The 57,385-nt window shown below is 68.0% G+C and carries 51 protein-coding genes (2 of these 51 cut by a window edge); 17 read left to right on the forward strand and 34 right to left on the reverse strand.

Annotated elements, in window-relative coordinates; genetic code table 11:
• The 8 genes from AB0F51_RS35775 to paaN all read right to left on the reverse strand — a co-directional run.
• Positions 1-1,228, reverse strand: the 5' portion of a protein-coding gene (locus AB0F51_RS35775) for a recombinase family protein (RefSeq protein ID WP_360287542.1). It extends 311 nt beyond the left edge of the window; only the first 1,228 of its 1,539 coding nucleotides appear in the window; its start codon is at positions 1,226-1,228; its stop codon lies beyond the left edge, outside the window.
• Positions 1,229-1,423: 195 nt separating this feature from the next.
• Positions 1,424-3,067, reverse strand: coding sequence for a hypothetical protein (locus AB0F51_RS35780; protein ID WP_360287543.1), 1,644 nt, complete (start codon positions 3,065-3,067; stop codon positions 1,424-1,426).
• A gap of 186 nt (positions 3,068-3,253) precedes the next feature.
• Entirely contained in the window at positions 3,254-4,162 is a 909-nt protein-coding gene (locus AB0F51_RS35785) for a carbohydrate ABC transporter permease (RefSeq protein ID WP_360287545.1), read from the reverse strand.
• Complete coding sequence (locus AB0F51_RS35790) at positions 4,159-5,058, reverse strand: sugar ABC transporter permease (RefSeq protein ID WP_360287547.1); 900 nt, start codon at positions 5,056-5,058, stop codon at positions 4,159-4,161. Before AB0F51_RS35790 ends, AB0F51_RS35785 begins: the two co-directional genes overlap by 4 nt.
• A gap of 55 nt (positions 5,059-5,113) precedes the next feature.
• A complete protein-coding gene (locus AB0F51_RS35795) occupies positions 5,114-6,391 on the reverse strand; it encodes an ABC transporter substrate-binding protein (protein ID WP_360287549.1) in 1,278 nt (425 codons plus the stop codon).
• Positions 6,392-6,714: 323 nt separating this feature from the next.
• Complete coding sequence (locus tag AB0F51_RS35800) at positions 6,715-7,233, reverse strand: flavin reductase family protein (RefSeq protein WP_360287551.1); 519 nt, start codon at positions 7,231-7,233, stop codon at positions 6,715-6,717.
• Positions 7,230-8,621: a serine hydrolase domain-containing protein gene (locus AB0F51_RS35805; RefSeq protein ID WP_360287553.1), complete on the reverse strand. Its 1,392-nt coding sequence runs from the start codon at positions 8,619-8,621 to the stop codon at positions 7,230-7,232. The genes AB0F51_RS35800 and AB0F51_RS35805 overlap by 4 nt, the downstream gene beginning before the upstream one ends.
• Complete coding sequence (gene paaN / locus AB0F51_RS35810; RefSeq protein ID WP_360287555.1) at positions 8,614-10,284, reverse strand: phenylacetic acid degradation protein PaaN; 1,671 nt, start codon at positions 10,282-10,284, stop codon at positions 8,614-8,616. Before paaN ends, AB0F51_RS35805 begins: the two co-directional genes overlap by 8 nt.
• Before the next feature lie 85 nt (positions 10,285-10,369).
• Here paaN and pcaF point away from each other — a divergent pair, with 85 nt between their 5' ends.
• Together pcaF and paaK are read left to right on the forward strand one after the other, a co-directional pair.
• Entirely contained in the window at positions 10,370-11,575 is a 1,206-nt protein-coding gene (gene pcaF, locus AB0F51_RS35815; protein WP_360287557.1) for a 3-oxoadipyl-CoA thiolase, read from the forward strand.
• A gap of 10 nt (positions 11,576-11,585) precedes the next feature.
• Entirely contained in the window at positions 11,586-12,905 is a 1,320-nt protein-coding gene (gene paaK, locus AB0F51_RS35820; protein WP_360287559.1) for a phenylacetate--CoA ligase PaaK, read from the forward strand.
• A 7-nt stretch (positions 12,906-12,912) separates the two neighbouring features.
• Here paaK and AB0F51_RS35825 read toward each other — a convergent pair whose 3' ends face one another.
• Positions 12,913-13,533, reverse strand: a complete 621-nt coding sequence (locus tag AB0F51_RS35825; protein ID WP_360287561.1) for a TetR/AcrR family transcriptional regulator — start codon at positions 13,531-13,533, stop codon at positions 12,913-12,915.
• Between the two features lie 190 nt (positions 13,534-13,723).
• On the opposite strand from AB0F51_RS35825, the gene AB0F51_RS35830 reads away from it, so the two are divergent.
• The 7 genes from AB0F51_RS35830 to AB0F51_RS35860 all read left to right on the forward strand — a co-directional run bounded on the left by AB0F51_RS35830 (position 13,724) and on the right by AB0F51_RS35860 (position 19,415).
• Positions 13,724-14,527: a glucose 1-dehydrogenase gene (locus AB0F51_RS35830; protein ID WP_360287562.1), complete on the forward strand. Its 804-nt coding sequence runs from the start codon at positions 13,724-13,726 to the stop codon at positions 14,525-14,527.
• Position 14,528: 1 nt separating this feature from the next.
• On the forward strand, positions 14,529-15,644 hold the full coding sequence (locus tag AB0F51_RS35835) for a DUF5938 domain-containing protein (protein WP_360287564.1): 1,116 nt from the start codon (positions 14,529-14,531) through the stop codon (positions 15,642-15,644).
• Positions 15,645-15,713: 69 nt separating this feature from the next.
• Positions 15,714-17,246 carry a long-chain fatty acid--CoA ligase gene (locus AB0F51_RS35840; protein WP_360287566.1) on the forward strand — a complete coding sequence of 511 codons (1,533 nt, stop codon included), beginning with the start codon at positions 15,714-15,716 and terminating at the stop codon, positions 17,244-17,246.
• Positions 17,247-17,275: 29 nt separating this feature from the next.
• On the forward strand, positions 17,276-17,668 hold the full coding sequence (locus AB0F51_RS35845; protein WP_360287568.1) for a RidA family protein: 393 nt from the start codon (positions 17,276-17,278) through the stop codon (positions 17,666-17,668).
• Between the two features lie 157 nt (positions 17,669-17,825).
• Positions 17,826-18,350 carry a DinB family protein gene (locus AB0F51_RS35850; protein ID WP_360287570.1) on the forward strand — a complete coding sequence of 175 codons (525 nt, stop codon included), beginning with the start codon at positions 17,826-17,828 and terminating at the stop codon, positions 18,348-18,350.
• A complete protein-coding gene (locus AB0F51_RS35855) occupies positions 18,347-18,862 on the forward strand; it encodes a DinB family protein (protein WP_360287572.1) in 516 nt (171 codons plus the stop codon). The genes AB0F51_RS35850 and AB0F51_RS35855 overlap by 4 nt, the downstream gene beginning before the upstream one ends.
• 121 nt (positions 18,863-18,983) lie before the next feature.
• The gene (locus tag AB0F51_RS35860; RefSeq protein ID WP_360287574.1) at positions 18,984-19,415 is read left to right on the forward strand and encodes a MarR family transcriptional regulator; all 432 of its coding nucleotides are present in this window, start codon (positions 18,984-18,986) and stop codon (positions 19,413-19,415) included.
• A gap of 23 nt (positions 19,416-19,438) precedes the next feature.
• Here the strand turns inward: AB0F51_RS35860 and AB0F51_RS35865 are convergent, their stop codons facing one another.
• Together AB0F51_RS35865 and AB0F51_RS35870 are read right to left on the reverse strand one after the other, a co-directional pair.
• Positions 19,439-20,083, reverse strand: coding sequence for an NYN domain-containing protein (locus AB0F51_RS35865; RefSeq protein WP_360287576.1), 645 nt, complete (start codon positions 20,081-20,083; stop codon positions 19,439-19,441).
• A 249-nt stretch (positions 20,084-20,332) separates the two neighbouring features.
• Complete coding sequence (locus tag AB0F51_RS35870) at positions 20,333-21,682, reverse strand: serine hydrolase domain-containing protein (RefSeq protein ID WP_360287578.1); 1,350 nt, start codon at positions 21,680-21,682, stop codon at positions 20,333-20,335.
• A 44-nt stretch (positions 21,683-21,726) separates the two neighbouring features.
• Between AB0F51_RS35870 and AB0F51_RS35875 the strand changes: the two genes are divergently transcribed.
• On the forward strand, positions 21,727-25,059 hold the full coding sequence (locus AB0F51_RS35875) for a BTAD domain-containing putative transcriptional regulator (protein WP_360287580.1): 3,333 nt from the start codon (positions 21,727-21,729) through the stop codon (positions 25,057-25,059).
• Between the two features lie 15 nt (positions 25,060-25,074).
• Here the strand turns inward: AB0F51_RS35875 and AB0F51_RS35880 are convergent, their stop codons facing one another.
• From AB0F51_RS35880 to AB0F51_RS35900, 5 genes are all read right to left on the reverse strand, one after another.
• Positions 25,075-25,701, reverse strand: coding sequence for a TetR/AcrR family transcriptional regulator (locus AB0F51_RS35880; protein WP_360287582.1), 627 nt, complete (start codon positions 25,699-25,701; stop codon positions 25,075-25,077).
• A gap of 74 nt (positions 25,702-25,775) precedes the next feature.
• Positions 25,776-26,594 carry an ABC transporter permease gene (locus tag AB0F51_RS35885; protein ID WP_360287584.1) on the reverse strand — a complete coding sequence of 273 codons (819 nt, stop codon included), beginning with the start codon at positions 26,592-26,594 and terminating at the stop codon, positions 25,776-25,778.
• A complete protein-coding gene (locus tag AB0F51_RS35890; protein ID WP_360287586.1) occupies positions 26,591-27,577 on the reverse strand; it encodes an ATP-binding cassette domain-containing protein in 987 nt (328 codons plus the stop codon). The genes AB0F51_RS35885 and AB0F51_RS35890 overlap by 4 nt, the downstream gene beginning before the upstream one ends.
• A 104-nt stretch (positions 27,578-27,681) precedes the next feature.
• Entirely contained in the window at positions 27,682-29,025 is a 1,344-nt protein-coding gene (locus AB0F51_RS35895; RefSeq protein WP_360287588.1) for an MFS transporter, read from the reverse strand.
• A complete protein-coding gene (locus tag AB0F51_RS35900) occupies positions 29,022-29,768 on the reverse strand; it encodes a GntR family transcriptional regulator (protein ID WP_360287590.1) in 747 nt (248 codons plus the stop codon). Before AB0F51_RS35900 ends, AB0F51_RS35895 begins: the two co-directional genes overlap by 4 nt.
• Before the next feature lie 208 nt (positions 29,769-29,976).
• Here AB0F51_RS35900 and AB0F51_RS35905 point away from each other — a divergent pair, with 208 nt between their 5' ends.
• Positions 29,977-31,431, forward strand: coding sequence for a S8 family serine peptidase (locus tag AB0F51_RS35905; RefSeq protein WP_360287592.1), 1,455 nt, complete (start codon positions 29,977-29,979; stop codon positions 31,429-31,431).
• 129 nt (positions 31,432-31,560) lie between these two features.
• Here the strand turns inward: AB0F51_RS35905 and AB0F51_RS35910 are convergent, their stop codons facing one another.
• The 3 genes from AB0F51_RS35910 to pdhA are packed head-to-tail and all read right to left on the reverse strand — an operon-like array spanning position 31,561 to position 35,067.
• Positions 31,561-32,928, reverse strand: a complete 1,368-nt coding sequence (locus AB0F51_RS35910; protein ID WP_360287594.1) for a dihydrolipoamide acetyltransferase family protein — start codon at positions 32,926-32,928, stop codon at positions 31,561-31,563.
• Positions 32,928-33,905, reverse strand: a complete 978-nt coding sequence (locus tag AB0F51_RS35915) for an alpha-ketoacid dehydrogenase subunit beta (protein WP_360287596.1) — start codon at positions 33,903-33,905, stop codon at positions 32,928-32,930. Before AB0F51_RS35915 ends, AB0F51_RS35910 begins: the two co-directional genes overlap by 1 nt.
• A 1-nt stretch (position 33,906) precedes the next feature.
• Positions 33,907-35,067 carry a pyruvate dehydrogenase (acetyl-transferring) E1 component subunit alpha gene (gene pdhA / locus AB0F51_RS35920; RefSeq protein ID WP_360287597.1) on the reverse strand — a complete coding sequence of 387 codons (1,161 nt, stop codon included), beginning with the start codon at positions 35,065-35,067 and terminating at the stop codon, positions 33,907-33,909.
• Positions 35,068-35,681: 614 nt separating this feature from the next.
• On the opposite strand from pdhA, the gene AB0F51_RS35925 reads away from it, so the two are divergent.
• Together AB0F51_RS35925 and AB0F51_RS35930 are read left to right on the forward strand one after the other, a co-directional pair.
• Complete coding sequence (locus tag AB0F51_RS35925; RefSeq protein WP_360287599.1) at positions 35,682-36,647, forward strand: EamA family transporter; 966 nt, start codon at positions 35,682-35,684, stop codon at positions 36,645-36,647.
• Between the two features lie 537 nt (positions 36,648-37,184).
• Entirely contained in the window at positions 37,185-37,775 is a 591-nt protein-coding gene (locus AB0F51_RS35930; RefSeq protein WP_360287601.1) for a hypothetical protein, read from the forward strand.
• Between the two features lie 425 nt (positions 37,776-38,200).
• Here AB0F51_RS35930 and AB0F51_RS35935 read toward each other — a convergent pair whose 3' ends face one another.
• The 5 genes from AB0F51_RS35935 to AB0F51_RS35955 form a co-directional block, all read right to left on the reverse strand.
• On the reverse strand, positions 38,201-38,944 hold the full coding sequence (locus AB0F51_RS35935; protein WP_360287603.1) for an SDR family NAD(P)-dependent oxidoreductase: 744 nt from the start codon (positions 38,942-38,944) through the stop codon (positions 38,201-38,203).
• On the reverse strand, positions 38,941-40,020 hold the full coding sequence (gene hisC / locus AB0F51_RS35940) for a histidinol-phosphate transaminase (RefSeq protein WP_360287605.1): 1,080 nt from the start codon (positions 40,018-40,020) through the stop codon (positions 38,941-38,943). The genes AB0F51_RS35935 and hisC overlap by 4 nt, the downstream gene beginning before the upstream one ends.
• A 191-nt stretch (positions 40,021-40,211) precedes the next feature.
• A complete protein-coding gene (locus AB0F51_RS35945; RefSeq protein WP_360287607.1) occupies positions 40,212-41,084 on the reverse strand; it encodes an arginine deiminase family protein in 873 nt (290 codons plus the stop codon).
• Positions 41,085-41,240: 156 nt separating this feature from the next.
• The gene (locus AB0F51_RS35950; protein WP_360287609.1) at positions 41,241-41,855 is read right to left on the reverse strand and encodes a PEGA domain-containing protein; all 615 of its coding nucleotides are present in this window, start codon (positions 41,853-41,855) and stop codon (positions 41,241-41,243) included.
• Positions 41,856-41,864: 9 nt separating this feature from the next.
• Positions 41,865-43,454 carry a phage tail tip lysozyme gene (locus AB0F51_RS35955; protein ID WP_360287611.1) on the reverse strand — a complete coding sequence of 530 codons (1,590 nt, stop codon included), beginning with the start codon at positions 43,452-43,454 and terminating at the stop codon, positions 41,865-41,867.
• 155 nt (positions 43,455-43,609) lie between these two features.
• Here AB0F51_RS35955 and AB0F51_RS35960 point away from each other — a divergent pair, with 155 nt between their 5' ends.
• Complete coding sequence (locus AB0F51_RS35960) at positions 43,610-44,278, forward strand: GntR family transcriptional regulator (protein ID WP_360287613.1); 669 nt, start codon at positions 43,610-43,612, stop codon at positions 44,276-44,278.
• A 120-nt stretch (positions 44,279-44,398) separates the two neighbouring features.
• On the opposite strand, the gene AB0F51_RS35965 is transcribed toward AB0F51_RS35960, so the two are convergent.
• Genes AB0F51_RS35965 through AB0F51_RS36000 form a run of 8 tightly spaced genes read right to left on the reverse strand, consistent with a single transcriptional unit; the run spans position 44,399 to position 53,834 of the window.
• Entirely contained in the window at positions 44,399-46,633 is a 2,235-nt protein-coding gene (locus tag AB0F51_RS35965) for a hypothetical protein (RefSeq protein ID WP_360287615.1), read from the reverse strand.
• Complete coding sequence (locus AB0F51_RS35970) at positions 46,630-47,856, reverse strand: enolase C-terminal domain-like protein (RefSeq protein ID WP_360287617.1); 1,227 nt, start codon at positions 47,854-47,856, stop codon at positions 46,630-46,632. The genes AB0F51_RS35965 and AB0F51_RS35970 overlap by 4 nt, the downstream gene beginning before the upstream one ends.
• Positions 47,853-48,731 (reverse strand): SDR family oxidoreductase, encoded by an 879-nt coding sequence (locus AB0F51_RS35975; RefSeq protein ID WP_360287619.1) that lies wholly within the window; start codon positions 48,729-48,731, stop codon positions 47,853-47,855. The genes AB0F51_RS35970 and AB0F51_RS35975 overlap by 4 nt, the downstream gene beginning before the upstream one ends.
• Positions 48,732-48,742: 11 nt before the next feature.
• Complete coding sequence (locus AB0F51_RS35980) at positions 48,743-49,567, reverse strand: carbohydrate ABC transporter permease (protein ID WP_360287621.1); 825 nt, start codon at positions 49,565-49,567, stop codon at positions 48,743-48,745.
• Complete coding sequence (locus tag AB0F51_RS35985) at positions 49,564-50,502, reverse strand: sugar ABC transporter permease (protein ID WP_360287623.1); 939 nt, start codon at positions 50,500-50,502, stop codon at positions 49,564-49,566. The genes AB0F51_RS35980 and AB0F51_RS35985 overlap by 4 nt, the downstream gene beginning before the upstream one ends.
• The gene (locus AB0F51_RS35990; protein WP_360287625.1) at positions 50,499-51,800 is read right to left on the reverse strand and encodes an extracellular solute-binding protein; all 1,302 of its coding nucleotides are present in this window, start codon (positions 51,798-51,800) and stop codon (positions 50,499-50,501) included. The genes AB0F51_RS35985 and AB0F51_RS35990 overlap by 4 nt, the downstream gene beginning before the upstream one ends.
• Positions 51,801-51,846: 46 nt before the next feature.
• Entirely contained in the window at positions 51,847-52,554 is a 708-nt protein-coding gene (locus AB0F51_RS35995; protein ID WP_360287627.1) for an FCD domain-containing protein, read from the reverse strand.
• Positions 52,551-53,834: a DUF4185 domain-containing protein gene (locus AB0F51_RS36000; protein ID WP_360287628.1), complete on the reverse strand. Its 1,284-nt coding sequence runs from the start codon at positions 53,832-53,834 to the stop codon at positions 52,551-52,553. Before AB0F51_RS36000 ends, AB0F51_RS35995 begins: the two co-directional genes overlap by 4 nt.
• A 122-nt stretch (positions 53,835-53,956) precedes the next feature.
• Between AB0F51_RS36000 and AB0F51_RS36005 the strand changes: the two genes are divergently transcribed.
• Positions 53,957-54,343, forward strand: a complete 387-nt coding sequence (locus tag AB0F51_RS36005) for a phage holin family protein (RefSeq protein WP_360287630.1) — start codon at positions 53,957-53,959, stop codon at positions 54,341-54,343.
• Positions 54,344-54,348: 5 nt separating this feature from the next.
• A complete protein-coding gene (locus AB0F51_RS36010; protein ID WP_360287632.1) occupies positions 54,349-54,792 on the forward strand; it encodes a low molecular weight protein-tyrosine-phosphatase in 444 nt (147 codons plus the stop codon).
• A gap of 4 nt (positions 54,793-54,796) precedes the next feature.
• Here AB0F51_RS36010 and AB0F51_RS36015 read toward each other — a convergent pair whose 3' ends face one another.
• Complete coding sequence (locus AB0F51_RS36015; protein ID WP_360287634.1) at positions 54,797-56,011, reverse strand: pyrophosphate--fructose-6-phosphate 1-phosphotransferase; 1,215 nt, start codon at positions 56,009-56,011, stop codon at positions 54,797-54,799.
• A 92-nt stretch (positions 56,012-56,103) separates the two neighbouring features.
• The gene (locus tag AB0F51_RS36020; protein WP_360287636.1) at positions 56,104-56,595 is read right to left on the reverse strand and encodes an Lrp/AsnC family transcriptional regulator; all 492 of its coding nucleotides are present in this window, start codon (positions 56,593-56,595) and stop codon (positions 56,104-56,106) included.
• Between the two features lie 62 nt (positions 56,596-56,657).
• On the opposite strand from AB0F51_RS36020, the gene AB0F51_RS36025 reads away from it, so the two are divergent.
• Positions 56,658-57,385: the 5' portion of an EamA family transporter gene (locus AB0F51_RS36025; protein WP_360287638.1), read on the forward strand. Its footprint extends 172 nt past the window's final position; the window shows 728 of its 900 coding nt (coding positions 1-728); its start codon is at positions 56,658-56,660; its stop codon lies off the right edge, out of view.

A 57,385-nucleotide genomic window follows, 5' to 3' on the forward strand; every position in this document is an offset into this window, starting at 1 on the left:
TGTCCAGGATCGCCAGAGCGGACTGCTCGGACTCCAGCGCGGACTGGATCGACCGGCGCTTGGCCGAGGTTTCGGGATCCTGCCGGAAGGCCAAGCGCTCGGCGATCACTTCTCGGAGCGGATCGTCATCGCCGGCCGTGGTCAGCCGATCGAACCATGCCTGCTGAACGGCGTTGTCCAACGCCCGCATGTAGGCGCCGCCGGGAGCAGCGCACTCGCGTCCAAGACGAACCGCTTGGCAACGATAGGAGTTGCCCTGCCGGCTCATCCGTTCGCCGCACCCGGCGCAGCGGAGAAGCCCAGTCAGCAGATACCGGCTCCCTGCCGCCTCCGCTCCGGTACTTCGTCCGAACTTGGAGCCGGTGGCGCGTTGCTCGAACTCCACCATGATGCGCAACTGGTCCGCGGGCGAGATCAGGGGCTCCTCGCCAGGCGCGAGGATCGAAACGGCTTCGCCGGTGGCTGGGTCCTGCCACGGCCGCACCTTGCCGGAGTACCGGCCGTCGACCGTCTTGATCGTCTCGGGCATCAGTCCCGCTACGGTCGGGCTACGCATCAACTGAGCGATCGTCCCGATACCCCATCGACCACCGCGCGGTGCGGGTACGCCGCTCGCGTTCAGCCGGCGTGCGACCATCGCGAGCGACTCGCCCGCCAGCAGTCGGTCCGCGATCTCACGCACAACAGCGCCCGTCTTCGGTTCGACGAACAACTGACCATCCCGGCTAACCAGACCGTACGGCGGCGCGCCGCCGATCCACTGACCCTTTGCCCGAAGAAACCTCTTCGCCGACCGAATCCGCAAGCCGAGGTTCTCGGATTCCGAGCGAGCCAGTTCGGCGAGCAGACCAACCACCTGGCGGTCCGCGGTCAGCGACGTATCGAGATTGTCCTGAACTGACACCAGACGGCCGCCCGTCGTGCTGATCTTCTCCAGTACCTGTCCGACCTCTCCCATTCCCTGGCGAGACAGACGGTCGAGCTTCCAGATCACGAGCGTTCCCACTACACCTGATGAGACAGCGGCCAGTGCGTTCCTGAAGCCCTCTCGTTCGACTCCGGGGCGATAGGCGGATCGGCCTCGATCGACGTGGCTCTGCCGCAGCTTCAATCCACTGCTCCTCACCCACGCCCGGCAGTCAGCCTCCTGCCGTTCGATGGTGGTCTTGCCCGCCTTGTCGATAGAGACCCTCAGATAGAGGTCGGCGTACTCACCGCTGGCTGCCATCGATGCCCCTCTTGCCCACCGCATACCCACGGTTTACCCCAAGGCACCGACACCTTCTTGCCCACAGCGAACGTCGAGCGCTTAGACCTCCTGCACCAGGCAGCATCCAACTCTGTATTTCTCTTTGTGGCCTTGTCTTTCTTTGCCTTCTTCTTGTCCTACTGACCCGTCTCACTCGTCCGGCCTCGACGGCTCCTACCGAGGCAGGATGAGGGTGTCGGTGAGGAGTTTGGTGGTTTTTCTGAGGGTGGGTGGGGAGGAGGAGAGTTCGGCGGCCAGGGATTGGGGGGTTAGGGGTTCGCCGGGGCCTACTAGGCGGTGGCGGTGGGCTAGGAGCCAGACTATGGCTCGGGGCCAGGTGGAGAGGCGGGCCTTGGTGAGGAGGTCGGGGGCGTCGCGGACCAGGCGGTCGGCGATGTCGAAGGCTTCGGCGGCGTAGCCGGTGCCGAGGGTTTCGCCGGCCAGCAGCCAGGCGTGGGGGGCTAGGACGGACAGGGTGGCTGCTTGGGACTTGTCCAGGCCGCGGAGGTCGGGGCGTGGGGGTGAACCCAGGCCGGCCAGCGTCCGGTACGCCTCTTCCAAATCGTCGCTGGTGTCGTCGAGGAAGACGCGTTCGCCCGACTTCGCGCCGATCGGCTCGGACAAAGCTGCCGCTTCCAGGGCGGGCTTCCACACGTCGACGGCATCGACCGCTTCCTCGATCGCGTCCAGCTCGAGTGCGGTCCGCTCGCCCGCGAACGCCAGCCAGGCCTTGATCACCACCGGCACCCCGGCGAAATAGGTGCTATCGGCAAGCACCTTGCGTGGCAGCCAGTGCGACAGGAAAAGCTCCACCAGTACTGCGCTCACCCGCAGCGGGCCGCCGACTGTCCGGTCCACCGCGTGGTCGATCCACAACCGCGCAATGTCCGACGCGTCGTCCGGCAACCCGACGGCAAAGGGCGAGGCGAGGAACTCCTCCACCAGTTGGTCGCGCTGCCGCCCGGACAGCTGAGCCCGCACCGGCGGTCGCACCGGCCGCTCGGGCAGTTGCGTCAGCCGGTTCACCAGCAGTCCGGAGAAGAACTCGAAGTCCTCGGTCACCGGCGGGTCGTCGTGATCGTGCGTCTGCCCCAACGCCTGCAGGATGATCCCCGCCGCCGTCGCGGGCCGCACCGTCCGGACAGTGACCCGCCCACCGCGCTGGTACGCCTCGACCACCCGGTCCACCGGCGGCCCGACGAACACGTCCTTCGCGATCGCGCCCAGGTTGTTGTCCACGAACACGACCACCGTGTGCGGATGCTGCTCGTCGTCGTAGTCGAGCACCACGCTCAGCCCGTCGCCGGTGACGTCCTCCGAAACGATCGCGCTGGTCAGCCGGAAACTTGCGATCCGCGCCACCCAGTCCGGTACGTCGTACTGCGTCCGCCCGCGCGACAAGTGCGCGCGTTGCAGCGGCAGCCGCCCGGCCGGGCCGACCGTGCGGGCCAGACTCGTCAACAGGACAAAGGAATCCGGGTCACGCCGCTCCCCCAGCACGCGGGCCGCATCGGCCCAGAAGAACCGCTCGACCTCGCCGATCTCGTCGGGCTGCCCGGCCGGCCAGAGCTGGTCGGCGAGCAGCGCGGCCGATCGGGCGACGGACGCCTCGGCGATGACCGGATGCAGTGCCGGTGGGGCCGCCGCCAGGTCGAGCAGCAACGTCTCCTGCAAGGTGTCCAGCACGGCGACGCTCGGCGTGGTGTCGAGGTCCGTCCCCACGACACCCGCCGGCTGCTGCCCTGGGGTCGGGCCAGGACTCGAGCCGACCAGCCGTAAGTGGCTGCCGCGTCCGTCCCTGCCTCGTGACTTGGTCACTCTGGCGAGATTACCGCCGACCGGCCCTGTGCCGCAGGACGGTGCGCGCGTCCTGTGGACAACCACCCTCGACACGCCGTCACCAGACGCCTACGGTCCGTGGATCGAGTACGCCGTACCGGGTGCCACGGGCCGCAGGCAATCACGCGGGCCCGCAGTACGGGTCCCCCGGATCGAAGTACAGGATCAGCCCTTCAGGGCGCCGGCCATCAGGCCGCCGATGAACCAGCGGCCGAGCAGGATGTAGACGATCAGGGTCGGGAACGACGTGATCAGCGCACCGGCCATGCTCGCCGCGTAGTCGACCTTCTGGCCGCCCGCCAGCGCCGCGAGCCCGAGGGTGACCGGGCCGTTGTTCTGCTGGGTCAGGAACAGCGCGAACAGGAAGTCGTTCCAGACCGAGGTGAACTGCCAGATCAGCGTGACCACGAACCCGGAGATCGACACCGGCAGGATGATCCGCAGGTAGGTCTGGATCAGGCCGGCGCCGTCCACCCGGGCCGACTCGATGATCTCGGTCGGGATGACGGTGGCGTAGTAGTTGCGGAAGATCAGCGTGCAGATCGGGATGCCGTAGATGACGTGGGTGATCAGCAGCGTCGGGATGCCCCGGGTGACGTCCAGGTCCTGGTAGGTCTGCCGCAGCGGCAGCATCACGGCCTGGTACGGGATGAACATGCCGAACAGGATGAACGCGAACACCAGGTTCGCGCCGGGAAAGCGCCAGCGGGCCAGCACGAAGCCGTTGGCCGAGCCGATCAGCGAGGCGATGATCGCCGCCGGTACCGCCAGGGACAGTGAGCGGACCATGTACGGCTGCAGGACGTCCCAGGCCTTGCGCCACGGCTCCAGCGTCCAGGTCTCCGGCAGCGACCACTGCTCGGCGGCCGTGGTGTCGGCGGAGGTCTTGAAGCTGGTGATGACCACGACGTACACCGGCGTCAGGATGAACAGCAGGAACAACAGCAGCAGGATGTAGCGAACGGTCCGGCTCTTCCGGGTCGAGCCGTCGGCGATCGTACTGCGGCGTGGCTTCTGGCTGATCGCCGCGGCTGCCTTGCCGGTGGCGGCGGTCGCCTCGTCGACGACGGTCATTCTTCGTTCTCCTGCCGGACGGTGTAGGCGACGTAGGGAATGACGAGTACGGCGACGACGGCGAGCAGCACAATCGCGATCGCTGCCGCCTTGGCCATGTCACTGCGCAGCAAGGTGTTCCACATGTAGACCGACGGCACCTCGGTCCGGAACTGGTTCGGCCCGGTGATCGCGTAGATCAGGTCGAACAGCTTCAGCGACATGTGGCCGAGGATGATCAGCGCCGACAGCGCGATCGGCGACAACTGCGGGAACAGCACGTGCCGGTAGAGCTTGAACTCACTCGCGCCGTCCACCCGGGCCGCCTCGCGCAGCTCACCCGGGATGCCCCGGAAGCCGGCCAGGAACAGCGCCATGATGTAGCCGGACAGCTGCCAGACCGCGGGCAGCGCGATGGACGCCATCGTCGTCCACCGGTTTCCCGCGGTCCACCAGGCGTTTTCCAGGAAGTTCAGGCCGACGATGTCGAACAGCCGGTTCAGGCCGCGCGCGTCGTCGCCCTGCGAGGGGTTCAGCAACCAGCCCCAGACGACGCCGGACGCGATCATCGAGACCGCCATCGGGAACAGGAACACCGACCGGAAGATCCCTTCGCCGGTGACCCCCTTCTCCAGCAGCAGCGCCCACAGCATGCCGAAGATCAGCGTGCCCACGATGAACGCCACCGTGAGCACGCCGAGGTTCTTCAGCGAGTTGAGGAACCGGTCCTCACCGAACAGGTTGACGTAGTTCTCGAACCCGACATGGTTCGTCGGGACCGGGCGGGCACTGTGCTTGTCCGTCAACGAGGTGTTGAAGGTCCACGCGATCAACCCGTAGACGAAGTACCCGAGCAACAGCACCGTGGGCAGCAGCACCAGCGCTCCTGGCCCCCAGGTGCGGATTCTTCCGTGCATGACTCAGGACTCCCGGTCGAGATCAGTCAGGTTCGGTTCGGACGGCACCGGGCCGTCAGCTCGGCTTCGCGGCGGCGACCAGCGCCTTCTGCAGCGTGGGGACGTCCAGACCGCTGCTGAACTGACCCATCGCCGACAGGATGCTGTCGTTCTGGCCGAGCGTGCAGGCCGCGCCGTGGGCGCAGGACGGCACGATCTTGTTGGACTTCCAGTCCGCCATCGCGGTCTGCTGGTACTTCGGGTAGTCCGCCGCGACCGCGTCCGAACGGGCCGGGATCGAGCCCTTCTTGGTGTTGAACGCCTTCTGGCCCTCGGCGCTGCCGGAGACCTTCAGCCAGCACTTCGCGCCTTCGGGGTTCTGGCCACCGGTCGGCAGCGTGAACGAGTCGGCCAGGAACTGGAAGGTTCCGGCCGTTCCGGGCGACGGCCAGTAGGTGTAGGCGGTGTCCGGCACCTTGTCGGACAGCTGCTGCGCGGCGACCCAGTCACCCATCAGCGTGTACGCCGCCTGGCCCTTGTTCACGTACTGCAGCGCGTCCGGCCAGTCGATCGCCTCGCGGTCGGCGTTGCTGAACGAGAGCAACTTCTTGAACTTCTCCAGCGCGGCGGTGACGTCGGCGCCGGCCATGTCGGTCTTGCCGTTCCACAGTCCGGTGAACTTCTCCGGGCCGAGCTCGGCCAGCAGGACGACCTCCATCACCATCTCTTCGGCGAAGCCCTTGGAGGTGGCCAGCGGGGCCTTCACTCCGGCCGCCTTCAGCTTCTCCATGTCGGCGATCCAGGCGTCGACCGAGGCGGGTGCCTTGGTGGCGTCGATGTTCGCCTTCTTCAGTACGGCGGGGCTGGCCCAGACGACGTTGGCGCGGTGCACGTTGACCGGGACCGAGTAGATCTTGCCGTCGACGGTCAGGTTCTCCAGCAGGCTCTGCGGGAAAGCCTTGTCCAGGCCGAACTCCTTGTAGAGGTCGCTGACGTCGTCGACCTGGGCGTTCTTGATGTAGTCGCCCAGCTCGGCGCCGGCGTGCGCCTGGAACGTCGACGGCGGCTTCTTGGCCTGCAGGTCGTTGGCCAGCACCTGCTTGGCGTTCGAGCCCGCGCCACCGGCGACGGCGGAGTTGACGAAGTTGAAGTCCTTGCACTCGTTCTTGAACGTCGAGACCAGGCCGTCGAGGCCGGCCTTCTCGCCACCGTCTGCCCACCAGGTGAAGACGGTCACGTCCTTGGTCGCGGTTTCGCCCCCGCCACCGGAGTCATCGCTGTTCCCGCAGGCACTGACCGCGAGAAGACCCACGGCACCCACGGCCGCGAGGGTCTTGCTCCATCCACCACGCATCTTTTCACTCTCCGATCAGCTCGTGAGCTGTGACAACGAATGCCCCCTTGACGGGCCCACTCTGGGCACGGCGCCGGTCGGGTGTCAACGCTCCGCGCAGGCGCGTTGCGCAGACGTGATCACCTGCGCACACCGGGTTTGAGAGCGCACACATGCTGCGCCCGACGGGCCTGCTGAGGAAGCTCGCGAACTCCCTGGACGGGTCCGGCCCAGGCAACATAGCAGCCCTTCCGACCCGTTCCGGGCACAACCGGCCAACACCTTCCGCTCAACTTCGGTCACCCGGAATGACCAATGACAACGAAGTCAAACGGCAGCAGCGCTCAGAGAGCTGTGTAGCGGCCGCGGCGGTGGATCAAGGGTGGGAGCTCGTCGGGGAGGAGTTCTACGTGGGCCAGTTCGAGTTGGACCTGGAGGGACCAGCCGACCTCGGGTGGGTCGGTGGAGACGAGACGGCAGCCGGCCCAGGTGGTGACGCCGACGGGGGCCGGGCCCCACTCGGTGTCGGTCCAGTCGAGCATGCGGAACGGGCCGCCGGGGGCCGGGGCGACGTACCCGAAGGCGTCGGCGAGTTGCTGGTGCGGGCCGCCGAGCAGGCTGACCACGGCGACCCTTGCCTTGCGCAACATTTCCCACAGGTCCGAGTCCGGGTCGATCAGGCCGATCACGTACCCGGGCTCACCATCCGCCACCAGCATCGACGAGACAGTCAGCCCGGCCCGCTTTCCCTCGTACTGCGTCGTCCACAACCCGACCGGCGACGGCAACCGCCCGCGCAACCGCCGTACCGGGCTGCGCTCGGACTCTGGCGGCAGAAACGGATGGTCGCCGTGGATGGTCATGCTTGAACGGTACTCACCCGCACTCGACCGGGCAGCGTGAAGCCGTCGATCGGGCGGGACAGGCCTACCGACCCACGCACCGACTCGACCTCTCCGTCCGATCCGAAGACGAAGCGATAAGCCTCACCAATGGCGCCATAGCCAGAGCCACCGGTGACGCGGAGGTCGTCGCCGTCCACCTCGACGGTCGTCGGGTCGGCAGCAGGGTCGTCGGCGGTCGGGTCGATCACGTAGAGGCGGCCGCCGAGCAGAACCACATCCATGACGCCCCACAGGTTCGCATAGCGGCCGGTGAAGCGGCTTAGCCCAGTCGCATCCTGCCGCGGCTTGGACTCGGCCAGGTCGGCCAGCTTGAACGCGGCTTCGGCCAGCTGCCGCGCGGGCCCGTCGATCGCGTTGGTCAGCACCGTCACCGCCAGCCGGCGCTCGGCGTCGACCAGCGACATCGTGATGTGCCCCGGATAGCCGCCGCTGTGCCCGAACAGCTCCCGCTCGCCGAGCTTCGACACCATCAGACCGAGCCCGTACTTCGACCCGTCGTCCTCCGCCGTCTTCCACCACGCGTGCTGCATCTGCCGCTTGGACGCATCGGTCAGCAGCCGGTCGTCGCCGGGCAGGTGCGCCGACCAGTAGCTCACCACGTCGCGCGCGGTACCGAAGAAGCCGGTCGCCGACGCGAGCGCGCCGGTGTCGATGTGGTCGATCGGCACCCGCTGGTCGGCGTACGCGAGGGAGCTGTAGCCGGCCGCGTACTCGCCGGCCCGGTTCGGGTCCAGCTCCGGGCCGAGTCCGGTCAGGCCGAGCTTGTCCACGATCGCGGTCTGCACGAAGGCGTTGTACGACGTACCGGTGACCGCTTCGATCACCAGGCCGAGCAGACCGAAGCCGATGTTGGAGTACTTGAACCGGTCGTTGTCCGCGAGCACGTCGGTACCGGGCTGCTTGATCACCCGGAGCAGCTCGTCGCGATCCGGGAAGGCCTTGCCGAGCTGCCAGAAGTCGCCTTCGTCGCTGTCGCGGCTCACCCCACCGGCGTGGCTGAGCAGGTCCCGGATGGTCCGCTCGCCCAGCGGCGTACCGACGATCTCGGTGACGTGCATCGCGACCTTGTCGTCCAGCCGCGCCTTGCCCTGCTCGGCCAGTTGCAGCAGGGCGGTGGCGGTGAACGTCTTCGAGTGCGACGCGATCCGGAACAGGTGCTGCTCGGTCAGCGCGACGCCCTGCTCGACGTCGGCCAGCCCGTACGCCGCCGAGAACGCGACGCCATCGCCGGCGAAGGCAGCCGCTTGGACTCCGGGAATTCGCCGGTAGCGCTGATTGAACGCCAGCCAGCGGTCGTAGTACGCGAGTACTTCGTGCAGGTTCTCGGAATCCAGGGCGTCAGACATGACGCCTAGACTGAATGACGCGGAAGCGACTCGCAACGTAAGCACCGTCCGTGTACGTCGCGTTAGCGGCCGGGTTCGCTCCGGTGCCGTGGAAATCGCTGAAAGCAGCCGATTGATTGACGAACACCTGACCGGTCAGGTTCTCCGAGAGGGCCACGCCGACGTCGAGCGCCGCATCCCGCGTTTCCTCCAGCACGGCCTCGTCGGTCGAGTACACGCCGGCCGTCATCGCGCCACCGTCGCGGACCGTCCGCCGGAACAGTTCGATCGACTCCGCGGTCCCGCTCGTGCGGACCAGGAAGGACACCGGGCCGAAGCACTCGCGGCCGTAGACATCCTCATTCTTCGCGTCGATGGCGACCAGCAACGGCGTCCGGACCACCGCGTCCTCGTACGCCGGGTGCTTGATCGCGCGGGACTCCAGGACGACGTCGCCGTACTCCGGGGCGAGCTCGAGCCGGTTGACCACGGCCTGGTTGACGATGCCGCCGAGCAGTTCGACCGCGCGGGCGTCGTCGCCGAGCAGCTTGCTGATCGAGTTGGCCAGGCCGGCGCCGACCTCGTCGAAGGACTTGTGCCCCTCGTCGGTCTCGATGCCGTCGGCGGGGACGAAGAGGTTCTGGGTCGTGGTGCACATCTGGCCGGAGTACAGCGACAGCGTGAAGGCGAGGTTGTTGCACAGCGCCTTGAAGGAGTCGGTCGAGTCGATGATGACCGCGTTGACGCCGGCCTTCTCGGTGAACACCTCGGCCTGGGTCGCGTTCTGCTCCAGCCACTCGCCGAACTCGCTGCCGCCGGTGAAGTCGATGATCTTCACCTCGGGGCGCAGCGCGAGCGGCTTGGCCAGGCCGTCACCGGGGTGCTCGGCGGCCAGGGTGACCAGGTTCGGGTCGTAGCCGGCCTCGGCGAGCACCTCGCGGCAGACGTCGACGGTGATCGCGAGCGGCAGCACAGCCAGCGGGTGCGGCTTGACGACGACCGCGTTGCCGGTGACCAGCGACGCGAACAGGCCGGGCCAGGAGTTCCAGGTCGGGAAGGTGTTGCAGCCGATCACCAGCGCGACGCCGCGACCGGTGACGGTGAAGTTCTTCTCCATCCGGATCGGGTCGCCCTTGGCCGGCTTCTCCCAGACCGCGGTGGCCGGGTAGCGGCCCATCTCCTCGTACGAGTACGCGATCGCCTCCAGCGCCCGGTCCAGGGCGTGCGCGCCACCGGCCTGGAACGCCATCACGAACGCCTGACCGCTGGTGTGCTGCACCGCGTTGGCCAGCTCGAAGACGCGCTTGTGCAGCCGGTCGAGGATCTCCAGTGTGACGCCGGTCCGGGTGTCGACCCCGGCCTTCCGCCATCCGGAAAGTCCCTTCCGCGCAGCCTCCAGCAGCTCGTCCAGCCCGCTCTCCGTCATGTGCGGGTACTGCACGTCCAGCTGGACACCGTACGGCGACTCCTCCGAACTGACCGTCCCGTGCGCCCCCGGCGTCTCCAGCGGGTACGCCGTCCCGCGGTGCGCCTCGAAGGCCGCCTTACCGTCCTCGGCCGCCGTTTCGCCGTACACCCGGGGGCTCGGCGACTCCGGGAAGGCGGAGAAGTAGCCACGGCTGCGGATGGCGGCCAGCGCGCCGTCCAGCCGGTCGCGATGGGCGGCAAGCCAGTCAGTAGTCATGACCCCGATGTTACAGTCCAAGAACAGATCGGGGATAGAGTGTCACAACACTCTCTGCTCAGGTGTCCCGCAGCAAGGAGGAGTCATGGACCGCGCGGTCTATCTGGTGGACGGTATCCGCACACCGATCGGACGGTACGGCGGCGCGCTCGCCGCGGTCCGGCCGGACGACCTCGCGGCCCACGCCCTCTCCGCCCTGCTCGCCCGGCACCCCTCGCTCGACCCGGGCACTGTCGACGACGTGTACCTCGGCTGTGCGAACCAGGCCGGCGAGGACAACCGCAACGTGGCCCGGATGGCGCTGCTGCTGGCCGGGCTGCCGGACAGCGTGCCGGGTTCGACGATCAACCGGCTCTGCGGGTCCGGACTGGACGCGGTCGCCGCGGCGGCCCGGTCGATCCTTGCCGGTGACAACGACATCGTGCTGGCCGGTGGCGTCGAGTCGATGTCGAGGGCACCTTTCGTGATGCCCAAGGCAACAACGGCTTTCGCCCGCCAGGCGGAGATCTTCGACACCACGATCGGCTGGCGGTTCGTCAATCCGGTGCTCAAGCGGCAGTACGGGATCGACTCGATGCCGGAGACCGCGGAGAACGTCGCCGCCGAGTTCAACATCTCGCGGGAGGACCAGGACCTGTTCGCGCTGCGCAGCCAGCAGCGCGCCGCCAAGGCCATCGCGAACGGACGGCTGGCCGAGGAGATCGTCCCGGTCGAGGTGCCCGGCAAGCGTGGCGTGGTGACGGTGGTCGACACCGACGAACACCCGCGCGAGACGTCACTGGAAGCCCTGGCCGGTCTGAAGACTCCATTCCGCGACCCGGGCACAGTCACGGCGGGCAACGCGTCGGGTGTCAACGACGGCGCGGCGGCACTGCTGGTGATGAGTGGCGAAGCGGTCGAGCGACTCGGCGTCACGCCGCTGGCCCGGATCGTCGGGACCGCAGCAGCCGGTGTTCCGCCGCGGATCATGGGCGTCGGCCCGGTCCCGGCGACCCGCAAGGTGCTCGTCCGGGCAGGGGTCGCGTTGTCCGATGTCGGCGTGATCGAACTCAACGAGGCCTTCGCCGCGCAGTCCCTCGCCGTACTGCGACAGCTCGATCTTTCCGACGACGCCGAGCACGTGAACCCGAACGGCGGCGCCATCGCTCTCGGTCACCCGTTGGGCATGTCCGGCGCGCGTCTCGCCCTCACCGCCGCCCTCGAGCTTCGCCATCGCGACGCGGAGTACGCGCTGGCCACCATGTGCATCGGAGTCGGCCAGGGGATTGCCACGCTGCTGGCCCGCCCCTGAAGCTCCTCTTATGACTGAGCGATTTCTCGGCGACGCCTGTCCGCCCGAACTGCTGGACGACGGCGAGCGGCTGTCCGCCGACGAGCTCAAGGCGCGGCAGCTGGCCGGGCTGCAGGCGACCGTGCGGGCGGCGTACGAGAATGTTCCGCACTATCGCGCGGCGCTGGACAGCGTGGGGTTCAAGCCCGGCGATCTGCACGAGCTGGCCGATCTCGGCCGGTTGCCGTTCACGGGCAAGCAGGATCTGCGGGACAACTACCCGTTCGGGATGTTCGCGGTGCCCCGGGAAGAAGTCGTCCGCGTGCACGCCTCCTCCGGTACGACGGGCCGCCCGACCGTCGTCGGGTACACCCGCCGCGATCTCGACAACTGGGCCGACCTGGTCGCCCGGTCGATCCGCGCCGCCGGCGGCCGGGCCGGCGACGTGTGCCACATCGCTTACGGCTATGGGCTTTTCACCGGCGGGCTGGGTGCGCACTACGGAGTCGAGCGGCTCGGCTGCACCGTCGTACCGGTCTCCGGTGGGATGACCGGGCGGCAGGTCGACCTGATCCGCGACTTCGGGGCGCGGATCATCATGGTGACACCGTCGTACTTCCTGTCCATCGTCGACGAGATGGTTGCCCGAGGCATCGACCCCCGCGAGACCTCGCTGCGGATCGGCATCTTCGGCGCGGAGCCGTGGACCGAGCAGATGCGCACCGAGATGGAGAGCAAGACCGGTGTGCATGCCGTCGACATCTACGGCCTGTCCGAGGTGATGGGGCCGGGCGTCGCGCAGGAATGCGTCGAGACCAAGGACGGCCTGCATATCTGGGAGGACCACTTCTACCCGGAAATCATCGATCCGGTCACCGGCGAGGTGCTCCCCGACGGCGAGGAGGGCGAGCTCGTCTTCACCACCCTCACCAAACAAGCCTTCCCGGTACTGCGCTATCGCACCCGCGACCTGACCCGCCTGCTCCCCGGGACGGCGCGGCCCGCGATGCGCCGGATGGAGAAGATCACCGGTCGCACCGACGACATGATGATCGTGCGCGGCGTGAACGTCTTCCCGACCCAGATCGAGGAACAACTCCTCCTGGTCGAGGGCCTCACCCCGCACTACCTCTGCATCCTCACCCGCCCGAACCGCCTCGACGAGCTGACGGTCCAGGTCGAAGCCGCACCCGATCTCCCGACCTCTTCCTATGCCTCGGCGGGCACACTGCTGGCCGGCCGGCTCAAGGAGCGGGTAGGCGTGACGGCAGCGGTAGAGGTCCTCCCACCCCACGCGCTCGAACGCTCACTGGGCAAGGCGAAACGCATCCGCGACGACCGCCGGCGCTGAGCCGCGATTAGGGGACGAGCAGTTTGGGGAGGATGCGGTCGACGCCTTCGCGGAGATCCTGCAGGGCGTCGGGTTGTCCGGACAGGTGGCGGAGGAGGGCTTGCTGGAAGAGGCCGTCGAACAGGGCGTAGGCGGTTGAGGCGGAGACCGTGATCGGGCTTCCGCTCAGCTCGGCGTACGTGCTGACGATGCGCCAGATCATGAGTTCGAGCGTCTGGTCGATCTCCAGGACGTCCTCGCGGAACGACTCCTCGAACAGCGCCTGGTTGCGCAGGTCGTACCACAGCCGGTGCATCGAGCCGTCTTCCGCACAGGTGACGGCCAGCGCCTCGGCGAAGTCCGTGCGCAACTGGTCGGCTGACCGGGCCGTCGCGACGATCTGGTCGTAGCGGGTCACGCACTCGGCCTTGTAGAGCTTCACGCAGTACGTGATCAGCTCGACCTTGTCGCGGAAGTAGTAGTGCAGGACGCCGTGCGAGAAGTCGGAGTTCTGGGCGATCTCGCGCAGGCTGGTGCGGGCGTAGCCGAGCTCGGACAGGGTGCGCAGGGCCGAGGTGGCCAACTGGGCGCGACGCTCAGCGAATTTGTCCACCTGGCGGCGTGAGATCCGGTCCGTCACCTCGGTCACGCTCTGCCTCCTGGGGTCTGTTGCCCCGAGTTTACCCCGGAATCCGGATTTTCTTGACAGTTGTCCAAGAAACTCTTGACGACTGTCAAGAAAATGGCAACGCTGTGCATCACCACCCGGTCACCGCACCTCACCGGAGACCGAGTGGTCATCAGCAGAGGTCCAGCTGCGCGGCCGAAGGGGAGAGTTCATGAGCGGGTACGACCTGACCGGAAGGAAAGCTCTGGTGACCGGAGCCGCGCGCGGCCTCGGAGCCGGAATGGCCGAGGCGCTGGCGAAGGCCGGCGCCGCGGTCGTGATCGCCGACATCAACGAGGACCTCGGCCGGGAGACCGCCGACGCGCTGAAGCAGACCGGCGCCAGCGCCGCCTTCGTCCCGCTGGACGTGACCGACGACGCGAGCTGGGAGGCGGCGATCACCGCCACCATCGGCGAGCTCGGTGGGCTGGACATCCTGGTGAACAACGCCGGCGTCGAACTGTCCGGCCTGGTGGTCGACCTGGATCCGAACGACGTCCGCACGATGCTGGACGTCAACGTGCTCGGCACCGCCCTGGGCTTGAAACACGCGTTCCGGGCGATGCGGCCGGAGGGACCCGCCGGGACTGGTGGCTCGGTGGTCAACATCTCCAGCGTCGCGGCGACCATCCCGTTCCCCGGCATCGCCGGGTACTCCGCCACGAAGTCCGCCGTCGACCGGCTCACCCGAGTCGCGGCAATGGAGTCCGGCAAGCTCGGGTACGGCGTACGGGTGAACTGTGTCTACCCGGGTCTCGTCCCGACCGAGATGGGGATGAAGCTCGCGGCCGACATGGTCACGTTGGGCCTGTGGCCGTCGGCGGAAGCTGCAGTTGGTGACGTCATCGGACTGACTCCACTCGGCCGTCTCGGTGAGGTCGGCGACATGGCCGACGCGGTGGTCTTCCTGGCCTCGGACGCGGCCAAGTTCATCACCGGCGCGGGCCTGCCGGTCGACGGCGGAATGGGGATGTGAGATGACCAAACCCGTCGTCGTGTACGGCGCCTCCGGGTACACCGGCCGGCTCGTCTGCGAGTACCTGCGTGAGTTCAACGTCCCGTTCATCGCGGCCGGCCGCGACAAGAAGCGGATCCAGGAAGTGCTCGACCGGGTCCCCGGCATCGACACCGTCGACCACGAGGTGGTCGAGGTCGAGCACGAGGTGAGTGCGCTGACCGACCTCTTCCGGGGCGCGAAGGTGGTCAGCAACATGGTCGGCCCGTTCGTGAAGTACGGGCCTGAGGTGGTCGAGGCGAGTCTGGCGGCCGGTTGTCACTACCTGGACACCACTGGTGAACAGGACTGGCTGCTGGACGCGCAGAACGGGTGGGGTGACAAGTTCACCGCCGAAGGACTTCTCCTCGCGCCGGGGGTCGCGCAGATGTACACGACCGGTGAGATCGCCGCGAACATCTGCCTGGAGACCCCTGGCCTCGACACCCTCGACATCCTGGTGCTGTGGAAGGGGTTCCCGACCTACGCGTCGACCCAGACCATCTTCACCATCCTCAAGGCGGACTGGCACTACCTGGAGCAGAACGAGCTGGTGAAGTGGGACCCGCTCACCACCTTCGAGGTGAACGTGCCCGGCCAGCATGCTTCGGCACTCGCGTTGCCTTGGGGTGGCACGAGCCATCCGGTCTGGTTCAAGAACGACCCGCGGGTGGCCAACGTCAAGGTCGCCGGTGGCGTCTTCGACCGGACCGTCATGCAGGGCGTGGTCGAGGCCGTGAAGATGGTCGAGTCGCAGATCAAGACGCTGCCGATCGAGCAGCAGGACGCCGCCCTCGCCGAGGTCGCCGCCTCGGTCCAGGCCAGCATGCCGCCGCGCGAGAACCCACGGATCAACACCTCACTCGACTCGGTGCACGCCTCCGGACCGCTCGGCCGCGCGCACTGCGTGATCCATGGCAACAGCAACTACAAGCAGACCGGCGTACTGCAGGCGTACGCCGCGTACTCGCTCCTGCAGCAGCCGCCGAAGCGCGCGGGGCTCGCCTCGGCCTGCCAGGCCTTCGGCCACCGCGAGCTGCTCGGCGTACTGCGGAGCTTCGGGCTGGTCCTCGAGCCCGTGGTGACCGTTCACCACTGAGACCAGGTGCGGGGGTGCCTCCCCAGTCACCCCCAAGACATCCCCGCACCTGTACCACCTGGAGTTCTCGTGAGGTTGTACGACTATCTCGACAAGGGCGCCTCGCTCGGCGCGGGCGCGCCCTGCCTGACGATGACCGGTACGTCGCTCAGCTACGCCGAGGTGCAGCAACTGTCGTGGCAGGTCGGCCGCGCCCTGCACCGGTCGGCGGTGCTGCCCGGCGACAAGGTGGCGATCCTGTCGGCCAACAACCCGATCGCGTTCGCCTGTGTCTTCGGGATCGCCCGGGCCGGCGCGATCTGGTGCCCGATCAACCCGCGCAACGAGGCAGCCGAGAACTGCGAGCTGCTGAACGCCTTCGACTGCACCGCACTGATCTTCCAACGGGCGTTCCTGCCGCTGGTCGAGCGGATCCTTGACGACCTGCCGAAGCTGACCACGTTGATCTGCCTCGAAGAGTCGTTGCCTGGCGCAATGAGTCTGGCGGAGTGGCTGGACGGCGTACCGGCGGAGCCGTGGTCGCTGGAGCCGCTGGACGACACCGCGATGCTGGTCGGGACCGGCGGCACCACCGGGCGGCCGAAAGGGGTGATGCTGACCGAGCGGAATCTCGAGACGATGTCGGCGATCACCTTGATGAGCTACCCGTTCGCCGGACGGCCGGTGTATCTCGCGCTGGCGCCGCTGACCCATGCGGCCGGGGTGTTGTGCTTTCCCGTCCTCACGCTCGGCGGCGAGATCGTGATCATGCCGGCGCCGGATCTGGACGAGTTCCTGCGCCTGGTCGAGCGACATCAGGTCACGCACACGTTCCTGCCACCGACGCTGATCTACATGCTGCTCGCGCACCCCGAGCTGGACGGTACGGAGCTCGGCTCGCTGCAGTGCTTCTGGTACGGCGCCGCGCCGATGTCCGCGGCCCGGCTGGAGGAGGCGCTGACCCGGATCGGGCCGGTGATGGCGCAGCTGTTCGGTCAGAGCGAGGCGCCGATGATGATCTCCACGATGGCGCCGGCCGATCACTTCCACCCCGATGGAACGCCTGCGGTCGAGCGGTTCGCTTCCGCGGGACGGCCGTCGCCGCTGACCCAGGTGGCGATCATGGCCGACGACGGGCGGCTGCTGGGGGCCGGGGAACGCGGCGAGATCGTCGTCCGGGGCTCGCTGGTGATGGCCGGTTACTACCGCGACGCGGAGGCGACCGCGGCAGCTTCGCAGTACGGGTGGCACCACACCGGTGACATCGGATTCCTGGACGACGACAACTACCTCTACATAGTGGATCGGGCGAAAGACATGATCATCACGGGTGGATTCAACGTGTACTCGGCGGAGGTCGAGCAGGCGCTGATGACGTATCCGGCGATCCGCGACTGCGCGGTCATCGGCCTTCCCGACGAGAAGTGGGGCGAGCGGGTCACCGCGGTCCTGCAACTCCATCCCGGGCTGACGGTGACCGAGTCGGAGGTCCGCAACTACGTGAAAAGCAAACTCGGCAGCGTCAAGGCCCCCAAACAGGTGATCGTCTGGCCCGACCTCCCCCGCTCCAAGGTCGGCAAAGTCCTCAAGAACGAGATCAAGGCACGCCTGGTAAACCAGTAGGCCGGCGACCCTGCGGGACCGGATGATCGATGGCTATGCAAGCCATTCCCCGCAATCCCCGTGACGGTGTCTACCCCGCGACCGACGACTACATCCACGCCCTCGAGGTGCGCGGTGCCGAACGCATGCTGTTCGTCGCCGGCACCATGGGACTCGACCAGACCGGTACGCCGGGCGGCTCGCTGGACGAGCAGCTGGAGCTGATCTGGTCGAACCTGGCCCGCATCCTCGCCTCCGCCGAGATGACCGTGGACAACATCGTCCGGATCACCAGCTACCTGCGCGATCCGGCGTACGCGGAGGCGAATGCGACCGCCCGGATCAAGGCGCTCGGCGGCCGGGCGGTGCCGACCACCGCGATCGTCGCGCAGACACTGGCCGAGGACTGGCTGGTCGAGCTCGAGGTGATTGCGGTCGGGTGACCGACTCGCCGGGTTAATAGGTGGAGGGGCGGCGGCGGTGGGCGCTAGGGTCTGGGTGACACGAGAGGGGGTGAGCGCGATGTTTTCGCCCGTCGTGCTGCCTGCCTGTCGCGCCCGCGGCTGAGACAGGTGGCCTGGTTTCACCTCAGGAGCTGCAATGACCGTGGTATCCCGTCCGCCGCTGACCTCTGACGAGCGGACCCAACTCACCGGCTGGCTCGACCTGCAGAGGTCGTTCGTCCGGATGAAGTGCGAAGGTCTCGACGAGGCCGACGCGCATCGCAAACTGCTGCCCACCTCGCCACTGATGTCGATGGCCGCACTGGTGGCGCATCTGCGCTGGAACGAGTACGCCTGGTTCCAGCTCAGCCTGGCCGGCGTACCGGACACCGGCCAGACGCCCTGGACCGAGGGTGGTCATCCGGACGCCGAGATGTTCGTGGACGACGTGCCGCTGGCCCAGCTGCTCGACGAGTACGACGCCGAGTGCGCCCGCTCGAACGCGACCATCGCCGGCCTTCCGCTCGACGCGCTCGAGAAGGGTGTCGAGGGCGAGCCGGCCTCGCTGCGGTACATCCTGTGTCACATGATCGAGGAGACCGCGCGGCACGTCGGCCACCTCGACATCATCCGCGAACTGATCGACGGCGCGACCAGCTACGACCGGCTGCAGACCCCGTGAGGCCCAAGGCGCTGCTTCAAGCCGACGAACGAACCAGTTTGGTCGGCTGGCTCGACCTGCAGCGGTCACTGGTCCGTAGGAAATGCGAAGGCCTGAGTGAGGCCGACGCCCATCGCAAGGTGTTGCCGGGCTCGCCGCTGATGACGGTGGCGGGCTTGGTGGCCCATCTGCGCTGGGTGGAGTACTCGTGGTTCCACCTGAACCTGCTCGGTACTCCGGACGAGGGCCAGACGCCGTGGACCGAGGACGGTCATGTCGACGCCGAGATGTTCGTCGACGACCGTCTGCTGGCCGACCTTCTGGACGAGTACGACGCCGAGTGCGCCCGCTCGAACGAGATCGTCGCCGGCGTCTCGATGGACGACGTGGAGAAGGCGGTCGTCCGCGCGGACGGCGCCGCCTCGACGCGGTACATCCTGTGTCACATGATCGAGGAGACGGCCCGCCACCTGGGCCATCTCGACATCATCCGCGAACTCCTCGACGGCACCCGGGAGCCGCCACCCCGCTAGCCCCGTCCGCTGGACGCGGCCCGGACTTGCGGCGCTTAGTCTGCGCAGAGACAATCTTTGCGTGGACTAAGCACCCGGGAGCGACCATGGCGCCTGAAATCAGCTTCGCGGAGATGGCCCGATGACCCGCCGTCCCGGCAGCCCGGCCGACAGCCCCGGCTTCCTGCTCTGGCGAGTCACCCACGACTGGCAACGCGCCGTCACGGCCGCGCTGGCCCCGCTCGACCTCACCCACGTCCAGTTCGTCCTGCTCGCCTGCGCGGGGTGGCTCACCGCCCAGGGCCTCACCCCCAACCAGCAGGACTTGGCCCACGAGGCCGGCACCGACATCAAGATGACGTCGCAGGTCCTCAAAACCCTGGAGTCCAAAGGCCTGCTGACCCGCGACCCGTCCCCCACCGACGCCCGCGCCAAAACCATCAAACCCACCAAGACCGGCACCCGCCTGACCCGCCAGGCCATCACCGCAGTACAAGCCGTCGACGAAGCCTTCTTCGCCCCCGTCTCCATCCCCCACCTCCAAAAAACCCTCACCCACCTAGCCAACCCCTAACCACCGAGGCCCGGCCGATTCGGTCAACCCCACTTCTCCGGACGCCGCCGGAGCTTCCGGCCGACCGGGTCATAGACCTGCTCAGGCAGTTGCGACTGCCGCAGTGCAGTCTCGTTGATGGTGAAGAATCCGACGTCGACGAACCGTTTGTGGGGCTGCAAGCTACCCGACGGCAGCGCGAGAATCACCGGATGCGTCGGCCGGATCCGCTTGACGGCGGCCACCGCCGGCGCGAAGTCGGAGTCCGCGCTCACGAGGAGGGTCAGATCGGCGATCCCCACCGCCGCGTCCTCGACCATCGAGACGGCCAGAGCGACGTCTGTCTCCTTCTCCTCGAAGGATCGTGGCCGCCGAGGACACTCGCACTGCCAATGCTTACCGCAGAGCTTGCAAGGTGAGAGCGTTCGCCGTTTGAACCAGCCGATCTGTATGTCGAGCACATCACCGGAGTGGGCACGGAGTGCGTCGACGTAGTGGATCTGGTTGGCAGCCGCCTCTGGCTCGCCCCGCACGATGGTCGTGAAGTAGCGGACCTGCACCACCTGGTCCTCCGGCCGGAGGTGGCCTGTGAGCTTCACGAGGTCGAGCCAGAGGTACTTCCGGCCGTACTTGTTCTTCATGCTGTAGTACAGGTTGAAGCCATCGATATAAGCGGCGACGGTGCCCACGCCCTTGCTCTCCTGTTCGGAACATGGCGTACGCGACGTGTTATTCTGAAGGCCGAATGCCGGTACGCCCGGCTACAACGACCCCCTTCTGGGGGTCGTTTTTTTGTGCGTACCGGTTTGGGCGGCTCTGCCGCCTCATCTCCCGACAGCCGAAAAAGGGAGAAGCCCCACCGGAGTGGGGCCTCGCGCTCGATCGCCCGGAGGCGATCGACGGTTGTCCTCAAACGTAGCCAGCGAGCTACCCCTGGGTCAAAGTTGGAGCCATTCGCCGAAGGCTAGGGGTTGGCGGGTGCAGAGGTAGGTGGCCCAGTGCAGGGTGACGGGGGTGCCGGTGGTGTCTCGGGTGATGCGGAGGAGTTCGCCGGTTTCGCGGCCGGAGATGGTGCGGTAGACGTCGTCGGTGACCTTCTCGAAGACCGACGGCGGCTTCCAGTCGGGGGCGCCGGGGGCAACTGCCTGCAGGGCGCCTTCGCGGACGGAGAAGACGTACGGCGAGCCCTCGGAGAACCACGTCCCCAGTACGCCGGTCAGCTCCTCCGGGACCGTGGTGCCGGGTGTCCAGGCGGTCGGCGGCATCGGCTCGTCGGTGAGGACCTTGAGCAGCAGGTCGGTCGCGAGGGCGGCCGGGTCGGGGGCCGAGGTGGTGTTCATCAGCGCGATTCCCGCCGTACCGGATGCGCGGTGCACGAAGGTGCCGGTGATGTGGCCGGGCATGCCTCCGGTGTGGCCGACCACGACCCGGTCGCCGAGCCGGAGCAGCATGAAGCCAAGCCCGAAACCGAACTGCCAGCGCTCGTCACCCATCACCTGCGGCTGGCACATCTCCTCGACGGTGTCCTTGGCGAGCACCTCGTCCACCGGGTTCGCGATGAACATGGCCCACTTGGCCAGGTCGGCCGCGGTACTGGCCAGCCCGCCGCAGGCGTTCATCGCGCCGATGTCGAGCAGCGGCTCCTTGACCGGTACGTCGGAGAACGGCGGCACGTAGTACCCCTGTGCCGACGGCCCGCCGTCCATCCCGACCGTCGTCCGGTTCATCTCCAGCGGCTGCAGGATGCGCGCGTTGATCGAGTCGTACCAACTGCGCCCCTCGATCCGCTCGACCACCTCACCGAGCAGCGAGTAGACCAGGTTCGAGTAGTGGAACTTGTGGTGCGGCTTGCCGACCCGTTCGGCCTCGTTCCAGCCCGACAGCAGCTCGTCGCGGCTCGGGAACGTCATCTTGTCCCAGACATCACCGACCGGTTCGCGCTGCATGCCGCTGATGTGGCTGAGCATCTGCCGCACGGTGATCCCACCGTGCTTGGTCTCGGGCAGCAGGGTGTCCAGGTGGTCGTCGAGGCTGAGCTTGCCCTCGTCGCGCAACGCCATCACCGCGACGGCGGTAAAGGTCTTGCTGTGCGAGGCGATCAGGTACTGCGTATCGGCGGTCGGCGCGACGCCCGGCTGCTCCAGGTCGGCCGAACCGACGCCTTCGGACCAGGCCAGCGCGCCGTCACGGGCGACGGCTCCGACGAGTCCGGGGACGCGGCCCTTGGCCTGGCGTTCGACGACGATCCGGCTGAGGGCGGACTGGGTCTGAGCGGAGATCTCGGTCACCGGACGACAGTAAGCCATCGACCGGACCGTGGGGAGCTGGCGAAGTGACAAACCACAGGGGTCCGGCCGGGTCGGTGTGGGAGGCTGGTGAGGTGCGCATAGCGGTGCTCGGTCCTCTCGCGATGTGGGCGGCCGACGGATCTCCGCTGGACGTCCGCGGGGTCCGGCTGCGCGGCCTGCTCGCCAGGCTGGCGCTGAGCGCGGGCCGCCCGGTCGGCGTCGACACCTTGGTCGACGGCCTCTGGGGTACCGAGGCGCCCAGCGCGAACGCCCTGCAGTCGCTCGTCTCGCGACTGCGCGCCGGCCTGCCCGCGACCGAGTCGAGCATCTCGGTCCAGTCGGGTCCGGCCGGTTACACACTGACCATCTCACCGGAGTCCGTCGACGCCCTGCAGTTCGAGGCGCTGGTACGCCGCGGCCGCGAACTGCTGAGCACCGACCCGGGCCAAGCCAAGGCGCTGCTCACCCAGGCCGAGCGACTCTGGCGGGGTGATGCGCTGGCCGACCTGCGCGATCTGCCGTTCACCTCGCTCGAGGCCGATCGTCTCGAGGAGCTGAGGCTCGGCGCCTCGGAAGACCTGGCCGAAGCGGCCATCGCCAGCGGCAACGCCCGCGAGGTGACGCCGGAGCTCGAGCGCCTCAGCGCCACTCACCCACTCCGCGAACGCGTCCACGAACTCTTGATCAGAGCCCTGTACGCCGACGGTCGCCAAGCGGAGGCACTAGCGGCGTACGAGCGGGTCCGGGCGACCCTGGCCGACGAGCTCGGCGCGGATCCGGGCGCGAGACTCCGCGAGCTCCAGGTGGCCGTACTGCGCGGAGAGGCGATCGACCCGGTCGCCACGACCCCCGTAGTACCGGCTGCTCCGGTGGCTCCGCCGCGGAACAACCTGCGAGCCTCCATGACCAGCTTCGTCGGGCGCGCGGACGATGTCGCCGAGCTGGCCTGCCTGATCGGCGACGGCACGCGACTCGTCACGATGGTCGGTCCTGGCGGTGCGGGCAAGACCCGGCTGGCCACCGAGACCGGCCGGTCGCTGGCCGAGCACTCCGGCGACGGAGTCTGGTTCGTCGAGCTAGCCCCACTGGCCGACGCGGCCGAGGTGGCGCCGACGATCCTGACCACGCTCGGCGCCAGCGAGTACGTCGACAGCCTGCAGTCCGGTCTCGCCCCGAAGAACTTCCCGACCAGCCGGGCGGCGACTCAGCGACTCGTCGAGGTGATCTCGGATCGCCGGGTGCTGCTCGTGCTCGACAACTGCGAGCACCTGGTCCAGGAGGTCGCCAACCTGGTCGACTCGCTGCTTGCGGCCTGCCCACGGCTACGGGTGCTGACCACCAGCCGCGAGCCATTGAGCATCCCGGGCGAACACCTGCACCCGGTCGGACCGCTCGGCCTGCCGCCGGTCGGCAGTCCCGACGACAGCTATCCGTCGATCCAGCTGTTCGTCGATCGCGGTCGCGCGGTCCGGCCCGACTTCGCCATCACCGATCAGAACCGGGAGTCGATCGCCGAGATCTGCCGCCGGCTGGACGGGATGCCCCTGGCGATCGAGCTCGCCGCCGCCAGACTGCGCGCCCTCAACCCGCCGCAGATCGCCGAGCGACTCAGCGACCGGTTCCGCTTGCTGACCAGCGGATCGCGGACCGCTCTTCCCCGGCACCAGACCTTGCGGGCGGTCGTGGAATGGAGTTGGGAGCTGCTCACCGCCGAGGAGCAGGCAGTAGCGCGGCGGCTGTCGCTGTTCTCCGGTGGCGCGACTCTGGAAGCGGCCGAGCAGGTCTGCAGCGGACCAGGTCTGCCGCAGGAGGCAGTCCTCGGAGTACTGGCCTCTCTGGTGGACAAGTCGCTTGTCGAGGCGAGTGCCGATGACCGGTCGGTTCGCTACCGGATGCTGGAGACGGTGAAGGCGTACGCCGCCGAGCAGCTCGCGGCGTCCGGCGAGACAGCCCGGGTCCGTGAGGCCCACACGGCGTACTTCAGCGGGTTGCTGCGGCAGGCGCGCCCCAAGCTGCACACCGGCGAGCAACTGCAGTGGATCGCCCGGTTCGACACGGACAACGAGAACCTGCTGGACGCCGTCCGTACTGCGATCGAAGCCGGCGACGCGCAGTCCGCACTGGACCTCGTCTCGGTGCTCGGCGAGTACTGGAACATGCGCGGCCGCCCGGCCGAGGCGGTCACCTGGTTCGAGGCGGCGCTCGCCGTACCGGGGCCGACCGATCCGGTCGCGCGGGCGTCGACGCTGATGATGTACTCGCTCGGCACGCTGTCGAACGGTGAGGATCCGTCGGCCTCGTTCTACGGTGCGATCCGTGGCCTGGCCGAGGTGCGCCTGCTGAGCCGCCGGTACCCGGTCGTGGCCGAGTCGGGAGTCGGCCGGTTCACCAACGCCGTCTGGGCGATGATCCGCCGGGACAAGGCAGCCTGCTTCCGCGAGCTCGAGGCGGCCCGCGACCACGAGGACGCCTGGACCCGGAACATGGCCGTGATGATGACGGCGATGTTCCTCGAGAACGACGGCGAGGTGGAGCAGATGGCCGCCCATCTGGCCGTCGCGCTCGACGGGTTCCGCACCCTCGGCGATCGCTGGGGTACCTCGCTGGCGCTGCGCGGACTGTCCAGCAACCAGATGGGCCAGGGTGACCATCGGGCCGCGCTGGCCTCGGTCACCGAGGCGTTGCGGCTGATCGACGAGCTCGGCACCACCGAGGGAGTCGCGCAACTCCTGGCTCAGTGCGCGCTCAGCCGGTCCGAGCTGGACGACTACGAGGGCGCCCGGTCCGATCTGCGCCGGTCGCTGCAACTGTCCGAGGAACACGGAAGCCGTGGCGGGCAGGCGATCGCATTGACCGGGTTCAGCGTGCTCGCCCGGCGGCAGGGTCGCTTGGACGAGGCCAAGGAACTGGCCGACCGGAGCTACGCGATGCTCGATCTGCCGTCCGAACGACTCTCGCCCCACGGGCAGGCGATCGTGCTCGGTCAACTGGCCCGGGTGGCCGTCGCGCGCGGCGAGCTGGCGGACGCGCGCGAACACGCCCAGCTGGCGATCGGCCTCTCGCTGCGCACCGAGGACATGCCGGTGGTCTCCGGCGTCATCGAAGCCGCGGCCGACGTGGAGCTGCTGGCCGGCGATCCCGCCCTGGCCGCCCGGACCCTCGGCATCAGCGCCGCTCTGCGCGGGATCAGGGCGATCGCGGATTCCGACGTACGGCGTACCGTCGAGCGGTTGCGCGCGGAGCTCGGGGACGATCGCTACGACGCTGCGTACGACGCCGGCGCCGCGTTGCCGCGGGAGGACGCGATGGACGAGCTCCGCAAACGCTACGACCTGACCGCCGACGAACCGATCCACCTGTTCGGCGAGCCAAGCTAGCGCCGGGCGGCAGGCTCACTTCAGCATGAGGGAGACGGCGAGGTCGCGGAGGGCGCTCTGCACCTGCTGCTCCGGCGGCCGCGGCTCGGTCAGCATCCAGTCGTAGACGACGGTGTTGACCGCGCCGATGAAGCACAGGCCGACGAAGCGGAAGTCCTTGCGGGCCAGCTCGCCCCGCTCGACCGCCGCCTCGCCGACCCCGACGACGCTGGAGATCAGCAGCTCGCGGAAGGCGATCCGCTGCTCCTCCACCGCGGGACTCGCGCCGACCACCTCGACGAACGAGATCCGGGCCCGGCGCAGGTCGGTCATGATGGTCCGCAGATACCCGTCGACCGCCGCCACGATCCGCTCCTGGACCGGCGCCTCGGCGGTCGCCGCGAGCGCCTCACCGGTACCGCGCAGCGCCAGCTCGATCACCTGGGCGTGCACCGCCAGCAGCACGGCTTCCTTGTTCTGGAACTCGTGGTAGAAGTGCCGGGTCGACACTTTCGCCAGCGCACACAGGCGTTCCACCGAGGTCGCGGGGTAACCGTCGGTCCCGAACAGCTCCAGCGCGGCTTCCAGCAGCCGCTCCCGTCGCGCCGCCTTCCACTCCTCGACCGATCGTCCGGAGTAACGGCGTACGGAGGGTTCGCTCATTGCACCTCTTGTCGATACCCCGTGCGTGAACCCTTGTCATCTTAGTCAGACAGCGGGCCGCCGTACCGCGATTATCAGGTCCGCTGCCGGTAGGCGCGGATGGCCAGCGGGGCGAAGACCGCGACCAGGCCGACCATCCAGGCCAGCGTGATCAGCAACGGTTTCTGCACCTCGCCGCCGAGCATCAGGCCGCGCATCGTGTCGACCAGGTACTTCACCGGGTTGACGTTCACGAACGCCTGCAGGAAGCCGGGCAGCGTGTCGGTCTGGACGAACACGTTGCTGCCGAAGGTCAGCGGGAACATCACCAGGAAGGCGATGCCCTGCACGCCCTGCGCGGTCTTCAGCTTGAGCCCGAGCCAGACCCAGATCCAGCACAGCGACAAGGCGAACGCCAGCACGATCAGGCAGGCCAGCAACCCGTTGCCGATGCCGTTGCCGAACCGGAAGCCGAGCACGAACCCGGTGGTCATCAGGATCACGATCGACAGCGTGTACCGCACCGCGTCGCCCAGCACCGCACCGATCAGCGGGGCGACCCGCGCGATCGGCAGGCTCCGGAACCGGTCGAAGACGCCCTTCGCGAAGTCGTCGTTCAGCGCCACTCCGGTGCCCATCGTGGAGAAGACGACCGTCTGGACGAGCAAGCCGGGCAGCAGGAACGGCAGATAGTCGCGCCAGGTGCCACCCTGGGCAACCGCTCCACCGAAGACGAACAGGAACAGCACCAGGAAGATGATCGGCTGGAACGTCACGTCCGCCAGCGCTTCCGGGTTCTGCCGGATCCGGACGATGTTGCGCCAGGCAAGCGTGAGGCTCTGCTCCACCCAGGCGAACGGGCGGTTGCGGCGGGCGGCATGTGCCGCGGGGGTTTCCAAAGTCGCGGTGCTCATCGGCCCACTCCTTCCAGGACGGCGTTGTTCTGTTCTTCGGCGGTGTGCCCGGTCAGCGCGAGGAAGACCTCGTCCAGGCTGGGCAGCCGCAGGGCGAGTTCGGTGACCGCGATCCCGGCCTCGTCGAGGCGGCGGACCACCACCGGCATCGACGTGCCGTCGGAGACCGGCACACTCACCAGCGCGTTCACGACGTCGACCGTCGGCCGGGTACCGACCGCTTCTGCGACGATTGCGGCCACCCGCTCGAGGTGACCCGGCTCGGCCGGGCGGACGTCGAGCGACTGCCTGCCCGCCTGCGCCTTGAGCTCGGCCGGCCGCCCCTCGGCGACCACCTTGCCCTTGTCGAACACCATGATCGAGTCGGCCAGCGCATCGGCCTCTTCCAGGTACTGCGTGGTCAGCAGCACCGTCGTACCGTCGAGCACCAGGTTGCGGACGGTGTCCCAGACGCCGTTGCGGGCGTGCGGATCGAGGCCGGTGGTCGGCTCGTCCAGGTAGAGGATGCTCGGGTTGCCGACCAGGCTGGCGGCCAGGTCGAGTCGCCGGCGCATGCCGCCGGAGTACGTCTTGGCGATCCGGTCCCCTGCGCCGGACAGCTCGAAGCGCTCCAGCAGTTCGTCGGCGCGGGACTTCGCCTGCACCCGCGACATGCCGAGCAGCCGGCCGATCATGGCCAGGTTGCGCCGCCCGGACATGTCTTCGTCGACCGAGGCGTACTGCCCGGTCAGGCCGATGATCTCCCGGACCCGCGGCGCCTCCCGGACGACGTCGTACCCGCCGACGGTGGCGTGCCCGGCGTCCGGCCGCAGCAGCGTGCCGAGGATGCGGACGGCGGTGGTCTTACCGGCGCCGTTCGGGCCGAGGACGCCGAGCACGGTTCCGGCCGGCACGGTCAGGTCCACGCCGTCCAGCGCGGTGGTACTGCCGTATTTCTTGACCAGACCCTCGGCCGAAATGGCGACCTGGTTCGTTGTGGACATTGGTTCCTCCCAGCTGACTGTTACTGGGAACAACCGTGCGCGTCCGCGCTGGCACCGCCCTGGCACCGGGCTGGCAGCCCGTGCCAGGGCCTGCTCAGGCCGGCTCAGCGCTGGCGGGCGAACTCGCCGGTGTCGGCCTTGAGCGGGACGATCTGGTTGGCCCGGAGCGCCTCGTAGATCTCCGGGTTGTACCGGGCGAGCGTCGCGCGCGCCCGGCGGCGGTAGCGCAGGATCTGGATGGTCCCGATCGTCCACAGCACGTACTGGAAGGCCAGGGCCGTCTTGAAGTCACCGAGCGTCTGCGCCGCTCCCCCGGACGATGCGTCCAGCAGGATCCCGATCATCCCGATACAGATCAGCATCGCGATGAAGCCACCGGTGTTGACCATCCCGTTCGCGGCCCCGAACCGGGTGGTGGGATTGAAGGTCCGCGCATAGTCCAGCCCCAGCATCGACCCCGGACCACCAGCGGCCTGTACGACGATCAGCAGGAGCAGCACCGGCATCGGAGCACGACCCGGCCAGGCGAGCACGACCGTCCACATCAGCACCGAACCGGCGATCACGGCCAGCACGATCCAGGACCGGTAGAAGGGGAACTTCGCGGCGTACCGGCCGACAAGCGGGCCGTAACAGAACCCGGCCAGTACTGGCAGCACGAGCATCGCCGCTGCCGTGGTCGGCGCGACGCCCTGACCCTGGACCAGGAACGGGTAGCCCCAGAGCAGGCCGAACGTGCCACCGGAGAAGCTGGTGGTGAAGTGGGTCCACAGGCCGAGGCGGGTGCCCGGCTCCTTCCAGGCCCGGCGAAGGTTCTGGCGGACCACCGACAACGGCTGCTTCGCGCGACGGGGCGGTTCGTCGTACGGGCTGTCCTTCAGGAGGAAGAGGACGGCCGCGCCGGCTGCCAGGCTGAGTACGCTCGCGGCGGCGAAGGTGGGCGTCCAGCCGAAGGCGTGGAACGCTGCCGCCATCGGCACCGTCGACACGATCGCGCCGAGGCCGCCGAGCATTCCGGTCACCTGCGACATCACCGGCTGCTTGAGCGCGGGGAACCAGGACATCACAACGCGGAGCACGCTGATGAAGACGAGCGCGTCACCGATACCGAGGATTGCCCGGGCAGCCAGGGCGGCCGGGTAGGAGTCGACCACGCTGAAGGCCGACTGGGCAACGAACAGGAGAAGCGATGCGGCGATCAGCAGACGCTTCGAGCCATAGCGGTCCAGCAGGATGCCGACGGGCACCTGCATCGCGGCGTACACGGTCAACTGGACGACGGTGAAGCTGGCCAGCGCGGAGGCGGAGATGTCGAACCGCTCGGCCGCCTGCAGACCGGCGACGCTCATCGAGCCGCGGTGCAGCACCGTCACCAGGTAGGTGAAGACAGCAGTGGCCCACACCGCCCAGGCTCGCCGACCGCCCAGGGGGAAGAGGAGTTCGGTCACTGCCCGCCCCGCAGATCCGTCGCGGCGACGTGGATGTGGTCGATGACGAGCTCGCGGAAGCGCTTGACGCTGTTGCTGCCCAGGGCATCGATCATTTCCTGGTGCGCGGCGATGGACTTGTCCATCCTGGCCGGCTGCATCTCGATCCCGGGCACGCCCATCCGGACCTGCCGGTCGCGCAGGCTGTTGTAGAGCTTGGCCAGGATCTGGTTGCCCGCGGCACCGACAATCGCCTCGTGGAAGGCGCGGTCGGCCTCCAGGAAGCTCTTCGCGTCACCGGCCTTGCGGTGCTTGCGCATCTCCTGGACGAGCGGGACCAGCTTCTCGGCCAGCTGCTTGCGGCGCGGCCAGACCTTCGCGGCGGCGTGCGTCTCGATCAGCTCGCGGGCCTCCAGGACGTCGTTGACCTCCTGCGCCAGCACCGGCAGGACGAGCGCGCCCTTCTTCGGATAGAGCTTGACCAGGCCGGACTCTTCCAGCCGGAGCAGGGCCTCTCGGACCGGAGTACGGGAAACTCCGACCGCGGTCGCCAGCTCCCCCTCGGTCAGCAGCTCGTTGCCGGGATAGACCCGGTCGAGGATCGCTGCTTTCACGTACGCGTAGACGCGCTCCGCCGCCGGGATCTTCTCCACCCCCGGCCCGGCGTCCGCGACGATCCGCGCGATTTCTGTCGTCTCTTCACCCAGTACCAAACCACTCGCCGGATCTTCGTCGGCTGCCCCGCTACCCACTACACCCCTCACATCACGTATCTCTGTTGTATCTATCTTACACACAAGGTGGTGAGACCCAGTTATCCACAGGCTTGTGCACAGATGTGGGGAGTTGTGGACAGCTAGGCCGCCAACGCAGGGTTTCCCGTGTCTTGTCCACAGCTAGTCCTTTGACGGGGCGATGCGTTCTAGAGTCTGGCCAGGGTTTCCGTCCAGCCGCCCTTCCGAGGAGATCGTCTTGTCCCCCAGCTCGCGTACCCGTCGACTGAGCGCCGGCCTGGCCGTCGCGGCCCTGGCCTTCGCCGGTGCCGGCAGCGTCACCGCCGCCCACGCCGTCCCGCTGTCCCCGTCCGCTTCCGCCGCCTCCGCGGCCGAGCCGGGGATCCTGATGAACTACGTCGTCAACACCAAGCCCGTGCCGATCCACGTCGACCGCGCCGAAGCGGCCATCAAGGCCGCCGGCGGCACCGTGGTCAAGTCGTACGACGACCTCGGCGTCGTCATCGCGCAGTCGACCAGCTCGACGTTCCGGACCGACGTCCGGCTCGGCAAGAACGGCAAGAGCATCCAGTCGGTCGGCGCCACCCGCACCGCGGCCGTCAAGGAAGGCCCGGTCGGCGCGGCCGCCAAGCCCGCGGCGGCCAAGGGCCTGGCGGCCAACGAGTCCACCCCTGCGCTCGACCCGCGTGAGGGCGAGCAGTGGGACATGGTCCAGATCAAGGCGGACCAGGCCCACCTGCAGACCGACGGGTCGAAGAAGGTGCTGGTCGGCGTCAACGACAGCGGTGTCGACGACACCCACCCGGACCTCGCGCCGAACTTCGACGCGGCCAACTCGGTCAACTGCAACAACAACGGCGTACCGGACACCACGCCGGGCGGGTGGCGACCGACCACCAGCGACCACGGCACCCACGTCGCCGGCACCATCGCCGCCGCCCGCAACGGCGTCGGCATCGTCGGAGTCGCCCCCGGTGTCCGGATCGCCTCGGTGAAGGTCGTGAACGACGACGGCTTCATCTACCCGGAGTACGCGATCTGCGGGTTCGTCTGGGCCGCCGAGCACAAGATGGACGTGACCAACCACAGCTACTTCATCGACCCGTGGGAATTCTGGTGCGACGACAACGCTGACCAGGGCGCGGTCCAGGAGTCGGTCCGCCGGGCCGTGGCCTTCGCCACCAAGAAGGGCGTGCTGTCCGTCGCGGCGGCCGGCAACTCGAACTACGACCTGGCCAACAAGACCACCGACACCGGCAGCCCGAACGACACCACCCCGGTGACCCGGACCATCAACAACGACTGCCTGGACATCCCGACCGAGCTGCCGGGCGTGCTCACGGTGGCCAGCACCACCCAGACCAAGGAGCGGAGCGGCTTCTCCAACTTCGGTCTGAACAAGATCGACGTGGCCGCGCCGGGCAGCCGGATCCTGTCCACCATCCCCGGTGGCAAGTACGGCCTGAAGAGCGGTACGTCGATGGCGTCGCCGCACGTCGCCGGTGTGGCCGCGCTGATCAAGTCGTCCCGCCCGTGGCTGAAGCCGGCCGAGATCGAGCAGGCGCTGCGGGTCGACGCCGACGACCAGGCGTGCCCGGCCGTCGTGGACGCCCGGTGCACCGGCACCACCGCGAACAACGCCTTCTTCGGTGAGGGCCTCGTCGACGCGCTGGACGGCGTCAAGCGCTGGTGACGACGGACCGGGCCCTCGGCTGAGGGCCCGGCCGCACAGCCTGACCGGGGCGGTGCGGTGGGAGAAGTATCCAAGACAGAGAGAGGGGATCCCCCGCCCGGGATCCCCTCTCTCCTTTTGTCTTGTTGCTCAGAACATCAGCGCGCGGGCCGGGTCCTCGAGGATGGAGGCCACGTCGGCGAGGAAGGTGGAACCCTTCTCGCCGTCGATCAGCCGGTGGTCGAAGGACAGCGCCAGCGTGGTGATCCAGCGCGGCACGATCTCGTCGTCCACCACCCAGGGCTGCTTGCGCACCGCACCGAAGGCGAGGATCGCGGATTCGCCCGGGTTGATGATCGGCGTACCGGCGTCGACGCCGAAGACGCCGACGTTGGTGATCGTGAACGAGCCGCCCGCCTGGTCGGCCGGGGAGGTCTTGCCCTCGCGGGCGGTGGCGACCAGGTCGTTCAGGGCGCCGCACAGCTCGGGCAGGGTGAGCGAGTCGGCCGACTTGATGTTCGGCACGATCAGCCCGCGCGGGGTGGCCGCGGCGATCCCGAGGTTGACCGACCCCTTGATCACGATCTCCTGGTTCGCCTCGTCCCAGGTCGCGTTGATGATCGGCGTACGCCGGGCCGCCAGCGTCACCGCCTTCGCCACGATCAGCAACGGCGAGACCCGCAGATCGCGGAACGCCTTGTCCTTCTTCAGCCGCTCGACCAGCTCCATCGTGGCGCTGACGTCGACGGTGATCCACTCGGTCACGTGCGGCGCGGTGAACGCACTGCTCACCATCGCCTGCGCCATCACCTTCACCACACCCTTGATCGGAATCCGGGTGTCACCCTGCGCACTCACCACCGGAGCAACCTGCGCCGGAGCGGTCGCAGCCGCCGTGTGGTTCTCCACATCAGCCCGAGTAATCACCCCACCCGGCCCGGTCGCGGTCACCTGCGCCAGATCAATCCCCAGATCCTTCGCCAACTTCCGCACCGGCGGCTTAGCCAGCACATGCACCTTCCCCGCCTCGTCGCCTTCGGCAACCTCGGCGGGAGCAGGAGCAGGAGCCGGCGCGACCGGTTCGGCTACTGCGGGTGCTGCCTGAGCAACAGCCTCAGAACCGGCTGTTTTGCGGGGGCGGCGTTTGGCTTCTGTGGCTCGGGGGCCGTAGCCGACGAGGTTGGGGGTGCGCGCTTCCTCGCCGGGGATGGAGGGGACGAGGTCTTCCTTCGGGGTGCCCTCGGTGACCGGTGGGGTGAGGTCGCCGGGGGTGGGTTCGCCGGTCTGGACCGCGATGATCGGCGTACCGACCGGGACGGTCTCGCCCTCGGGGACGAGCAGCTCGGTGACGACCCCGGCGTACGGGACCGGCAGCTCGACCAGTGACTTCGCCGTCTCGATCTCGACGACCGTGTCGTTCAGCTTGACCGTGTCGCCGGGCTTGACCTTCCAGCTGACGATCTCGGCCTCGACCAGGCCTTCTCCCACGTCGGGGAGGCGGAACTGCTGGATGCCCATCAGTACCCCATCACCCGGTCGACAGCGTCGAGCACCCGGTCCAGGTCGGGCAGGTACTCCTCCTCCATCCGCGACGGCGGATAAGGAGTGTCGAAACCGGTGACCCGCAGCACGGGCGCCTCGAGGTGGTAGAAGCACTCCTCGGTCACCCGCGCGGCCAGCTCCGAGCCCGGGCCGAGCGACAGCGGCGCCTCGTGCACGACGACCGCGCGACGGGTCTTCTTGACCGACGCGAAGACCGTCTCCAGGTCCAGCGGCGAGATCGAGCGCAGGTCGACGACCTCCAGGTTGCGCCCGTCCTCGAGCGCCGCCTCGGCCGCCTGCAGACAGGTCTTCACCATCGGGCCGTAACAGAACAGTGTCGCGTCGGTGCCCTCGCGGACCACCTTCGCCTTGAACAGCGGGTACTGCGGTCCGGCGTTCTCGTCCAGCTCCGCCTTCTCGTGGTACCGGCGCTTCGGCTCGAAGAACACCACCGGGTCGTCGGTCGCGATCGCCTGCTGGATCATCCAGTACGCGTCGACCGGCTCGCTGCAGGCGACCACCTTGAGGCCGGCGACGTGCGCGAACAGCGTCTCCGGCGACTCCGAGTGGTGCTCGACCGCGCCGATGCCGCCGCCGAACGGGATGCGGATCACGATCGGCATCCGCAGCTTGCCCATCGACCGGTAGTGCATCTTGGCGACCTGGTTGATGATCTGGTCGTACGCCGGGAAGACGAACCCGTCGAACTGGATCTCGCAGACCGGCCGGTACCCGCGCAGCGCCAGGCCGACCGCGGTGCCGATGATGCCGGACTCGGCCAGCGGGGTGTCGATCACCCGGTCCTCGCCGAAGTCCTTCTGCAGGCCCTCGGTGACCCGGAAGACGCCGCCGAGCTTGCCGATGTCCTCACCCATGATGAGGACCTTGGGGTCCTTCTCCATCGCGGCCCGCAGGCCCGCGTTGATGCCCTTGCCCAGGCTGATCTTCGCCATCTCAGTGCTCCCCTTCGAAAGAGGCGGCATAGGCGTTGTACTGCGCCTGCTGCTCGACCAGTTGCGGGGTCTTCTCGACGTACGCGTGCTCGAAGAAGTCCGTCATCTTCGGGTCGGGCATCGCCAGGCAGCCCGCCCGCAGGGTGGCGGCGACCTGGTCGGCCTCGGCCTCGATCTGCTCGAAGAACTCGTGCTCGACCCCGATCGACCGGGCCAGGTAGGCCTTCACCCGCTCGATCGGGTCCTTCAGCTTCCAGTACTCCAGGTCCTCCGACAGCCGGTACTTCGTCGGGTCGTCGGACGTGGTGTGGGCGCCCATCCGGTAGGTGTAGGCCTCGACCAGGGTCGGGCCGCTGCCCTCGCGAGCGCGCTTCAGGGCCTGCTGGGTGACGGCGTACGTGGCCAGTACGTCGTTGCCGTCGACGCGGACACCGGGGAAGCCGAAGCCGGCCGCGCGCTGGTACAGCGGGATCCGGGTCTGCCTGTCGATCGGCTCCGAGATGGCCCACTGGTTGTTCTGGCAGAAGAAGACGACCGGTGCGTTGAAGACCGAGGCGTAGATGAACGCCTCATTCACGTCGCCCTGGCTGCTGGCGCCGTCGCCGAAGTACGCGATCGTCGCCTCGCCGTTCTCGTCGCCGACGGCGTGGTCGCGCTGCTGGCCCATCGCGTACCCGGTCGCGTGCAGCGTCTGAGCGCCGATCACGATCGTGTAGAGGTGGAAGTTGTTGTCACGCGGGTCCCAGGCTCCCTGGTCGACGCCGCGAAACAGGCCGAGCAGGTTGAGCGGGTTGACGCCCTTGCACCAGGCGACGCCGTGCTCGCGGTAGGTCGGGAAGACCATGTCGTTCTCGTTCAGGGCGCGGCCGGAGCCGATCTGCGCGGCCTCCTGGCCGAGCAGGGAGGCCCACAGGCCGAGCTCCCCCTGGCGTTGCAGGGCGGTCGCCTCTGTGTCGATGCGGCGAACCATGACCATGTCCCGGTAGAAGCCCTTGATCGCCTCGTCGTCGAGGTCGAACGAGTAGTCCGGGTGCTCGACGCGTTCACCTTCCGGCGTCAGCAGCTGGACGAACTCGACCTCCTCGGAGGCCTGGGTGGGACTGACCGGCGCCTTGACGGGCGCGAACACTTCCGGGGCAGGGCCCGGCTCCGACTCACTCACATGCACTCCTCGGGTTCGAGCGCGGGATCGCCGCGACCGCAACATTGCACGGGGCCCCGGCCCAGCCAGCCGGGTGAGGCTTCGCAGGCGGGACCGCGTGGATCCAGGTTGATGCACACCGCTCGGCAGTGAACCTCCTCACTGGTACCACTGCCCATCTTGCCGGACACCGTACCCAGCAGGTTGCTGATCCGCTAACTGTCTGGACGCCGACTTGTACGCCGGTACCGAATGGCGTCTCGCGCTGAGACACCAGTCCGCCCACTGGTCACCTCGCACCCCGGTCGCACGCCTGAATCCCGTCGATGTAACACCGTTGGGGGATCCGTGCGATCTGTGTCACAACCCGATACCGATCGGGGCAAATCCTGACGGCGTACCAGTTCGGAACTGGTCCCGTCCGCTCACTGTCACCCGGAGTGTTCTCCTCGTCATGGACAGCGAGCCACCCTCACGTATGGGCAGGCCGATCCGTTGTATGCGTGAAGGCCGAGGACGGAGTCGGCCGCCGGCGATCAGGTGACTGGCCGGATCTCGGCGTTCGGAGGGCGGAAAGTCCCTTGTGGAGGCCTCGACAGCACCGTTAACGTCAGCACTGTTATTGCATTTCACCCATGACAGCTGGAGGACCCGCGATGGCCGCCGCCCCCGCGCAAGCACTGCCCGAGGCCGGCCCGCGCCCGGCGGCTTCCAGCGCGATGATCTGGTCGGCGCTCGCGGTGGTCTACCTCGTCTGGGGCTCGACCTACCTCTTCATCCGGATCGTGATCGAGGCGGACATCCCGCCGATGCTCGGGATGGCCACCCGCTTCCTGCTCGCCGCCACGCTGCTGGCCGCCTTCCTCGCCCTGCGCTCAGGTGTCCGCAGGCTCCGCGTCACCGCCCGCGAGCTGCTCGGCGCCGGCGTTGTCGGCCTCCTTCTGCTTGCCTTTGGCAACGGTGCGGTCGCCGTCGCGGAGAAGACCGTGCCGTCCGGTCTGGCCGCGCTGCTGATCGCCGCCGTACCGCTCTGGCTGATGCTCCTACGGGTCGGCGGCGGAGAACGGCCGCGACCGCTGACCTGGCTCGGCGTACTGATCGGCTTCGGCGGGGCGGCCCTGCTCGCAGCGTCCAGCGGCGACACCAGCGCCAAGCCGATCTCGGTCGCGATCCTCGTCCTCGGCACGATCAGCTGGGCGGCCGGCTCCCGCTTCTCCCCGCGACTCGGCCTGCCCAAGGATCCCTTGGTGGCGACTCTGTACGAGATGGCGATCGGCGGCTCCGTCATGGTGCTGCTCGGCGTACTGAGCGGTGAACCGGCGCGGCTGCACCTCAGTGAGGTCGAGCCGAAGGGCTGGATCGCGCTGGCCTACCTGGTCGTCTTCGGCTCACTGCTCGCCTACTCGGCCTACTCCTACCTGCTCGCGAACGCCCCGATCTCGCTGATCGGTACCTATGCCTATGTGAACCCGGTGGTGGCGGTGTTCCTCGGCTGGCTGATCCTGAGCGAGCCGATCACGGGCAGGATCCTGATCGGCGGAGCGATCGTCGTCCTGGGCGTCGCGCTGGTGGTCAGCGCCGAACGCCGCCGTACGGTCTGACCGGACCCGACTGGACGGCCTGACCGGCCGGTCCTGCACAAAGGGAAAGACCCGGGCTCCCATGGGGTGCCCGGGTCTCCCACCGCTGCCGATGCGCGCGGCAGCGGGTCCGAGTTGCCGGCCCAGCGCCGTGCCCCGAAAAAAACACGGCGCGAAACTTCGGCAATGGTGCGTGACAATCCGTTTCCTCATGGTAATGCCATTTCGCCGACCACCGAGACAGGCGAAAATACCCCATGAAAGACGAGCAGCCGTGCGCCCGCGATCAGACAACGACCAAACGGCTGATCGGTTACGGGTTGCCGGAAGCGAATTGTCTTCACGTCCGCTGAGCCGCCGCACGACCCTCCTGGGCGACAAGTTGCCTGGTCAGAGACAGATTGTTGCCACGGCAGCGAACTCATCACTCGCCGGCTATGCCCTACCCGGGGATTCCCGCCTCAACCAAAAAACGATCGAAGAATTCTGTAACCCGCCCCAGCACCCGTCGTTACCCACTAAGACGAATCCGTCATACCCGAAAGGAAACCTCGCATAATGCAGGTAACACGCAAGATCGCCGCTGCAGCGGCAGTGGCGACCGTTGCCACGCTGGGCCTGGCCACCGTCGTCAGCGCGAACATGATCGACGACAGCACCAAGGCGACCGGCGGCCTGACCGACGCCAGCGCGGTGAAGGGCTACGCCAAGGGCGGCAAGCACTGGTACTGGGTGCACGGTAACGGCTCCCTGGTCTCCATCACGGACACCAACCTCGGCCCGTTCCAGGCCTGCCACAACAACGTTCCGATCAACGCCGTCGGCGGCCAGGTGCCCGTCAACGACATCACCGGCATCGTTGGTCTGAGCAACGCCGGCAACTCGGTGACCGCGGTCAAGACCTGCGAGCAGGAGTCGAAGGCGAACACCCACGGCAAGTGGTACCGCGTCAACGACGGCGGCCTCGTCGAGGTTGCCGACACCAACGTGGGCCCGTTCCAGGCGTGCCACAACGACATCCCGATCAACGCCGTTGGCGGCCAGGTCCCGATCAACGACATCGCGGCGATCCTGGGTCTCACGAACTACAAGAACTCGGTCGACGTGCTGAAGACCTGCGAGCAGGAGTCGGCCGCCAACACGCACTGACCGCCCTCCCTGGTCAGTGGTGATGGACACCGGAACGATCACCTCGGTGGGGTGATCACCCGGTAGCAACACCTCGAAGCGGCATCGGGAAGCAAGCCTCACTCCTTCCCGGTGCCGCTTCTTCGTGGGCCCAGGATGGCTCCCCCGGCCCACACCACATCTCCCGCACCACCCCGCCCGGCCCCGGTCCCAGCCGAGGGCCGGGCGGTTTCGTTTGCCCGGGTCCCAGCCGGCCCGGGCTGCTCGCCCCAGTGGAGCCTGGCCGGGCAGTTTCGGCTTGCTTCGCACGCGGGACTCGGCGGATTTCGGCTGGTCCCGCTTGTGCCTGCGGTCCGCCGTCAGGTCACCGGCAGGCAGTTGCCGCCTCGGGGGCAGGCAGGCCGGCAGCCACAGGTCGGGGACGGCAGGCAGTTCGGGGCTGGTGGTCAGTTCGGGAGGTTGCGGAGGTCGAGGACGGTGCCGGGTGGGTACTGCGCGGCGATGACCGCCCACAGACCCGCGGCGGCCTCCTCCGGGGTGCTCAGGCCGCCGGAGCTTTTCAGCTCGCGGAATCGCTTTACAGCGGGGAAGGCCTGTTCGTCGACCGAGCGGATCTCGTCCTGCATCGCCGTGTCCACCACACCCGGCGCCACCGCGATCACCCGGCACGCCTTCACCGCACCGCCGCTGTCCTGCTCGGCGGCAGCCTCTTCGAGTCCTACCGTGCGGACCCAGTGGTCCACAGCCGCCTTGCCCGCGTTGTAAGCGGACCACCCTGGATAGGCCTTGGTCGCCGCACCCGACGACAACATCACCAGGTGCCGCTCGCAGTCGAGGCCCGCGGTCGCCCGCAGGAACGCCCGCCCGAGCACCTGCGGTGCTGCCGAGTTCAGCAGCACCGCCTTCGCGTACGCCTCGGCATCGACGGTCGCGGCCGGCCCGATCGGAACGACCGTGCCGGCGTTGTGCACGAAGACCACCCGCTCGCCCTTGAAGCCGTCGAGCTCGGCGACGAAGTGTTCCTCGACCCGCCCCCAGTCCGCCGGCTCCGCAAGGTCCGCCGCGAAGTGCTCGACCACTCCACCCCTCCGCGACAGGTCGATCACCCGCGCCTCCGGGTACGGCGTACTGACGGCGAGCGCCGCCCCGATCCCGGACGAGGCGCCCGAGATCCAGATCAGGTTCCTCACCGGCGCCACGCGCACGCGGTGGTCAGGAACAGGTCGTTGGCCTCCTTCTCGCCGATCGTCACCCGGGCACCCTCGCCGGGGAACGGCCGGACGGAGACCCCTTCGGCCTGGAGCGCCTCGGCGAACGCCACGGTCTCGTCACCGAGCGGCATCCAGACGAAGTTGGCGTGCGTCTCGGGCACGTTCCAGCCGGCCGCCCGCAGCGCGTCGACCACCCGGGTCCGCTCGGCCACCAGCCCGTCGACGCGCTCCAGCAGCTCCTTCTCCGCACGCAGCGAGGCGATCGCGGCGGCCTGGGCGACCTCGCTGACACCGAACGGCAGTGCGCACTTGCGGATCGCGGCGACCACCGGCGGGTGACCGATCGCGTAGCCGATCCGGAAACCGGCCAGCCCGTAGGCCTTCGAGAAGGTGCGCAGGACAACGACGTTCGGGCGGTCCCGGTACATCTCCAAGCAGTCCGGCGTCTCGGGTTCGCGGACGAACTCCCGGTACGCCTCGTCGAGCACGACCAGCACGTTGCGCGGGACCGCGTCGAGGAACGCGACCAGCTCGTCGCGACGGACGACCGGGCCGGTCGGGTTGTTCGGCGTGCAGATCAGGACGACCCGGGTCCGCTCGGTGATGGCGGCCTCCATCGCCTTGAGGTCGTGCCGCGCGTCCTCGGTCAGCGGTACCTGGACCGACGTCGCGCCGGTCAGCTGGACCGCGATCGGGTAGGCCTCGAACGACCGCCAGGCGTAGACCACCTCGTCGCCTTCACCGCAGGCTGCCTGCAGCAGGTGGTAGAGGACAGCAACCGAGCCGGTCCCGACGGCCAGATCCGTGACCGGTACGTCGAACCGCTCGGACAGCGCCTCGAGCAGCGGCAGCGCACCCATGTCGGGGTACCGGTTCATGTTCGCGGCGGCCTCGGTGGCGGCGGCGAGCACGCCTGGCAGCGGCGGGTACGGGTTCTCGTTGCTGGACAGCTTGTACGTCGGACGGCCGTCGGCGCGCTCCGGTGGCTTGCCCGGCTTGTAAGCCGGAATGTCGTCCAGGACGGAACGGAAACGGACCTCGTGGTCAGGGGTCATGCCCGCAGGCTAGCTCCAACCCGGCCGGCTTAGAACCCCGTGGAATCGCACTGGACAAATTGCTCAGCGCGTGCCGGGAGACATCGTCAGTCAGTCATCAAAATGGCCGGGTCGCCCGTCCATTCGTCCAGCAATCCAGCTGAACCATGGGCAGGCGCCCGGCCATCGGTACGGCGTACCGGCCTGGCTTGTCAGGCGGGCAAGACGACCTCGCCACCGGCGACGCCGGCGGGGGCGAGGTCGAAATCGAGCGGGTTGGTCAGGCAGCGCGCCGACCCACCACCCTTGTGGAACTCGGACAGGTCCAGGACGACGGCGCGCAGACCCAGCCCGGTCAGCAGCTCGCGCAACCGCGGCGAGCAGGCCGGCATGATGATCGTCTCGTTGACCACCAGCGAGTTGCCGCTGAACGCGAACGCCTCGTCGTCGGTGAGCACGATCGGGTCGGGCACGATGCCGAACAGCTCGGTCTGGCTGGCCGCGTCCAGCGCCGGCGGGTAGACCAGCGCGTGGGTGCTGTCGATCGGGCAGAACGGCAGGTCGAGGTGGTACATGCCCTCGTGCGTGATGCGCAGACCGCGGACCCGGACGTTCCACTCCGAGGCAATGTGCTCGAGTGCGCCGGCCTCGGTGCGCGGGCCGTAGCCGATCACCAGGCTGTCGCCGAAGACGAAGGCGTCACCGGACTCGAAGTGCGGGCCGACGCCGTCGCTGCCGGTCCGCTTGAGCTCGAAGTCGTGCTCCATGAACCACTCGGCCGCGGTCAGCGACTCCTTGCGGCGCGGCTCGAACCGCATGTGCGAGAGCATCGCCTTGCCCTGCGCCGTGCCGAAGCCCAGGTTCATCGCGTACACCATGTCCGGGGAGTCGTCGCGCTGCTCGAGCACCTCGACCTCGCCACCGGCGTCGATGATGGCCTGCCGCAACGAGTCCCACTGCTTGAGCGCCAGCTCGGGGTCGGGTTGGTCCTGGGTCGACATGTACGGATTGATCACGTAGTCGATCCGGAAATGGTCCGGCCGGACCATCAGATACCGGCGGCCCCACCCCAGCGGCTGACCCATTCTGCGCACCCCATTGAGCTCACGATCGTCGCATTGACCGATCACCTGATTGTCCGACAATCAGTCAGTGTGCAGGTCGTCCGGTGTCGCGTCAACCTGAGTTTGCGCGCCCTCAGGCGGGCGGGCGGGTGCGGTTCGCAGTACCGGTGGGGTTGCTCACTTGGTCGCGTAGATGATGTCCAGCGACGCGGGATCCCAGCCGTTGCCGGTGATCCACTGCAGCGCCTTCTCCTTGCCGGTAGCGGTCCAGGTGACGATCCGCACCGAGATCGCCTCGGGGTTCGTCGGGTCCGACTTCGAGCCTTCGTAGGTCGCCTTGAAACCGGGTCCGACGTAGGGCAACTGGGCCAGGATCGGGTACTTCTGCGCGAGCCGCTGCTGGATCTCGTCGTACCGGCGGCCGGCCTCGGCCTCGGCCTCGCGCTCCTGCTCCGGGTTGTTCTTGCCCCACTCGTAACCGACCGGACCGTTGGCGTAGAGGTACATCTTCACCGAGACGGGATCCTCACCGCGCACCGTGATCGTCTTGGTGTAGCTCTGGAAGCCATCCCGGCTACCCGTCAGCGTGTGCGTCCCGGGCCGGACCTCGGTCTTGCCGTTGGCGGCGATCGGCTGGCCGTCAAGAGTGAGGGTCAGGTCGTTCGGGATCGACTTCACGGTCAGCTCAGCCTTGGGATCGTGCCGCCAGATCACGAATCCCCCGATCAGCACCAACAGGACCGCGAGCACGACGACGCCGGTCACGAACGGCCGCCGGATGTCCTCCTCCATGGTCTGCTCCTACTTCTTCTTGAGCCGCGCGACGGCGAACCGCCCGTTGCTGGGGGTATAGCCGCCGACGTCGTAGGCGTAGCCGGCCTCGGGCACGTGGCCGCCGAGGGAGCCGGCGGCGGAGTTGTACTTACCCCATTGTCCGACGTACAGGTACGTGTGACCGGCGCCGATGAAGATGTCACCAGGCTGCAGGTCGCTCATGGCGATGTTGTCGAAGACGTCGTACTTGCCCGAGGTGCGCAGATAGTTGTCCTGCACCCCGGTCGACACCATCGGGTACTCCGGATCGGCGCCACTCATCCGCATCACGGTCGCCACGAACCGCCCGCAGTCGCTCCACACCTCGTACCCCTGGTCGCTGTTCCACTTCGGCAGCGCCTCCTGGAACGCAGGGGTCGCATCACTCTTGTTCTTGCCGTGCCCACCGTCGGGCCAGGCCAGCGACTTCGCCACCTCGGCGATGTTGCCACTGCCGGCCGCGCACGCGGTCGACGGACCCGCGCCCGGCTTCCCCGGTGGGGCCGCTCCGCCGGAGTAGGTGTCGAAGACCTCCCGGGCGGTCTTCTTCCGTTCGTCGTACTCCGGGTCGTTGTCGTCGAGCGTGAAGACTTCGTAGTCGTGGGCGAACAGGTAGGCGGCTTCCTCGACCGTCTTGGTCGCCTTCATCTTGTCGCCGATCGCCTTGAGCGCCACCGGCCCGGTCCCGTCCAGCTGCTCCTTCAGGAACTTGAGCTGGTACTCCAGGGTCTCGATCGTCTCGTAGCTGACCCCCTTGCTGCGGGACGCCGTGATCATCTTCTTGGCCGGGTACCACTGCACGATGCCCCAGGCCTTGTCGAGGCCTTCGGCCACCTTCGCGCGGGTCTCCGTCGGCGGGCTGGTGCCGTTGAGCAGCGTGGGCGTCACCTGCGACTCGTGGATCATGTTGCCGACGATGCCGGCGGCCTGCTCCTTGGTGTAGCCGTTGCTGACCAGGTAGTTGAAGGCCTTCTCCTGGTTGGTGCTGCCCACCAGCGGACCGTCAGTGTTGCAGCTACAGCCGCCGCCCGATCCGGACGACGAGGCGCTCGCGAAGAGCTTGGCCGGGTCGGCCTGCTTGAGCGCCCCGCCGTCGTCGCCCTGGGCCCAGACCTCGAAGTGCAGGTGGGCACCGCTCTTGCCCGGCGCGGTCTCGGTGCCCTCACCGGACGTCCCGATCTGCTGGCCGCGGTCGACCTTGTCGCCCTTCTTGACCGTCTTGGTGTCGAAAAACTGGTACCAGGTCTCCATCGCGTCGCCGTGGCTGATCTTGATCCAGTCGCCGGAGACCGACTTCACCTCGCCGGACTCGACGGCGTACACCTTGCTGCCCTTGGCGACGTCGAAGTCCATGCCCTTGTGCTGCTCGGGACCCTCGTCGTCCCAGCCCTGGGCGGCCTCCTTCTTGTCGGTCGGCCAGGCCATCCCCGCCGCCTCGGTCGCCGGGCTCGGAGTACAGGCCGCGGCGCTGCCCATCCCGCTCATCACTCCGACCAGCAGCGCGATCACCACCAGCAGCGGGAGGAAGAACACGAGCATGACGCCACCGATCATCGGCAGTGCCTTGCTGTCACTCACGGCGTTCTCCTCGCTCTGGCAGGGGCGGCCACTGCGTCAAAGACTGCCCGAAAACCAGGTCATTATGTCGAGAGTTATCCACAGGATGGGCGGCGGGCGCCTCGCGGGTCCGCGCCGAACGCGACAACTGGGCCGGACTGGACGAGAATCGCTGCATGTACGAACGGCTGCGGGTGGACCGCTCGACCACGGTGGACCGGGTTGTCGACGCGCTCCGCGCCGCCCTCTTCTCCGGCGACCTCGAACCCGGTACGCCGCTGCGCGAGCAACCCCTGGCCGAGGCGCTCGGGGTCGCGCGCAGTACGGTCCGCGAGGCGATGACGATGCTGGTCACCGAAGGACTCGCGGTCCGCGAACCGAACAAGGGCGTCAGCGTCGCGATCCTGCACCCGGCCGCGGTCGCCGACATCTGCCGGGCCCGGTTCGTGCTCGAGTCGGCCGGGATCAGAGCCTGGTTCGACGCCGACGAGTCGGCCCGCGAGCGGGTCCGCGCCGCGATGCGCACGTTCGCCGCGACCGCCAAGGAAGGTGCCGACCCGGAGGCGATGACGGAGACGCACCTGGCGATCCATCGCAGCCTGGTCGCCCTCACCGGCAGCGAACGCCTGACCGCCACCGCCGACTCGATCACCGGCGAGGCAAGACTCGCCCTGGCCCGCGTCGACGCCCTCCGCCAGGACGCCAGACAACAGGTAGCCTCCCACCGCAAACTCGTCCGCCTGCTGGAGAAGGGCGCCCTCGACGAATGCGTAGAAGAACTCCGCCGCCACCTGGCCGGCGCCGAAGAATCCCTCCTAGAAGCCATCGCCACCCCACCCTCCTGAACACGCCTGTGGATAACGCAGGCCCGCCCGGCGGCTCCGCCGATACACTCGAAGCGGAAGGACAGTAGGCGAGTCTTGCACCCACGTCGGACGCGCTACTGCTCCACTTGGATCCGCGGACTACGAATCGGCAGCAAGCACTCCGTCGGCGGTGATGTTGTAGGTGCGGTTTCCGACTCGGAGGTTTCGGAGGCGGGCGGTGGGGTCTAGAGGGGCGACTTGGGGGGTTGCTCGGACTGTGCCGTCCAGGGTGATTTCCAGGCCGAAGACTCCCTCCAGGATCAGGCTTACCCAGGCGCCTGAGGAGGAGCAGGACCAGTCGATCAGGTACGGGTACTGCGGTGGAGACTTTCTTGCACCGCCCGCCATCGCCGGTACCGCCTCCTCGACGAAGTGCGCCTGACCACACGGCCCTTGGTTCGCGCTCTTCGCCAAGCCCGGGAGCCAGTCGAGCGCAACATCACCGCGGCCGAGGGCGAACAGCGCTCGGGCGGCATCGGCGGGCCAGGCGGGGTAGGCGCCGTTCCACTGGTGATCGGGTCGCAGGCTGAAGGCCGCGTCCGCGTCGTACGGCGAGAGCGCGCGCATCCAGGTCGGGGTCTGGAGTTCCCGCTGGAAGAACTCCACCATCTCCGCCCGCTGCGTGTCCGACAGGTCGTCGGCCATCGTGGTGCCGACGAGGTTGAAGTCGTAGCAGTGCCGGACCGGGACCAGCGTGCCGTCGGGCTGGCGGGCGTGCCAGAAGCCGGCGCCCTCGACGTACAACTCGTTCACATGGCCGGCCTGCTCATCCGCCTCCTTCCGCAGCAGGCGAGCGCGATCGGACTCGCCGGCGCGGTCGGGCTCGATGCGGTCAGGGTCGCCGCCGCGGTCGGGCTCGGTGCGGTCGGGGGCGCCGCCGCGGTCGGGCTCGGTGCGGTCGGGGGCGCCGCGGAGTTCCGCGATCTCGGCGGCTACTCGTAGGCACCAGACGTTTGCTGCGTTGAAGCTGGCGACCTCGTGGACGTAGCTGCTCACGCACTCGAGCAGGTTGTCGATGCCGCCGTAGTCGGCGAGCGCGTGGTTCTTGCGCAACCCACGCCAGGCCGTCGCCCAGTCATGCAGGTGCTCGGCCACCGGCTTGCGATCAGCGTCCCGGCCGGCCAGAGAGTCCAAGAAACCCTCGTCACCGCTGAACCGAACGTAGTCCCGCACCAACCGCGTCATCGCGAAATCGTTGACCGAGTACCACTGCCCGACCGGCCCGCCGGTGAGCCACTCGGTACCGAAGTGCGCATGGGTGTCCAGGTCGATCCAGTGCTCGATGTGCCGGCGCATCGGCACCGGGTCGAGCAACGCATGGGTCAGCGACGACAGGCTGTAGTCCCAGATGAACGTCGTGGTCTGCCAGTACCGCGGCATCAACGTGTCGTAGGTCCGCCCGATCACACTGGCCGGGTTGTCGCGGCGGAACCACACCACGCCGAGCACTCCCCACCAGTAAAGCTTCCGGAGCGCCTCGTTCGAGGTCTCCAAGATCGGCAGCGAGCCACTGAACCCGTCGCTGTCCGGATCAAAAGCGTCCGCCAGCGCCTTGTCCCAGTGCACCTCGGCCGCCGCGATCACCGCCGGCACGTCGGCAGCGCAGGCGTTGTAATGCTCGGCCGCCGACGCAACATCGCCGTCCAGGACATGCACGAACCCAAGCTGCCCGTTGCCAGCAGCATCCAACTCAACCGTTGCCTCCAGCATCGACTGCGGCCGGAGCGCCGCCGCCGCGGCAAACTCTGAGGAGGAGGCGGCCGAGGCGATCGAGGTAGTAGTCACCGCGGCGGTGTCCGACGTCACCACATCGAACCCCTGCAAGCTGACAGCCGACCCCGACTCCCCGCTCCCGACCACCGCACCCCGGATCTCGGCTTCCCGCAACGTGTTCGGCTCCGACGGCGGCTCAGGACGCGACCACCCGCCGGCCGCGCGAATCGCAGTACTGGCCAACGCCAAACCGATCCGCACCGAACGCCCCGCTGCACCCTCCACCTCGAGCTGCACGACCACCGCCGGCCGTCCCGGCGCGCAGGCCGTCGTACTGCGTAACGTCAACCCGTCGATCCGCGTCGAGCGAACCACCCGGTCCGGCCGCCACACCACCTCCACCTCACCGCCGTACGACCGAGCCAACCGCCCGTCGACGTACAGCTGACCGGTGATGACATCGCCATGCGAATACGGCGGGAAGTTGATGCTCCGAACGGCGAACACGTCCAGGTCGACCTGTGCCGTGCCGAGGAAGTTGGTCAACCCCGGCGGGTTGAACATGTCGTCGTAGGTGTGCGTGAGCACATCGCTGGAAAGGTCCGTACTACGGGGGATCATCGCAGCCCTTCGGTGGGATCGGCCCAATCGGTGTTCGGCAGCAGCGGGTACCACCCAGGCCTCGCCGGATCACGGTCATACGGGTAAGGACCCAGTTCACGGAACAGTTCGGCGTACTCCGCAAGCTTGTCGCGATCCAGCTCGACGCCGAGGCCGGGACCATCCGGTACGGCGATCGCGCCATCGACGTACGGAAGCTTGCCGCCGGCAATGATGTCGTCGCGCAGGTGGTGATAGTGCGCGTCGGCAGCGAACGACAGGTTCGGTACGACGGCGCCGAGCTGGAGCATGGTGGCCAGCTGGATGCCCAGCTCACCCGAGGAGTGCACGGCCACCCCGAGTTGGAAGGTCTCGCAGACCCCGGCGGCCTTGACGCAGGCGCGGATCCCACCCCAGAAGGTGGTGTCCAGCAGGATCACGTCGACGGCGGGATCACGCACGTTGGCGGCCAGCTGCTCGAAGTTGACCACCACCGTGTTGGTGGCGAGCGGGATCGAGGTGTTCTCCCGGACCCGGCGCATCCCGTTCATCCCCCAGGTGGGGTCCTCGAGATAATCGTTGTCCAAGTCCTCGATACCTCGCGCGAACCGGATCGCCTCCTCAACCCCGAAGGCTCCGTTGGGGTCGAACCGCACCCGATGCCCGGGAAACGCCTCGGCGAGCGCCCGGAAACACTCTCGCTCGTAGTCCGGCGGAAAGACTCCGCCCTTGAGCTTGTGCACGGAGAACCCGTAGTCCGCAACCAGCGCCCGCGCGTGCTCGACCAACTGCTCCGCGGTACGGATCTCCCCTGTGCCGTCGTCGGCCGCATGCCGGAAGAACAGATAGCTCGCAAACGGCACCTTGTCCCGCACCTTGCCGCCCAGCAACTCGTGCACCGGTACGCCGAGCTGGCGCCCCTGCAGATCCAGACACGCAAACTCCACTGCTGCGAGCAACTGGGTCCGGTTGTTGTAGAGACTCGCGGTCGGATTCGCCAGCATCCAGCGCAGTGCTTCGGTGCGGGCGGGGTCGTGACCGATCAGGTACGGCTTCAGCGCGGTGACGGCATCCTCGGCGCTCTGACCACCGCCACCCATCTCACCGAGACCGACCAGGCCGTTGTCGGCCTCGATCTCGACCACCGTCCGCACGAACCGCCCCCAGTGCGCGCCATTGCTGTGCCGCAGTGGCGCCTCCAACGGCATCGTGATGGTGGTCGCGCGGAGGTCCACGATCTTCATCGAGCGTCCTCCGGCAGTACTACGGCCAACTGGGCGGTCAATCCACCGTCGACCTTCACGTCGGCCCCGGTCACGAAGGCCGCGGCCGGCGACGCCAGGAAGTGGATGACCTCGGCCACCTCAGCCGTCGTCGCCACCCGGCCGAGCGGATGGGACCGGCCCCACTCCGCAACAACCTCGTCGGTCGACCGATCACCGGCGAACTGCGCGGCCGAGGTCCGCAACATCGGAGTGTCCACCGATCCCGGACAGACCGCGTTGACCCGGATGCCGTCGGCCGCGTGATCCACCGCCATGGCCCGGACGAGTGAGAGCAGAGCACCCTTCCCCATCGAGTACGCCGCGACGTTGTGCTGCGCCGCGTACGCCTGCACCGACGCGACGACCACCACACTGCCGCCTCGCGGGATCAACGGCACGAACGACTGGCAGGCGAAGAACACCCCACCGACGTTGACCGCCATCACCTCGTCGTACGTCGAGGCAGGCGTGTCCACAACCGTTCCGTACCGCTGAACCCCCGCCGCACAAACCAACGCCCCGAGCCCACCGCTGCCGCCGCCATCGCCATCGCCATCGCCACCGCGATCGTCATCGCCACTGCTGCCGCCATCGCCGCTTCCGCTTCCGCTTCCGCTACCGCCGAGAACCTCGCTCACCCGCTGGGCCGCTGCCGCCAGCGCGGTGCGGTCAGCGACGTCGACGGCGATGCCGGTGACCCGATCACCCAGCTCTGCCTCCAGAGCGGCCAGGGCCTCCGCATCGCGGTCGAGCGCGAAGACCCGGTCACCGGCGGCGACGAACCGCTCGACGGCGCCACGGCCGATACCGGCCGCGCCGCCGGTGACGACAACCGCACGAGGTCCTGCTGGCATGTGAGATCCCTTCAGAACTGGCCGAGGGCGAGGCCCCGGGAGAAGAACCGCTGGGCGGCGAGGAACAGGACGACGGTCGGCAGCGACACCAGCAGTCCGCCGGCCAGGACGGTCGGCAGGGCAGCACCGCCGTACGTGCTCTGTAGTCCGGTGAGTGCGGGCATGATAGGCCGGACCGACTCGGACTGGCTCAGGGTCAGACCGAGCAGCAGGTCGTTCCAGACGAAGGTCGCCTGGAGGATGAAGATGGCCGCCAGGGCGCTGCCGGCCATCGGCACGTAGATGCTGCGGAAGATCCGGAACAGCCCACCGCCGTCGACCACCGCCGCCTCGAAGACGCTCCGGGCGATGCCGGTGAAGAAGTTCCGCATCACGAAAGCCGAGAACGGAACGCTGATCGCCGTGTAGACGAGGATCATTCCGACCCTGGTGTCATAAAGCCCCGAGCTCGCGTAGCCGGAGAACAGCGGCATCAGCACCATCTGCAACGGAAAGATGGTGCCGCCGAAGATGAAGACGAACCAGACAAAACCGTACTTGAGCCGCAGCGCCACGATCGCATAACCGACCGCCGCTCCAATCAGTACTGCGAGCACCGGCGCCACCACGCTGTAGAGGGTTGTCGCCAGCAACGTTCCGCCCAGTGACGCCTTCTCCCAGGCATCCTGGAAGTTCGCGAACAGCGAGAATCCGGACGGCTTCCACACCGCGGCGGGGTCATAGGCATCGACCGCCTTGGACGCGTTCACGACCAGCAGGTAGACCGGCGCAAGCCAGATCACCCCGAGGACGACGAGGACCGCAGTACGGACCGGGCCGGATGAGGTCTTGTTCATCGGGAGTCACCGTCCGCCAGCTGGTAGCGCAGGTACAGCACCGACGCGGCGAACGTGACCAGGCTGAGGAACAACGCGATCGCCGCGCCCTGGCCGTAGTCGTTCAGCACGAAGGTCTCCTTGTACATGGACAGGGCCAGCGTCTCCGACGACGTACCTGGACCACCCTGCGTCATCACCCAGACGACGTCGAACGTTTTGAGGCTGCCGACAATCGACAGCCCGACGACGACCGTCGTGATCGGCCGTAGCTGCGGCCAGAGCTGGTGGAGAAAGAGCTTGAAGCCCTCCGCCCCGTCCAGCCGGGCAGCCTCCAGCGGCTCGGCCGGGATCGACTGCAGCCCGATGACGAACAGCAGCGCGTTCACCCCGGCGGCCTGCCAGGAGGTCGCCACGATCATCATCAGCGTGTTGCCCGGCCCAGCCTGCAACCAGCCCGTGTGTGCGCCCGGCAGACCGAGGAAGCCGAGCACCTGGCCGAGAGCGCCGTCCGGCTGGAGCACGAAGCCCCAGATGACACCTACCGCGACACCTGAGATCGCGTAGGGCAGCAGGAACGGCAGCCGCAACCAGGTGCCCCACCGATGCCCATACGTCAGTACTGCGATCAGCAGGCCGAGCACGATCGGCAAGGTGACCATGCCGACCACCCACAACAGCGTGTTGGTCAGTGCTCCCACCAGATCGGGATCGCTGAACATCGCCTTGTAGTTGGTCAGCCCGGACCAGACCGGCGTACCGAGGCCGTTGAAGTCGGTGAAGCTGACGTACGTCGTCCACACGAACGGCAGGTACAGCAGCAGCGCCACGATGCCGGCGGCGGGCAGCCCGAACAGCGGCGCCACCCGCCCACCAGTCCGGGCCGAGCGCTGGGCCGAGCGCGGTACCGGGCGCTGGGCCGAGCGCCGGGCCAGGCGCTGAGGGCTCCGGCTCACTTCTGCTTGGCCCAGTAGGCGTCCGCCTCGGCCTGGATCTTCTGCAGACCCGGCATCGGGTCACCCGGCTTGGTGACGAACGCACCGAAGACCTCCAGCGCCTTGTTCATCACCGGCACCGGCGTGGCCTCGAACCAGCGGTTGATCAGCCGGTAGCCGTCGCCGCCGACATCCTTGTTCAGCGCGGCCAGTCCCGGGTCCTTCACCTCGGCCTTCGGGTTGAAGGACAGGTCGCCGCGGGAGTTCGCCCAAGCGGTCTGCGCCTGCGGAGTGACCCACCAGTCGGTCCACTTCTTCACCGTCGACGCGTGGTCGCTCTGCGCGGCGGAACAGACCGGGCCGGTCTCGAAGATCATCGAGGTCTTCGGCAGCGACGGGTTCACGTTCGGGATGACGAAGAAGTCGTAGTCGGTACCGGCCTTCATCTTCAGCGTGTTCAGGTTGCCACTGAACCAGGTGCCGAAGTTGACCATCCCGACCGCACCGCTCTTCAGCTGCGCCTGCGGCTCGGTCTTCGAACCCGGGTCGCTGAAGAGCCCGGCGTCGATCATCTTCTTCCACTCGTTCATCACGTCGACCACGCCCTGGTCGGTGTACTTCGCCTTGCCGGTGGCCAGCGCGTCGTACAGGTCCGGGTCCTTGCCGGCCAGCAGCGTCTCGAACCAGACGAAGCTGAACAGGATGTTGGTCTGGTAGAACGGCTGCACCCCGGCCGCCTTCACCTTGTCGGCGACGGCGAGCAGCTCGGCCCAGGTCTTCGGGTTCTGGGTGATACCGGCCTTCTTGAAGACGGCCTTGTTGTAGTACATCACCCAGTAGCCGGCGTTCAGCGGCATGCAGTACTGCTTGCCATCGTAGCTGAAGTACTGCTTCAGCTGCTCCGGGATGTTGCCGTCAGCAACCGCCTTGGTCCACTGGTCGGTGGTGTCGGCCACCAGCTTCTGGTCGACCAGCTCCTCCAGCTCCTTGCCGGTGTGCCAGGTGAACAGATCGGCCTTCTCCTTGGTCCGGAACGAGGACCGGATGAACGCGGTGTAGGCGTTGGAGTCGGAGTAGCCGACCGGTTCCATGCCGACACCGATGTCCTTCTTGCTGGCCGAGCCGACCTGGGTGAAGGCTTCCTTCCAGCCACCCTTGTCGTTGTAGAACTTCAGCGCGTCGACCGGCTTGTCCTCACCCTTCGCGGCGGTGGAGTCACCAGCTCCACCCCCACAGGCGGTCAGCGCCAACGCGCCGGCCACCACCAGTGCGGTCAGCGCCTTCGGTTTGTGCTGCTTGTACGGCGTACTGCGTGACATGGTGCGGTCCCTTCGGCTCTGTGAAACTTCTGCCCCACCGCACCGGTCACGGGTGCTGGGCGCTGTCGCTGACGACGGTGAGTACGCCGTCCAGGTGCTCGCGGGTGAGTCGCTCGGCCAGTTCGGCGTCGGCGGCCCGGACCGCGTCGAGGATGGCGCGGTGCTCGTCCAGGTCGGCCTGCCGGTCGCCATGGATGTGCAGGATCTCCAACTGCTCGCGGACGTTGACGACCGTGACGGACTCGACCACCTCGGCCAGCGTGGCGTTCCCGGACGCCTGGGCGAGACACCGGTGGAAGTCCATGTTGACCTCGGCGAGCCGGGCATGGTTGCCGGAGGCAATGAGATCGGCGGCTTCGGTGAGGCGCTCGTCCAGCCGCTCCAGCGCCTCAGCGGTCCGGTTCTGGGCCGCCAGTGCGGCGACTGGCGGCTCGATCAGCGCGCGAGCCTGCAGGAGCTCCACCAGCCGATCCGCCGACGGAGTCGGCGCCAGCGGATTGGCGAGCACCAGCCGTCCGATGTGCTGGCCGACGTACACGCCGGATCCGTGCCGCAGCTCGACCGCACCGGTGGCCTCCAACCGGCGCAACGCCTCCCGGACCGTCGGTACGGCGACCTTGAACCGCTCGGCCAGTGAGCGAACCGACTCGAACTGGTCGCCCGAAGCCAGCTTCCGCTCAGCGATCAGGTCCAGCATCGAGGCAGCCAGGTCGTCGAGCAGGCTGCGCCGGACGACGCCACCCGAAGTACTCATCGCAGGCCGTTCGGGGTCAGGGCCACGCGGACGAACCGGGGCCGGTAGATGCTGACATCGGCGTACAGGTCGACGTTGGCGTCGAGGCTGTTGACGTTGTAGCTGACCAGCAGCGAGTTGCCGCGGCGCCGGTCGGGATGCTCGTGCGAGTTGTACGTGATGATGTCCGCGTCTCCATAGCTGCCGGTGGCACCGGTCTCGGGGGTTTGGTAGAGCTCGACCGGGTTCACGAACGGGCCGGTCGGTGAGCAGGCGAAGTAGCCGAGCACTCGCTTGCTGAACAGCTCGGTGGTGTCGTGCGTGACGAGCAGATAGCCGTCACCGAACCGGGTCACGCTGTGCTCGTTGGCGACGCCCTCGAGCACGCGCACCGACGCCGACTCGTCGGCCGACCAGCCGGTACCGGTCCAGTACTGCCAGCGCTTCGTGGTCAGATCGTCGCCGCGGACCCGGGCGACATGCTCGTACTTCGAGGCGCCGAGGTCCTCCACCCCGTAGATGTAGGTGTAGCCGCGGTCGCGGAGCAACCACGCGGACCACTGGATGTTGGCGCTCGAGGGGAGCGGGATGAGCTTCTCCAGCTTCAGCGTCGAACTGTCGAACCGGGCCAGGTGGTTGGACGCCCAGCGCCAGTCCCACTGGCCGGTGCCCGTCCGCTCGAACTGCAGCGTCGTGACGTCGAGGTTGCGGCCGGCCTTGCTCGTGCCGGCAGCACCGAACCAGTACCAGCCGTTCGATGGCGGCGGGACGAGGGCGGTCGGCTCGGAAGCGGTGCCGCCGGTGACGGTCTTCAGCGACTTGCCACGCTGGATCACGAAGGAGTTGTTGATGAACGGGGTAGTGATCGGCCGGCCGCCATCGGCGTTGACCGGTCCGAGGAAGGTGTCGGAGAAGATCCACGCGGTCCGGCCCCCGCGCAGCTTCACCGAGTAGGTGCTGTCCCCACCGGTCCAGCCTTTGCCGGTGTCGCTGTAGGCGTTCAGCAACGGCTCCGGAGCCGCCTGCGGCTCCGGCTCGACGGCCCAGTTGGCGCGCGTCACCGCGCAATCCCGCGGACCCTTTGTCACGAGCGGGCCCTCTTTCAACGGAGTCGCCGCAGTGAACGGCCGCGGGATCGCGCCGACCTGGGGATGACCGGCTTGGGGATGACCGGGTTGGGGATGACCGGGTTGTGGATGGCCGCTCAAGGGGCGGGCCGGGTCGGGCGCGGCGAGCGCCGGGACTGCCAGCGCAGTACTGAGTACTGCGGCGCCGAGCGCCCAGCTCATCCGGTGTCTCATGGTCGCCTCCTCGCGGGAACGAAAATGATCAGATCACTTGGTCATTATCGTGTCAAGGGTGTGGCGAACCCCCGGCGCGGTGATCGCGGGGTGGGCGAACCCCAGGGTGGCAGGATCGAGGCATGAAGAACCTGCTCATCAAGTTGCTCGCCAACGCGGTGGCCCTGGCGGTCGCCAGCTGGGTCGTCAGCGGCATCACCCTCGAGGGTTCGACGGCCGGGCGCAGGGTGCTGACGCTGCTGATCGTGGCGGCCATCTTCGGCGTGGTGAACGCGGTGGTGAAGCCGATCGCGAAGCTGGTCTCGCTGCCGTTCATCATCCTGACGCTCGGCCTGCTGATCTTCGTGATCAACGCCCTGATGCTGCTGCTCACCTCATGGATCACCGGCAAGCTCGACGTGCAGTTCCACGTCGACGGGTTCGGCGCCGCGCTGCTCGGCTCGCTGGTGATCACGCTGGTCGGCATGCTGCTGAACGCAGTACTGCCGGACAAGGCCGAGATGCGGTGACTTCGGTGGTGAGGCACGTCGAGGTGGTGTGTACCGGCAACATCTGCCGCTCGCCGATCGGTGAGGTGGTCCTGCGCGCGAAGCTCGCCCACGCGGGCATCGACGACGTCGTGGTGACGAGCTCCGGCACGAGCGGCTGGCACATCGGCGATCCGATGGACTACCGCGCCGCGGCCGCACTGGCCAGGCGCGGGTACGACGGGAGCGCCCACCGGGCGCAGGAGTTCCGCAGCAGCTGGTTCCCGGAGCGCCACTTGGTGCTCGCGATGGATTCCGGCCATCTGTCGGCGCTGCTACGACGGGGTGGCAGCGACCTCGCAGTACCGGTCGAGCTGTTCGACGACAGCGACGTACCGGATCCGTACTACGGCGACGACGCCGGTTTCGACGACGTGCTCGACCAGATCGAGAAGGCGGCCGACCGCTGGGTCGACCGCCTTTCGGGCTAGCTGCTTACTTGGTCTGGCCGATGTCGGTGAGCAGGGTGGTGAACCACTCCACGCTCGGGTCGAACTCCTTGCCGCCGGCGATCCGGGGGAACTCGATGGCGCGGAGCTCGTCACCGCGCTCCTCGTCGTGGCCGATCACGCCGCTCTCGCCGCGCAGCGCCGCGTCCACCGCGAAGTCGGTGCACTGCTTGATCAGTTCGAGGTCGGCGTCATTGGCGGCCGCCGACCGGCTGAAGTAGCCGCTCTTCTGGACCATCGTCTTCTCCGCGCCGATCCGCTCGGCGAACTGCTTCGCGAACCACGCGCCCGGGTTGATCGTGTCGAGCTTGACGTGCCCGAACGGATCCCGGCCGACCTCCTCGCCGCGGGCCTCCATCTCGGCCACGATCGACGGCACGCCGGCCCCCTCGGACAGGAAGATGTTGACGCAGTCGTTCTCGTCCATCACCGCCTTCAGCCGCTCGGCCTCGGCGTCCAGGTCGATCGTTGCCTCAGGCACGTAAACCGCGTGCACGTCCCAGCCGCCGGCGGTCAGGCCGATCCCCGGGTTCCACTCCTGCGCCGTGACCCACTTCCGGTACTCCGCTGCGGTGGCCGCGGTCAGCCAACCGCAGTTGCGGCCCATCACCTCGTGCACGACCAGCATCCGCGGGTTCGAGCTGTGCTCGGCGATCACGTTGCGGGCGAACAGCGCACCCTGCTCGGCCGCGGTCCAGGCACCCAGGCTCTGCCGGATCGGGATCACGTCGTTGTCGATCGTCTTCGGCAGGCCGACCACGGTCAGGTCGTAGTCGTGCTCCTGCAGGTACGCCGCCAGGTCGGCCGCGGTCGTGTTGGTGTCGTCGCCGCCGATCGTGTGCAGCACGTCGACGCCGTCGGCGACCAGCCGCTCGGCCGCGACCTGCAAGGCGTTCTGGCCGTCGGAGATCAGGCCGCGCTTGATCAGGTCGGCGGTGTTGGTCAGCTTCACCCGGCTGTTGCCGATCGGGCTGCCGCCGAACTTGTGCAGCAGACCGGCCTGGGCGCGGATCTCGGGGGTGACCTCGAGGTGCCGGCCGCTGAGCAGACCGTGGTACCCGTTCAGGTAGGCGATGATCTCCACGTCGGGCGCCACCTCGGTGTAGCGCTCGATCAGCCCGCCGACGGCGGACGACAGGCAGGGCGCGAGCCCGCCCGCGGTGAGAAGGGCAACTCTGCGGACAGACTTGTCGGCAGCCATGGTCAGGGTCCTTCCAGAGGTCGCTGAAGTCGCCTTCAGCGTAGTGATGCAGACCACTCCACACGCTGGTTGGGGTTCAGCCTGTGGACAGATCAGGGCATCGGGACGTTGCGGGGCTCGATGGGGGTGGAGACGATGAACGAGGTGGTGGTCTGGCCGTGGGTCTGGAATCTGTCCAGGATGTCTTCCAGGCCGCCGATCGCGGCGACCTGGACGCGCAGCAGGAAGCAGTCGTCGCCGGAGATCCGGTGGCACTCGACCACCTCGGGGATGCGCTGGGCCAGCTCGATGATGCGCGGGATCTGGCCGGGTCCGGGGCGTAGCCGCACCCAGGCGCCGACCGGCAGGCCCAGCGCGCCGGGGTCGATCTCGAGGCGGTAGCCGCGGATCACGCCGGACTCCTCCAGCCGCGTCACCCGTTCCCGGACCGTCGGGGCGGAGACTCCGAGGCGGCGCGCCAGCTCGGTCGTGCGGAGTCGCGGGTCGGCGGTCAGCTCGGTCAGCAGGCGGATGTTCAGGTCGTCGATTGTCGGCTTCTCGGTTTGAAAGCCAGCAGCCAGTTCGATCTTCGTTTCGGTAGCCATCAGAGGCCTTTCGGGTCCGAATCGCCATGGGAACGCCGCGAATCTGTTCCTAGGGTAGTCACGTGACAACCGCTGTGGAAACCTCCCCCAAGACCTTCCTGGTCACCGGTGCCGCCTCGATCTCCGTGCTGCTGTGGGCCTCGTCGTTCGTAGGGATCCGCCACGCCGGCACCGAGTTCTCGGCCGGGGCGATGTCGCTGGCCCGCCTCCTGGTCGGCAGTGTGCTGCTCGGCGCCTTCCTCTTCCTGAGGCAGTCGCCCAGCAGCCTCACCTGGCCGGACAAGCGCGACTGGCCGCCACTGCTCGCCTGCGGCCTGCTCTGGTTCGGCGTCTACAACGTGGCCCTCAACGCAGCCGAGCGCCGCCTGGACGCCGGTACTGCGGCCATGCTGGTCCACATCGCCCCACTGCTGATCGCACTGCTGGCCGGCCTGACGCTAGGCGAAGGCTTCCCGCGACAGCTCGTCATCGGGAGCCTGGTCGCGTTCGGCGGCGTAGTACTGATCGGCCTGTCGACCTCCACCGGTCGCGCCGAGACCTGGGGCGTCATCCTCTGCATCATCGCCGCCATCGGGTACGCCGTCGGCGTGGTGACCCAGAAGCCACTACTGACCCGCCTTCCCGCCGCACAGGTCACCTGGCTCGCCTGCATGATCGGCACGCTCGCCTGCCTCCCCTACGCTCCCGCACTGACCAGCGAGCTCCGTACTGCGAGCGCAAGCACCATCTGGTGGGTCGTGTACCTCGGCGCCTTCCCCACCGCACTCGGCTTCACCACCTGGGCCTTCGC

Source organism: Kribbella sp. NPDC023855 (assembly GCF_040639475.1).
Lineage (GTDB): Bacteria > Actinomycetota > Actinomycetes > Propionibacteriales > Kribbellaceae > Kribbella.

Excerpts from the sequence above, each read along its gene's own strand:
- AB0F51_RS35890 (WP_360287586.1), bottom strand. The coding sequence starts at position 27,577 with ATGTCCACAACGAACCAGGTCGCCATTTCGGCCGAGGGTCTGGTCAAG.
- AB0F51_RS35980 (WP_360287621.1), bottom strand. The coding sequence starts at position 49,567 with ATGAACAAGACCTCATCCGGCCCGGTCCGTACTGCGGTCCTCGTCGTC.
- AB0F51_RS35830 (WP_360287562.1), top strand. The coding sequence starts at position 13,724 with ATGAGCGGGTACGACCTGACCGGAAGGAAAGCTCTGGTGACCGGAGCC.
- AB0F51_RS36005 (WP_360287630.1), top strand. The coding sequence starts at position 53,957 with ATGAAGAACCTGCTCATCAAGTTGCTCGCCAACGCGGTGGCCCTGGCG.
- AB0F51_RS35795 (WP_360287549.1), bottom strand. The coding sequence starts at position 6,391 with ATGCGTGGTGGATGGAGCAAGACCCTCGCGGCCGTGGGTGCCGTGGGT.
- AB0F51_RS35925 (WP_360287599.1), top strand. The coding sequence starts at position 35,682 with ATGACAGCTGGAGGACCCGCGATGGCCGCCGCCCCCGCGCAAGCACTG.
- AB0F51_RS35950 (WP_360287609.1), bottom strand. The coding sequence starts at position 41,855 with ATGGAGGAGGACATCCGGCGGCCGTTCGTGACCGGCGTCGTCGTGCTC.
- AB0F51_RS36000 (WP_360287628.1), bottom strand. The coding sequence starts at position 53,834 with ATGAGACACCGGATGAGCTGGGCGCTCGGCGCCGCAGTACTCAGTACT.
- AB0F51_RS35960 (WP_360287613.1), top strand. The coding sequence starts at position 43,610 with ATGTACGAACGGCTGCGGGTGGACCGCTCGACCACGGTGGACCGGGTT.
- AB0F51_RS35970 (WP_360287617.1), bottom strand. The coding sequence starts at position 47,856 with ATGAAGATCGTGGACCTCCGCGCGACCACCATCACGATGCCGTTGGAG.
- AB0F51_RS35845 (WP_360287568.1), top strand. The coding sequence starts at position 17,276 with ATGGCTATGCAAGCCATTCCCCGCAATCCCCGTGACGGTGTCTACCCC.
- AB0F51_RS36015 (WP_360287634.1), bottom strand. The coding sequence starts at position 56,011 with ATGGCTGCCGACAAGTCTGTCCGCAGAGTTGCCCTTCTCACCGCGGGC.
- AB0F51_RS35850 (WP_360287570.1), top strand. The coding sequence starts at position 17,826 with ATGACCGTGGTATCCCGTCCGCCGCTGACCTCTGACGAGCGGACCCAA.
- AB0F51_RS35805 (WP_360287553.1), bottom strand. The coding sequence starts at position 8,621 with ATGTCTGACGCCCTGGATTCCGAGAACCTGCACGAAGTACTCGCGTAC.
- AB0F51_RS35785 (WP_360287545.1), bottom strand. The coding sequence starts at position 4,162 with ATGACCGTCGTCGACGAGGCGACCGCCGCCACCGGCAAGGCAGCCGCG.
- AB0F51_RS35880 (WP_360287582.1), bottom strand. The coding sequence starts at position 25,701 with ATGAGCGAACCCTCCGTACGCCGTTACTCCGGACGATCGGTCGAGGAG.
- AB0F51_RS35835 (WP_360287564.1), top strand. The coding sequence starts at position 14,529 with ATGACCAAACCCGTCGTCGTGTACGGCGCCTCCGGGTACACCGGCCGG.
- AB0F51_RS35945 (WP_360287607.1), bottom strand. The coding sequence starts at position 41,084 with ATGGGTCAGCCGCTGGGGTGGGGCCGCCGGTATCTGATGGTCCGGCCG.
- AB0F51_RS35910 (WP_360287594.1), bottom strand. The coding sequence starts at position 32,928 with ATGGGCATCCAGCAGTTCCGCCTCCCCGACGTGGGAGAAGGCCTGGTC.
- pcaF (WP_360287557.1), top strand. The coding sequence starts at position 10,370 with ATGGACCGCGCGGTCTATCTGGTGGACGGTATCCGCACACCGATCGGA.
- AB0F51_RS35995 (WP_360287627.1), bottom strand. The coding sequence starts at position 52,554 with ATGAGTACTTCGGGTGGCGTCGTCCGGCGCAGCCTGCTCGACGACCTG.
- paaK (WP_360287559.1), top strand. The coding sequence starts at position 11,586 with ATGACTGAGCGATTTCTCGGCGACGCCTGTCCGCCCGAACTGCTGGAC.
- AB0F51_RS35860 (WP_360287574.1), top strand. The coding sequence starts at position 18,984 with ATGACCCGCCGTCCCGGCAGCCCGGCCGACAGCCCCGGCTTCCTGCTC.
- AB0F51_RS35975 (WP_360287619.1), bottom strand. The coding sequence starts at position 48,731 with ATGCCAGCAGGACCTCGTGCGGTTGTCGTCACCGGCGGCGCGGCCGGT.
- AB0F51_RS35800 (WP_360287551.1), bottom strand. The coding sequence starts at position 7,233 with ATGACCATCCACGGCGACCATCCGTTTCTGCCGCCAGAGTCCGAGCGC.
- AB0F51_RS35930 (WP_360287601.1), top strand. The coding sequence starts at position 37,185 with ATGCAGGTAACACGCAAGATCGCCGCTGCAGCGGCAGTGGCGACCGTT.
- AB0F51_RS35885 (WP_360287584.1), bottom strand. The coding sequence starts at position 26,594 with ATGAGCACCGCGACTTTGGAAACCCCCGCGGCACATGCCGCCCGCCGC.
- hisC (WP_360287605.1), bottom strand. The coding sequence starts at position 40,020 with ATGACCCCTGACCACGAGGTCCGTTTCCGTTCCGTCCTGGACGACATT.
- AB0F51_RS35915 (WP_360287596.1), bottom strand. The coding sequence starts at position 33,905 with ATGGCGAAGATCAGCCTGGGCAAGGGCATCAACGCGGGCCTGCGGGCC.
- AB0F51_RS35790 (WP_360287547.1), bottom strand. The coding sequence starts at position 5,058 with ATGCACGGAAGAATCCGCACCTGGGGGCCAGGAGCGCTGGTGCTGCTG.
- AB0F51_RS35990 (WP_360287625.1), bottom strand. The coding sequence starts at position 51,800 with ATGTCACGCAGTACGCCGTACAAGCAGCACAAACCGAAGGCGCTGACC.
- paaN (WP_360287555.1), bottom strand. The coding sequence starts at position 10,284 with ATGACTACTGACTGGCTTGCCGCCCATCGCGACCGGCTGGACGGCGCG.
- AB0F51_RS36020 (WP_360287636.1), bottom strand. The coding sequence starts at position 56,595 with ATGGCTACCGAAACGAAGATCGAACTGGCTGCTGGCTTTCAAACCGAG.
- AB0F51_RS35965 (WP_360287615.1), bottom strand. The coding sequence starts at position 46,633 with ATGATCCCCCGTAGTACGGACCTTTCCAGCGATGTGCTCACGCACACC.